The sequence below is a fragment of the Gemmatimonadaceae bacterium genome, from assembly GCA_016720905.1.
GTDB lineage: Bacteria > Gemmatimonadota > Gemmatimonadetes > Gemmatimonadales > Gemmatimonadaceae > Gemmatimonas.
The window spans coordinates 1-57,671 of record JADKJT010000008.1 but is presented as its reverse complement, the minus strand read 5'-3'; the positions used below and the strand labels follow the sequence as shown (position 1 = coordinate 57,671).

At 63.1% G+C, this 57,671-nt stretch carries 52 protein-coding genes, 1 tRNA gene and 1 pseudogene (1 of these 54 running past the window's edge); 31 read left to right on the top strand and 23 right to left on the bottom strand.

Annotated features, from left to right (window positions below; all coding sequences use genetic code 11):
• The 5 genes and pseudogenes from IPP90_08830 to IPP90_08810 all read left to right on the top strand — a co-directional run.
• A protein-coding gene (locus tag IPP90_08830; protein ID MBL0170818.1) for a histidine phosphatase family protein crosses the window boundary here: on the top strand, window positions 1–580 show its 3' portion. It extends 11 nt beyond the left edge of the window; 580 of the gene's 591 nt are visible here — the last part of the coding sequence; the start codon falls outside the window, past its left edge; the stop codon is at window positions 578–580.
• 84 nt (window positions 581–664) lie between these two features.
• Window positions 665–2,415: pseudogene (locus tag IPP90_08825) on the top strand (thiamine pyrophosphate-binding protein).
• On the top strand, window positions 2,412–3,314 hold the full coding sequence (locus IPP90_08820) for a bile acid:sodium symporter family protein (GenBank protein ID MBL0170817.1): 903 nt from the start codon (window positions 2,412–2,414) through the stop codon (window positions 3,312–3,314). The pseudogene IPP90_08825 and the gene IPP90_08820 overlap by 4 nt, the downstream one beginning before the upstream one ends.
• Before the next feature lie 194 nt (window positions 3,315–3,508).
• Window positions 3,509–4,507: an SDR family oxidoreductase gene (locus IPP90_08815; protein MBL0170816.1), complete on the top strand. Its 999-nt coding sequence runs from the start codon at window positions 3,509–3,511 to the stop codon at window positions 4,505–4,507.
• Window positions 4,507–5,742 carry a dicarboxylate/amino acid:cation symporter gene (locus IPP90_08810; protein ID MBL0170815.1) on the top strand — a complete coding sequence of 412 codons (1,236 nt, stop codon included), beginning with the start codon at window positions 4,507–4,509 and terminating at the stop codon, window positions 5,740–5,742. The genes IPP90_08815 and IPP90_08810 overlap by 1 nt, the downstream gene beginning before the upstream one ends.
• A gap of 26 nt (window positions 5,743–5,768) precedes the next feature.
• On the opposite strand, the gene IPP90_08805 is transcribed toward IPP90_08810, so the two are convergent.
• From IPP90_08805 to IPP90_08795, 3 genes are read right to left on the bottom strand one after another with little or no spacing between them, the layout of a single operon-like run.
• Window positions 5,769–6,563: a cyclase family protein gene (locus IPP90_08805; GenBank protein ID MBL0170814.1), complete on the bottom strand. Its 795-nt coding sequence runs from the start codon at window positions 6,561–6,563 to the stop codon at window positions 5,769–5,771.
• A 49-nt stretch (window positions 6,564–6,612) separates the two neighbouring features.
• Window positions 6,613–7,179, bottom strand: coding sequence for a thiamine pyrophosphate-binding protein (locus tag IPP90_08800; GenBank protein ID MBL0170813.1), 567 nt, complete (start codon window positions 7,177–7,179; stop codon window positions 6,613–6,615).
• A complete protein-coding gene (locus IPP90_08795; protein MBL0170812.1) occupies window positions 7,176–7,691 on the bottom strand; it encodes a sulfopyruvate decarboxylase in 516 nt (171 codons plus the stop codon). Before IPP90_08795 ends, IPP90_08800 begins: the two co-directional genes overlap by 4 nt.
• A gap of 140 nt (window positions 7,692–7,831) precedes the next feature.
• On the opposite strand from IPP90_08795, the gene IPP90_08790 reads away from it, so the two are divergent.
• The 11 genes from IPP90_08790 (at window position 7,832) to IPP90_08740 (ending at window position 19,450) form a co-directional block, all read left to right on the top strand.
• A complete protein-coding gene (locus IPP90_08790; GenBank protein ID MBL0170811.1) occupies window positions 7,832–9,007 on the top strand; it encodes an aminotransferase class V-fold PLP-dependent enzyme in 1,176 nt (391 codons plus the stop codon).
• Window positions 9,004–10,350, top strand: a complete 1,347-nt coding sequence (locus IPP90_08785) for a sodium-dependent transporter (protein MBL0170810.1) — start codon at window positions 9,004–9,006, stop codon at window positions 10,348–10,350. Before IPP90_08790 ends, IPP90_08785 begins: the two co-directional genes overlap by 4 nt.
• A 29-nt stretch (window positions 10,351–10,379) precedes the next feature.
• Entirely contained in the window at window positions 10,380–10,931 is a 552-nt protein-coding gene (gene mog / locus IPP90_08780; protein ID MBL0170809.1) for a molybdopterin adenylyltransferase, read from the top strand.
• Between the two features lies 1 nt (window position 10,932).
• Entirely contained in the window at window positions 10,933–11,130 is a 198-nt protein-coding gene (locus IPP90_08775) for a Trm112 family protein (protein ID MBL0170808.1), read from the top strand.
• A gap of 35 nt (window positions 11,131–11,165) precedes the next feature.
• Window positions 11,166–11,696, top strand: coding sequence for a DUF1572 family protein (locus IPP90_08770; protein ID MBL0170807.1), 531 nt, complete (start codon window positions 11,166–11,168; stop codon window positions 11,694–11,696).
• The gene (locus tag IPP90_08765; GenBank protein MBL0170806.1) at window positions 11,693–12,826 is read left to right on the top strand and encodes a cystathionine gamma-lyase; all 1,134 of its coding nucleotides are present in this window, start codon (window positions 11,693–11,695) and stop codon (window positions 12,824–12,826) included. Before IPP90_08770 ends, IPP90_08765 begins: the two co-directional genes overlap by 4 nt.
• A gap of 12 nt (window positions 12,827–12,838) precedes the next feature.
• Window positions 12,839–13,192 (top strand): hypothetical protein, encoded by a 354-nt coding sequence (locus IPP90_08760; GenBank protein ID MBL0170805.1) that lies wholly within the window; start codon window positions 12,839–12,841, stop codon window positions 13,190–13,192.
• The gene (locus IPP90_08755; GenBank protein ID MBL0170804.1) at window positions 13,192–14,358 is read left to right on the top strand and encodes a dipeptidase; all 1,167 of its coding nucleotides are present in this window, start codon (window positions 13,192–13,194) and stop codon (window positions 14,356–14,358) included. The genes IPP90_08760 and IPP90_08755 overlap by 1 nt, the downstream gene beginning before the upstream one ends.
• Window positions 14,359–14,384: 26 nt before the next feature.
• Window positions 14,385–14,795, top strand: coding sequence for a hypothetical protein (locus IPP90_08750; protein ID MBL0170803.1), 411 nt, complete (start codon window positions 14,385–14,387; stop codon window positions 14,793–14,795).
• Between the two features lie 142 nt (window positions 14,796–14,937).
• On the top strand, window positions 14,938–18,054 hold the full coding sequence (locus IPP90_08745; GenBank protein MBL0170802.1) for a TonB-dependent receptor: 3,117 nt from the start codon (window positions 14,938–14,940) through the stop codon (window positions 18,052–18,054).
• Window positions 18,055–18,073: 19 nt separating this feature from the next.
• On the top strand, window positions 18,074–19,450 hold the full coding sequence (locus tag IPP90_08740; GenBank protein ID MBL0170801.1) for a hypothetical protein: 1,377 nt from the start codon (window positions 18,074–18,076) through the stop codon (window positions 19,448–19,450).
• Between the two features lie 47 nt (window positions 19,451–19,497).
• On the opposite strand, the gene IPP90_08735 is transcribed toward IPP90_08740, so the two are convergent.
• From IPP90_08735 to IPP90_08705, 7 genes are all read right to left on the bottom strand, one after another.
• On the bottom strand, window positions 19,498–20,202 hold the full coding sequence (locus IPP90_08735) for an ABC transporter ATP-binding protein (GenBank protein MBL0170800.1): 705 nt from the start codon (window positions 20,200–20,202) through the stop codon (window positions 19,498–19,500).
• Window positions 20,203–20,243: 41 nt separating this feature from the next.
• Entirely contained in the window at window positions 20,244–21,491 is a 1,248-nt protein-coding gene (locus IPP90_08730) for an HlyD family efflux transporter periplasmic adaptor subunit (protein MBL0170799.1), read from the bottom strand.
• 7 nt (window positions 21,492–21,498) lie between these two features.
• Complete coding sequence (locus tag IPP90_08725; GenBank protein MBL0170798.1) at window positions 21,499–23,994, bottom strand: ABC transporter permease; 2,496 nt, start codon at window positions 23,992–23,994, stop codon at window positions 21,499–21,501.
• Window positions 23,995–24,087: 93 nt separating this feature from the next.
• Complete coding sequence (locus tag IPP90_08720; GenBank protein ID MBL0170797.1) at window positions 24,088–25,587, bottom strand: sodium:solute symporter; 1,500 nt, start codon at window positions 25,585–25,587, stop codon at window positions 24,088–24,090.
• Window positions 25,584–25,775 carry a DUF3311 domain-containing protein gene (locus tag IPP90_08715; protein ID MBL0170796.1) on the bottom strand — a complete coding sequence of 64 codons (192 nt, stop codon included), beginning with the start codon at window positions 25,773–25,775 and terminating at the stop codon, window positions 25,584–25,586. Before IPP90_08715 ends, IPP90_08720 begins: the two co-directional genes overlap by 4 nt.
• Before the next feature lies 1 nt (window position 25,776).
• Window positions 25,777–26,973 (bottom strand): amidohydrolase, encoded by a 1,197-nt coding sequence (locus IPP90_08710; GenBank protein MBL0170795.1) that lies wholly within the window; start codon window positions 26,971–26,973, stop codon window positions 25,777–25,779.
• Window positions 26,974–26,999: 26 nt separating this feature from the next.
• Complete coding sequence (locus IPP90_08705; GenBank protein ID MBL0170794.1) at window positions 27,000–29,198, bottom strand: M1 family metallopeptidase; 2,199 nt, start codon at window positions 29,196–29,198, stop codon at window positions 27,000–27,002.
• Window positions 29,199–29,325: 127 nt separating this feature from the next.
• Between IPP90_08705 and IPP90_08700 the strand changes: the two genes are divergently transcribed.
• On the top strand, window positions 29,326–30,048 hold the full coding sequence (locus IPP90_08700) for a hypothetical protein (protein ID MBL0170793.1): 723 nt from the start codon (window positions 29,326–29,328) through the stop codon (window positions 30,046–30,048).
• A gap of 2 nt (window positions 30,049–30,050) precedes the next feature.
• Window positions 30,051–30,569 (top strand): hypothetical protein, encoded by a 519-nt coding sequence (locus IPP90_08695; protein ID MBL0170792.1) that lies wholly within the window; start codon window positions 30,051–30,053, stop codon window positions 30,567–30,569.
• Between the two features lie 31 nt (window positions 30,570–30,600).
• Here the strand turns inward: IPP90_08695 and IPP90_08690 are convergent, their stop codons facing one another.
• A complete protein-coding gene (locus tag IPP90_08690) occupies window positions 30,601–30,990 on the bottom strand; it encodes a DUF5519 family protein (protein ID MBL0170791.1) in 390 nt (129 codons plus the stop codon).
• 148 nt (window positions 30,991–31,138) lie between these two features.
• Here IPP90_08690 and ada point away from each other — a divergent pair, with 148 nt between their 5' ends.
• Complete coding sequence (gene ada / locus IPP90_08685) at window positions 31,139–32,251, top strand: bifunctional DNA-binding transcriptional regulator/O6-methylguanine-DNA methyltransferase Ada (protein MBL0170790.1); 1,113 nt, start codon at window positions 31,139–31,141, stop codon at window positions 32,249–32,251.
• Here the strand turns inward: ada and IPP90_08680 are convergent.
• From IPP90_08680 to IPP90_08665, 4 genes are all read right to left on the bottom strand, one after another.
• Window positions 32,248–34,947: a bifunctional YncE family protein/alkaline phosphatase family protein gene (locus IPP90_08680; protein MBL0170789.1), complete on the bottom strand. Its 2,700-nt coding sequence runs from the start codon at window positions 34,945–34,947 to the stop codon at window positions 32,248–32,250. The two genes, ada and IPP90_08680, sit on opposite strands and share 4 nt — an antisense overlap.
• Before the next feature lie 167 nt (window positions 34,948–35,114).
• Entirely contained in the window at window positions 35,115–37,337 is a 2,223-nt protein-coding gene (locus IPP90_08675; protein ID MBL0170788.1) for a glutamine synthetase III, read from the bottom strand.
• Between the two features lie 251 nt (window positions 37,338–37,588).
• Window positions 37,589–38,119 carry a hypothetical protein gene (locus IPP90_08670; GenBank protein ID MBL0170787.1) on the bottom strand — a complete coding sequence of 177 codons (531 nt, stop codon included), beginning with the start codon at window positions 38,117–38,119 and terminating at the stop codon, window positions 37,589–37,591.
• A gap of 44 nt (window positions 38,120–38,163) precedes the next feature.
• Window positions 38,164–39,375 carry an HDOD domain-containing protein gene (locus tag IPP90_08665; protein ID MBL0170786.1) on the bottom strand — a complete coding sequence of 404 codons (1,212 nt, stop codon included), beginning with the start codon at window positions 39,373–39,375 and terminating at the stop codon, window positions 38,164–38,166.
• A gap of 196 nt (window positions 39,376–39,571) precedes the next feature.
• Here IPP90_08665 and IPP90_08660 point away from each other — a divergent pair, with 196 nt between their 5' ends.
• The 5 genes from IPP90_08660 to IPP90_08640 are packed head-to-tail and all read left to right on the top strand — an operon-like array spanning window position 39,572 to window position 43,644.
• Window positions 39,572–40,045 (top strand): hypothetical protein, encoded by a 474-nt coding sequence (locus IPP90_08660; protein MBL0170785.1) that lies wholly within the window; start codon window positions 39,572–39,574, stop codon window positions 40,043–40,045.
• Window positions 40,042–40,971 (top strand): ABC transporter ATP-binding protein, encoded by a 930-nt coding sequence (locus IPP90_08655; protein ID MBL0170784.1) that lies wholly within the window; start codon window positions 40,042–40,044, stop codon window positions 40,969–40,971. The genes IPP90_08660 and IPP90_08655 overlap by 4 nt, the downstream gene beginning before the upstream one ends.
• Window positions 40,968–41,876, top strand: coding sequence for a hypothetical protein (locus IPP90_08650; protein MBL0170783.1), 909 nt, complete (start codon window positions 40,968–40,970; stop codon window positions 41,874–41,876). The genes IPP90_08655 and IPP90_08650 overlap by 4 nt, the downstream gene beginning before the upstream one ends.
• Entirely contained in the window at window positions 41,873–42,811 is a 939-nt protein-coding gene (locus IPP90_08645; protein MBL0170782.1) for an ABC transporter ATP-binding protein, read from the top strand. The genes IPP90_08650 and IPP90_08645 overlap by 4 nt, the downstream gene beginning before the upstream one ends.
• Window positions 42,808–43,644 carry a hypothetical protein gene (locus IPP90_08640; protein MBL0170781.1) on the top strand — a complete coding sequence of 279 codons (837 nt, stop codon included), beginning with the start codon at window positions 42,808–42,810 and terminating at the stop codon, window positions 43,642–43,644. The genes IPP90_08645 and IPP90_08640 overlap by 4 nt, the downstream gene beginning before the upstream one ends.
• A gap of 33 nt (window positions 43,645–43,677) precedes the next feature.
• On the opposite strand, the gene IPP90_08635 is transcribed toward IPP90_08640, so the two are convergent.
• Window positions 43,678–44,328 carry an LON peptidase substrate-binding domain-containing protein gene (locus tag IPP90_08635; protein ID MBL0170780.1) on the bottom strand — a complete coding sequence of 217 codons (651 nt, stop codon included), beginning with the start codon at window positions 44,326–44,328 and terminating at the stop codon, window positions 43,678–43,680.
• A gap of 253 nt (window positions 44,329–44,581) precedes the next feature.
• Here IPP90_08635 and IPP90_08630 point away from each other — a divergent pair.
• The 3 genes from IPP90_08630 (at window position 44,582) to IPP90_08620 (ending at window position 46,921) form a co-directional block, all read left to right on the top strand.
• A tRNA-Cys gene (locus tag IPP90_08630) sits at window positions 44,582–44,652 on the top strand.
• A 195-nt stretch (window positions 44,653–44,847) separates the two neighbouring features.
• On the top strand, window positions 44,848–45,741 hold the full coding sequence (locus tag IPP90_08625) for a hypothetical protein (protein ID MBL0170779.1): 894 nt from the start codon (window positions 44,848–44,850) through the stop codon (window positions 45,739–45,741).
• 127 nt (window positions 45,742–45,868) lie between these two features.
• Window positions 45,869–46,921: a 5'-nucleotidase gene (locus IPP90_08620; protein MBL0170778.1), complete on the top strand. Its 1,053-nt coding sequence runs from the start codon at window positions 45,869–45,871 to the stop codon at window positions 46,919–46,921.
• Between the two features lie 1,329 nt (window positions 46,922–48,250).
• Here the strand turns inward: IPP90_08620 and IPP90_08615 are convergent.
• Both IPP90_08615 and IPP90_08610 read right to left on the bottom strand, forming a co-directional pair.
• Window positions 48,251–48,997 carry an ImmA/IrrE family metallo-endopeptidase gene (locus tag IPP90_08615; GenBank protein ID MBL0170777.1) on the bottom strand — a complete coding sequence of 249 codons (747 nt, stop codon included), beginning with the start codon at window positions 48,995–48,997 and terminating at the stop codon, window positions 48,251–48,253.
• 111 nt (window positions 48,998–49,108) lie between these two features.
• Window positions 49,109–49,465, bottom strand: coding sequence for an XRE family transcriptional regulator (locus IPP90_08610; protein ID MBL0170776.1), 357 nt, complete (start codon window positions 49,463–49,465; stop codon window positions 49,109–49,111).
• 210 nt (window positions 49,466–49,675) lie between these two features.
• Here IPP90_08610 and IPP90_08605 point away from each other — a divergent pair, with 210 nt between their 5' ends.
• The 4 genes from IPP90_08605 (at window position 49,676) to IPP90_08590 (ending at window position 51,497) form a co-directional block, all read left to right on the top strand.
• The gene (locus tag IPP90_08605) at window positions 49,676–49,918 is read left to right on the top strand and encodes a DUF2188 domain-containing protein (protein ID MBL0170775.1); all 243 of its coding nucleotides are present in this window, start codon (window positions 49,676–49,678) and stop codon (window positions 49,916–49,918) included.
• Between the two features lie 68 nt (window positions 49,919–49,986).
• Entirely contained in the window at window positions 49,987–50,316 is a 330-nt protein-coding gene (locus IPP90_08600; protein MBL0170774.1) for a multiubiquitin domain-containing protein, read from the top strand.
• Complete coding sequence (locus IPP90_08595; protein MBL0170773.1) at window positions 50,291–50,551, top strand: hypothetical protein; 261 nt, start codon at window positions 50,291–50,293, stop codon at window positions 50,549–50,551. The genes IPP90_08600 and IPP90_08595 overlap by 26 nt, the downstream gene beginning before the upstream one ends.
• A complete protein-coding gene (locus IPP90_08590) occupies window positions 50,544–51,497 on the top strand; it encodes a ThiF family adenylyltransferase (GenBank protein ID MBL0170772.1) in 954 nt (317 codons plus the stop codon). The genes IPP90_08595 and IPP90_08590 overlap by 8 nt, the downstream gene beginning before the upstream one ends.
• Window positions 51,498–51,989: 492 nt before the next feature.
• On the opposite strand, the gene IPP90_08585 is transcribed toward IPP90_08590, so the two are convergent.
• The 5 genes from IPP90_08585 to IPP90_08565 all read right to left on the bottom strand — a co-directional run bounded on the left by IPP90_08585 (window position 51,990) and on the right by IPP90_08565 (window position 57,345).
• Window positions 51,990–52,946, bottom strand: a complete 957-nt coding sequence (locus tag IPP90_08585) for a hypothetical protein (GenBank protein MBL0170771.1) — start codon at window positions 52,944–52,946, stop codon at window positions 51,990–51,992.
• A 45-nt stretch (window positions 52,947–52,991) separates the two neighbouring features.
• Window positions 52,992–53,666, bottom strand: coding sequence for a hypothetical protein (locus IPP90_08580; protein ID MBL0170770.1), 675 nt, complete (start codon window positions 53,664–53,666; stop codon window positions 52,992–52,994).
• Between the two features lie 1,626 nt (window positions 53,667–55,292).
• On the bottom strand, window positions 55,293–56,255 hold the full coding sequence (locus IPP90_08575) for a hypothetical protein (protein MBL0170769.1): 963 nt from the start codon (window positions 56,253–56,255) through the stop codon (window positions 55,293–55,295).
• Between the two features lie 159 nt (window positions 56,256–56,414).
• The gene (locus IPP90_08570) at window positions 56,415–56,717 is read right to left on the bottom strand and encodes a hypothetical protein (protein MBL0170768.1); all 303 of its coding nucleotides are present in this window, start codon (window positions 56,715–56,717) and stop codon (window positions 56,415–56,417) included.
• 328 nt (window positions 56,718–57,045) lie between these two features.
• Window positions 57,046–57,345, bottom strand: a complete 300-nt coding sequence (locus tag IPP90_08565; protein ID MBL0170767.1) for a hypothetical protein — start codon at window positions 57,343–57,345, stop codon at window positions 57,046–57,048.
• Between the last annotated feature and the right edge of the window lie 326 nt (window positions 57,346–57,671).

Here is a 57,671-nt window from a genome sequence, read left to right as displayed (position 1 = left end):
GTCGCGACGGTTTGTGTTTTCGATGGTGGTGGCCTCACTGGTGATGTTGTCGGGGCTCGCGCCGGTTCGTGTGTTGGCGCAGTCCGGGCCGTCCCTGGTGATTCTCGTGCGTCACGCCGAGAAAGCGGCGGTGCCGGGAGACGATCCGCCACTGAGTGACCTTGGACGCGAGCGGGCGGCCGCGTTGGCGCAGGCGCTCAAGGCCTCACCGCCAACGGCGATCTTCGTGTCCTCGCGTCAGCGCACGGGGCTCACCGCGGATGTGGTGGCGGCGCAAACCGGGGTCGCACCGCAGGTGATTTCGCTGGACGGTGGCGGTGCGGCGCACGTCGCGGCCGTGGCGGCGGCGGTGCGCAAGCAGCAGGGCGTGGTGCTGGTAGTTGGACACAGCAATACCACGACGGCGATCATCAAGGCGCTGGGCGGGCCTTCGTTGCCGGATATCTGCGACGCGACGTACAGTCACTTTTTTGTGCTCACGCTGGCGAACGGTGCGCAGCCGGCGGCGCTCACCATGTCACATTACGGGGCAGCGGAACCGGCGCCGCCGGCGACGTGTGTGGGGATGATTCCCAGGTAGTTGCGATGCGGATGACCGGTATTTGGCGTGACTGACGAACGGCGCGCTTGAGCCGCATATTGGATTCACTCTCGCGGAGAATCCATGAGCACGACGGGCGGTGAAGTTCTGGCGCGCATGCTGCAGGCGGAAGGTGTCGAGGTCGTCTTCGGCATCATTGACGGCACGTATTTCGGATTCTATGCCGCCCTGCACAAGCTGGGCATTCGGCTGATTACGCCTCGGCATGAGGCGAGTGCAGCCCACGCGGCGGCGGCGTACGCGCGGTGTACCGGCCGACTTGGCGTGTGCATGGCCAGCAACGGCCCGGGTGTTGCCAACATCCTGCCTGGCCTTGTCGTCGAGCAAACGGAGGGCAATCGCGTGCTGTGCATTTCCAGCGCGCGCCGCACGGGGCCATGTATCCCATGCGTACCGGCACGTATCAGGGATTTGATCAGCAACGCGTGGTGGGATCGTTTGCGAAGTTCAGCTGCGCCGTGCCCAGCTTCGAACGCATTCCGGAACTCCTGCGTGCGGCGCTGCGGGCGTGCTGGGATGGGCGACCGGGCGTGGTGCACCTCGATGTGCCCGAGAATCTCATGAACGCCGAGGTGAAGGCGGATGTGGCAATCTGGAAGCCGTCGCAGTATCGGCGCACCACGCCACCGGCCGCGGATGCCGGCGATGTGGAGCGGGCGGCCGATGTGCTGTTGCGCGCGCAGCTCCCGGTGATTCATGCCGGGAGTGGGGTGATTCATGCGCAGGCCCACGAGTCGCTGCGCGCGGTGGCCGACCTGCTGGAGTCACCGGTGACCACGAGTTGGGCGGCCCGTGGCGTGTTTGATGAAGATTCGCCGCTGGCGCTTCCCATGACGCATGTCAAGCTCAACACGCTCGCGCGCAACGACGCTGATGTCATGCTCATATTGGGTTCGCGCGTGGGGGAAACCGATTGGTGGGGCAAGGCACCGTATTGGCGGGTGCCCAGCGAGCAGACCACCATTCAGGTGGACCTTGACGACGCGATTATTGGCGCCAACCGGCCGGTGGATATCGCGGTGCAGGCGGATGTTGGCGCCTTTCTCATGGCGCTGTTGGGCCGACTGCAGTCGCGTCGCGGCGAGCTGTCGCTGGACCGGCGTCGCGCGCACATGGCGAAATACCGTGACCATATCCGGCGCTATCAGGCCACACTTGATGGTGCGCTAACGAACCGCCAGTCGCCCATGCATTCGGCGCATGCGGCGGCGTTGGTGCGTGAACTTTTCCCGAGCGGCAGCCCGCTGGTGGCCGACGGCGGCAATACGGCGGTGTGGAGCATGTTCTATTCGCATGCCCAACCCCCCGCGCGCATGTTGAGCACCATGAAAATGGGTATGCTGGGTGCGGGCATGGGGCAGGCCGTTGGGGCTGCCGTGGCCGTGCCTGAGAGGCCGGTGGCTTGCATTATTGGTGACGGCGCGGCGGGCATGCATCCGCAGGAAATCGAGACGGCGGTACGCCACAACCTGCGCATCGTATGGCTGGTGCTGTGCGACAAGCAGTGGGGCATGGTGAAGATGACGCAGTCCATTGCGTTGCGGCCGCTCAAGATGCTCATCAAGAAGCGACTCGATGACCACGAAACCATGTGGACGGATTTCGGTGAGATCGATTTCGCGAAGGTGGCCATGGCGATGGGCGCGTCCGGTGATCGTGTGAATGATCCCGACGCCCTGCGTTCGGCGATTGAGCGTGCGCTGGGTCGTGAGGGCCCCACGGTTATTCACGTGGACGTGAATCCCACGGTGCACATGTGGGCGCCGGGGCTGATTCACTTCAAGGCCATGCATCAGGAGCCGAAGGGGAAGTGAATGGGCTCGATGCGGTTCGGCTCAACTTCAGCGCCAACACGCTGCATCTGCTGAATGCGATCCTGGGGATCGTGATGTTTGGCGTGGCGTTGGATATGCGCACCGACGACTTCAAACGCGTGCTGGCCAATCCGCGACCGGTGTTGATCGGATTATTCGGCCACTATCTCGTGTTTCCCGCGTTCACGTTTCTGTTGGTGACGATCATCCGGCCGGCGCCAAGCATTGCCTTGGGGATGATGCTCATTGCCAGTTGTCCGGCGGGGAATATCTCGAATTTTCTGGTGCATCTGGCTGGCGGCAACACGGCGCTGTCGGTGAGCATCAGTTCGACGTCCACCGTGCTGTCCGTGGTGATGACACCGCTGGTGCTGCGTTTCTGGGGCGCACAGTACGCTCCCACGCGTGCGCTCCTGCGCGATGTCGCGGTGGATCCGCTGGAAATGTTCGTGACGATCTTCGTGTTGTTAGGGCTGCCGATTGCCGCGGGACTGATCATTGCGCGAAAGTGGCCGCGGGTTGCCGACCGAATACGTGTGCCGCTCAAGCGGCTGTCCATCGCGGTGTTCGCGCTGTTTCTGATTGCGGCATTGGCCGGGAACTGGGCGTACTTCGTGACGTACGTGCGACGCGTGGTGTTTGCGGTGTTTCTGCACAATGCCACGGCGCTGACGGTGGGCTATTGGACGGCGGCCATGCTGGGACTCGCTGAACGCGACCGGCGTGCAGTGAGTTTTGAGGTGGGCATTCAGAACTCGGGGTTGGGATTGATTCTGGTGTTCACGTTCTTTGGCGGGTTGGGGGGCATGGCGATTGTCGCGGCGTGGTGGGGGATCTGGCATGTGGTGGCGGGGTTGTCGTTGGCCACCTATTGGTCGCGGCGACCGGTTGCCGTGTGATGATGGAACCGGGGGCCGTCCTCTGGTGGCAGATACCTGGTTCTCATAACCGTTGTCGCGGTACCTAGGTGAACGGCGATAGCGGCGATAACGGCGATGGCGGAGATGAGAAGCCGGAAGCCAGATATCGGATGTGTGAACTCTTCTGCGATTCAAGTGCCTTCGCTTTCTTCCGTCGCCGATCCCCTGAAACCATGACTGATTCCGCCCTCGCCAACGTGCTGGTAACCGGCGCTTCCGGGTATCTCGGCCGCTTGCTGATCGCCGAATTGGCGGCGCGGCGCGGGGAGGGGCACGTGGGGATTGTGGTGGCGGCTGACATTCGGGCGGCCACCGCGCTGCCCGCCGGCGTGAGATTCGTGCAGCATGACGTGCGTGATGACGGACTCGCGGATGTGCTGCGTTCGTTCGGCGTCACCTGCGTGGTGCATCTGGCGTCCATTGTCACGCCGCCGAAGGGGAGCACGCGCACATTCGAGTATTCGGTGGATGTGACGGGCACACAGCGTGTACTCGAGGCCTGCGTGGCGGCCGGCGTGCAACGCATTGTGGTCACGTCCAGCGGCGCGGCGTACGGCTATCACGCGGACAACCCCGCCCGGATCAGTGAGGACGCGCCGATTCGTGGCAACGAATCGTTCGCCTACAGCTGGCACAAGCGACTCGTTGAAGAGATGCTGGCTGAGTACCGCGCGCGGTTTCCGGCGCTCAAACAGGTGGTCTTTCGCGTGGGCACCATCCTGGGCGCGACGGTCAATAATCAGATCACGGCGCTGTTCGAACGGTCGCGCTTGCTCGCCATTCGCGGGTCGGATTCGCCATTTGTGTTTGTGCACGACGCGGACGTTGTGGCGTGTCTGGTACGTGCGGTGGATTCGCCGGTGGTGGGTGTGTTCAATGTCGCTGGCGACGGCGCGCTCACCATCGGGGAGATTGCGGCATTGCTGGGCAAACCATTGCTGACACTGCCCGCGTGGCTGTTGCGCGCGGCGCTGGCGGTTGCCCGTCCGCTGGGGCTGTCGCGCTATGGTCCGGAACAGGTGGACTTCCTGCGATATCGGCCGGTGTTGCACAACGACCGTCTCAAGCGCGTGTTCGGCTATACACCGGCGCTGACGTCGCGTCGGGCGTTTGATCTGTGGCGGGTCGGGTCGCAATCGCGCGGGGCCGGTCGGACGCGTAGTTTGGCCTGATGTCGCTCACCATGCGGGTTCTTGTCGCGCTCGTTGCCGGGCTCGCGCTCGGCGTCGGCGTTTCTGTCGCCGACAGCGCGATGCTCACCACACTCGCACAGTGGGTCGAGCCGCTGGGCACGCTGTTCATCAACGCCATTCGCATGACGATCATTCCGCTCGTGGTATCGAGCCTGATCGTGGGCGTGACATCGGCGCCGGACACGCGCACCATCGGGCGATTGGGCGGTCGCGCCTTGGTGTTCATGCTGGTGAGTCTGGCCATTGCGTGTTCGCTGGGCGTGCTGGCTGCCGGACCGGCGTTTTCGATGCTGTCCATCGACCCGGCGGCGTCTGCGGCGCTGCGAGCGAGTGCAAGCGCCGGGGTCAAGACAGCGGGCACGATGCCCTCGTTTGGTCAGTGGCTTGTTGATCTGGTGCCTGCCAATCCAATCAAATCGGCTGCCGATGGGGCGATGTTGCCGCTCATCATCTTCTCCATTGCGTTTGGTGTCGCGCTGTCGCACATCGAGACCCGGCGGCGCGCGTCGGTGGTGCGGTTCTTTGAGGGCATTCTCGACGCCTCGATCACGCTGGTACGCTGGGTGCTGACGCTGGCGCCCATGGGGGTGTTCGCGTTGGCCGTGCCGCTGGCCGCGCGCATGGGACTCAGTGCCGCTGGCGCATTGGCGACGTACATCGCGGTGGTGTCCGTGCTCACCACCGTGCTGATTGTGCTGTTGTATCCGGTCGCGGTGATTGGCGGCCGCATGAAACTGCGCACGTTTGCGCGGGCCGCATTGCCGGCACAGGCCATGGCGTTCAGCGGACGTTCGTCGTTAGCGGCGCTGCCGGCCATGATCACGGCCACCCGGGATACGCTGGCGCTGCCGCCGCAAATTGCCGGATTTCTCGTGCCGCTGTTGACCGCCACGTTTCGCATTGGTGCCGGCGTCGGACAAACCGTACCCATTGTGTTCATCGCGCATCTCTACGGGATCTCATTGGGGCCGGCGCAACTGGCCACCATCGCGGTCACGGCGGTCATTGTGTCATTCTCGGTACCCGGCATTCCGGGTGGCACCATTATCGCCATGGTGCCAGTGCTCATGGCGGCAGGACTGCCGATTGAGGGGGCGGGCATCATGCTGGGTGTCGATACGATCCCCGACATGTTTCGTACCACCGCGAACGTGACGGGTGACCTGACGGCAGCGGTGGTGTTGGGGAGAGGAGAGAACGAAGTAGGGGCGTAGGCAGTACAAGAGCAGGAAGTAGTCTCTTACTCGCTACGTCGTAGTCCCTTCTCTATCAACGCCAGCACTCGTAATGGACTGCCGCTGCCGTTCACCAATTTGAGTGGTGCGGCGATGACCACGCTGCCAACGGCGGGCAGTGAATCGAGATTGCACAGCGACGCGAGTCCGACTTTGCCGTGGCCGTGCATGATGGTGTGATTGGGAAACGGCGGTGTGAACATGCCGGCCTGACCGGCGTCCGTGCCGATGGTTTCCACGCCCACGCCCAGTACATCACGGTCGGTAGCGAGGAGTTCCGACGTGAGCTGGTGAAAGCCCGGCGTGTGGGGACCGTGTTCGTCGATGTTCATGAAGTCGGCACCGGTCCGTTTGCTCCAGTCAGTGCGCAGCAACACCCAGGCTCCGGCAGGAATCCGGCCATGTGTCCGCTCCCACGTGGCGAGGTGTTCCGGCGTGAGCAGAAAGTCGGCGTTCGCTGCGCATTCCTTCGACACATCGATCACGCACGCGGGTCCGATGAAGTGTCCCGGCGGAATGGTGTCCGTGGCGTTGTGCGGCAGATCCTTTCCCGTGACCCAATGCACCGGCGCGTCAAAGTGCGTGCCGGTGTGCTCGCCCATGGTGATGGTGTTCCAGTACCACGCGGGCCCCTTGTCGTCGTACCGGGAGATGACGTCCATAGTCACGCCCGGTGACGGCGCGAACATGGGTGGGAGTCCAATCACCTGCGTGTCGGCGCCCAGCGGAATGGTGAGATCCACCACTTCAATGCGCCCCTGCGCGAGATCGAGCACGAGTTGCTGCAGTGTGTGCGACACGAGTTCTCCGGCGGTTGACCAGCGCGATAGATGACGGTGCTGCGACGTATTACGAGCGGGTTCGAAGGTGACGGGCAAACTGAAAACGATTCTCGAGCAGGGCGAGATCGGTCACGTATCCGCTGGGACCCTCGGCGTCGACTTTCGCCACCAGCGTTGTGAGTTCGTGCGAGGCAATCGCCGCGTCGAATGCCAACGAGAATTCCTCAATCGTACGAACCGTGGCGGTGCGCGGCACGCCAGCCGACAACGCCATACCCGCCAGGTCGGTCCCCGTGGCCGTGGCCGTCGGGAAACCGCCCACCGACAGCAGCGACTCGTTGTCAAACACCACGTGCAACAAGTTCGCGGGACGATAGCGGGCGAGCGTCGTGAGCCCGCCAAGATTCATCAACACGGATCCATCGCCATCAAACACAATCACGCGCGTGCCGGGTTTGCCAAGGGCGATTCCCAGTCCCACCGACGACGCCAACCCCATCGCGTGTTGCAGGTAAAAGAAATTCTCGCGATGACCCAGCGACTGCAGTTCGGCAGCCACGGCGCCCATGATTGTGACCACCACGGTGTCGGCCGGCCGATCGTACACTTCGCGCAACGCGTCAAGGCGCTTCATGCCTCCTCCCACATCAGGTCGCGTCCCAGCAACAAGGCCACTGGACGATTCGCGGAATACGCGAGCGTCATGGCTTTGGCGATACGGCTGGGCACCTGGTCTCGCGTATCGAGTGATTCGTAGGGAATGCGTAGAGCATCCAACACCGGCTTGGTCACCAATCCACCTTCGGTTTGCCACGGGTCGCGTTCGCCAAACCATCCGCGATGCGAGATGAGCATGAGCAGCGGAATACGATACAACTGGGCGCACGAGACAATGCCGTTCACCGACTGCAGAAATCCGTGGTTCTGCATCAGCATGACCGATTTGACGCCGGCCAGATGCGCGCCGGTAGAGATGCCCACGCCCTCTTCCTCCTTGGCCAATCGCACCAGCGTCATGGCGGGGTCGTCATCGGCCAGGCGAATGAGATGCACCAGCCATGTCTCGGGGAGCGCCGAGATGAGGGTAACTCCCGCCGACGTGAGTGCATCGTAGATGACCCGCGAGGAGTCGATCGAAACAGGCATGGGGGAGTAGTGAGAGCGGCGCGCGCGCCGGGAGCGAGATTGCCGCACCTGCGGCGCATGGGGCGTTCGGTATTGTAGCCCGCAGATTATCGGCGCGCACCCCTGCGCGCGGCGGTTCCCGGTGTCATGTTCTGACCGCAATGTCACGTCCTCATTCGCTCGCACCCACCATGACCGTACCTGGCTACGATCTCGCGACGCTGCGCGCGCAGATTCCGTTGCTCGCGCATACCGTACCGCTCAACAACTGCTCGCAGGCGCCGCTCACCGACATCTCGCGCGCGGCCGCCGATCGGTATCTCGATTCGTGGAACCGGCACGGCATGGATTGGGATGGGTGGATGCAAGAGGTCGAAGCGGCGCGTAGCGTCTTCGCCGCGCTCATCAATGCGTCAGCCGATGACGTGGCCGTGGTCTCGTCGGTTTCGCATGCCACGTCGGTGATCGCGACCGCGCTGCGCTTCGACGACGGTCGCAACGTGATTGTGGCCAGCGGTGCCGAGTTTCCGACCGTAGGGCACGTGTGGTTGGCACAACAGGCGCGCGGTGCGACGGTGCGCTGGGTGCAGTTCGCGAACGGCGAGATACCGCTGGCGTCGTACGCTGAGGCGATTGACGAGCATACCGCAGTGGTGTCGGCGGCGCATGCGTACTATCAAACCGGCCTCGTGCAGGATGTCGCCGCGATCACGCAACTGGCGCACGCCCGCGGCGCGCTCACGTATGTGGACGCGTACCAGTCGATGGGCGCCGTGCCCATTGACGTGCGCGCCATGGATCTCGACATGGTGGCGTCGGGCACGCTGAAGTATCTCATGGGGACACCGGGCATCGCGTTCCTGTACGTGAAGCGCGCACTGATCGAGCGACTCGAACCACTGATCACCGGTTGGTTTGGGCGGGTGAATCCGTTTGCCTTCGATGCCACGCACTTGGATTGGTCGCCCAACGCGTCGCGCTTTGATGGCGGCACGCCCGCGCTGTTCAGTGCCTATGTGAGTCGTGCATCACTGGAGTGGCTGCAGCAGATTGGCGCGCAACCCATTCACGAGTGGACGCAGCACCTTTCACGGCGCCTGATTGACGGCGCGCACGAGCGTGGACTGACCATTCTTGGCCCCGGTCACGACGCGCCGAAAACACCGACCACGGCATTCGGGTGCGCCGATGCGCATGCAGCGGAACATGCCATGCGCGACCGCGGATTCATTGCCTCGGCGCGCGGGCCGGCCATTCGGCTGGCGCCTCACTTCTACAACACTGAACATGAAATCGATCGCGCGCTGGATGCGCTGGCCGACGTGCTGCGCCCATGACTGAATCACGCGCCTCTGAATCGCGTGCGACATTCGCGTCACGACTTGGCACGATCCTCACGATGGTGGGCGTGGCGGTGGGCTTGGGCAACGTGTGGCGCTTCCCGTATCTCGTGGGGAAGTTTGGCGGCGCGGCGTTCGTGATGTTTTACATATTCGTCGCCGTCGTAATTGGCATTCCGGCGTTGATGGCCGAGTGGTCACTGGGGCGCGCCACGCGACGCGGAACGCTGGGGGCGTTTGAGCGCGGTGGGTTACCCGGTGGACGATTCGTGGGCGGCGCATTGTTCTGTGTGGTTGTCGCGGCGACAGCGTATTACACGAATGTGGTGGGATGGGTGCTGTATTTCGCGTTGGGCGAACTGATCGCCATGGGTGGTATGACGTTGAATGCTGCCGCCATTCTGCCACCGCAATCGGGGTTCGATCTCACGTCATTCGCGCTGCAGGTGGCGTGCACCAGTGTGGTGATTGTGTCTTGCGCGATCGTGCTTGACCGCGGACTGCGCGCCGGTATTGAGCGTTCGAGTCAGATTATCATGCCCACGTTGTATGTCATTCTGCTCATTCTCATCGTGCGTGCGGTCACGCTGCCCGGGGCCGGCGCTGGACTCCAGTGGTACCTCGGCAAGTTTGAATGGCACGACCTTACGCCGAGCGTGATGGTAGCGGCCATGGGGCAGGCCATCTTCTCGTTGTCGTTGGGTGGCACGTTCATGGTGACGTACGGGTCGTATCTCGGTGATGGTGAGCCGTTGCGTGGGAGCGCTGGCTGGACCGTGTTTGGCGACACCGCCGCCGGCATCATGGCCGGTCTGGTCATTTTCCCGGCGGTATTCGCATTTGGCATGGAGCCGGCGTCGGGACCGCGACTCTTGTTCGACACCATTCCCCGCGTGTTTGCGCAGATGCCGGGCGGCGCGTTTTTCGGACTGCTCTTTTTTCTCGGTCTGTTCGGCGCGGCCTATCTGTCGGATGTCGCGGCGTTCGAAGTTCTCATTGCCGGCGTGGTGGACAACACGCGACTCACGCGTCGCCGTGCGGTGTGGTTCATGGCACTCATCGTGTGGATCGTATCGCTGGTGCCAATGCTCAACCTCGACATCTTCGTAACGTGGGACCTGACCTTTGGATCGGGCATGCAGACGCTTGGCGCCCTGCTCACGGTGCTTACGGCGGGATGGTTCCTGAAACGCGGCGCGCTGTTGGAACAGTTTGGCGAGCCGGGGATCCCGCGCACGGTGCTTGTCTCCATGGTGCGCTATGTCATTCCTGTGGCGATGCTGGGGGTTGGGGCATGGTGGATGCTGACGGATGTGCTCGGCGTGGTGAAGGGGGTGTAGCGCGCTGCCGGAGATACTAGCTTCCAGTCATGCCCATTTCCGCTCATCCGGCCGCGTATCCCATAGGCGTGGTGACCATTTCCGATCGCGCCAGCGCCGGGATCTATGAGGATCGTTCGGGACCGGCCATTGTCTCGGTGCTCGAACGCTGGATTGGCAGCGCGTGGAAACCGGTGATTCGCGTGATTGCCGATGAGCAACCGCTCGTTGAGGCGACCCTGCGAGAGCTGGCTGACGACGTGCATTGCGCGTTCATCGTGACCACTGGTGGCACCGGACCCGCGCCGCGCGACGTGACACCTGAGGCTACGGTGGCGGTGTGCGATCGGCTGTTGCCCGGATTCGGCGAACAGATGCGCGCCGTATCGGTGAGAACGGTTCCCACGGCTATTCTGTCACGACAACTGGCGGGGACGCGCGGAGGCTCACTGATTCTCAATCTGCCAGGCAAGCCGGCGGCCATCGAGGAATGTCTTGGCGCCGTGTTCGCCGCTATTCCCTATTGCATCGATCTCATTGGTGGACCGCGTTTCGAGACGACCTCGGACGCGCCTGCTGCGTTTCGTCCGACAGGAGCCTGACATGACCGTATCACCTGAGTTGCTCAAGATTCTCGTGTGCCCGAAGTGCAAGGGCGCGTTGGACTATCGCCTGAGTCCGTCGGAAGTGTTGATCTGTCGCAGTTGTCAGCTCGTGTATGACGTGCTGGATGGCATTCCGGTCATGCTGATCGATGAAGCGCGCGCGTTGGATGGCGCCGAGTTTCCAGCGACGGTTTGACGTCGTTGATTCAGGCAATCTCAGGAGACGAGTCCATGGATTCCCGCGATGTGCTGCGCGACACAGTACTGCGATTACTGCTGCGCGACCTGGCCGCGCTCCAGCGTGAAGTCACGGCCTATCCCGACGACGCGTCGCTGTGGCGCACTGCGCCTAGCATCTCGAATTCCGGAGGTACGCTGGCGCTCCATCTGGCTGGCAACCTGCGCGGATTCATTAGTTCGGTGCTTGGCGGCAGCGAGTACGTGCGCGATCGCGAGCGGGAGTTCACCGCCACCGGCTTGTCGCGCGCCGACGTCACGCTCGAGCTGGCTGATGCGGAGATTCAGGTGATGCGTGCGCTGAGCACACTCGACCTCGCGCAACTGGACGTTGAGTATCCGCACGCCGTGATGGCCACGCGGTTGCGCACCGATGTCTTCCTGATGCATCTGGCCTGTCACGCGTCGTATCACCTGGGACAGATCGACTATCATCGGCGGTTGATGACCGGCGATAGTGCGACCGCGAAGACGCTCAGCATTCCGGCGTTGGTGGAGCCGTTACCGGACTACCGGGCCATATGAGCGCGGACCACGACGTGCGCCACGCATGGCACGATGGCACGAAGGTAGTGCATGCGGGATTGCCGCCCAGGCAGGCTGGCGCCCCGTATCTTCCCGGACCCACGTTTGCCGCGCCGTACCACACGCCCGGCAATCCGGCGGATTCCGCATTCACGTACGGACGATTCCACAATCCCACGTGGCAGTTGTATGAGCAGGCGCTGGAGACGCTGGAGGGCGGACCGGCCGTCTTGTTTCCGTCGGGCATGGCCGCCAGCGCCGCCGTGCTGGCGACGGTCCTCAAGCCCGGCGACAAACTGGTGATGCCGGCGGAGAGCTACTACACCACGCGACTCATCGCCACCGAGCATTTTGCGCCGATGGGGATCGAAGTGGTCTCGGCACCAACGGCGAATGACGCGCAGCGCGCGCTCCTGCAGGGCGCCCGATTGTTGTGGTTGGAGTCGCCCACGAATCCCGAGCTCGATGTGTGCGACATTGCCCGACTCTGCGAGGCGGCGCATGCTGCCGGCGCGCTGGTCGCGGTGGACAACACCACGGCGACACCGTTGGGGCAGCGCCCCTTGGCCTTGGGGGCGGACTTCGCCATCGTGTCCGACACCAAGGCCATGACGGGCCACGCCGATCTCGTCCTCGGCCATGTGGCCACCAAAGATCCACTGTGGGCGGAGACCGTACGGACCTATCGCACCCGGATGGGTACGATTCCCGGACCCATGGAAGTGTGGCTTGCGCATCGCTCGTTGGGCACGCTGTCCGTGCGCCTGTCGCAACAGTGCGCATCGGCACTGGAAATTGCGGCGTACCTGGCGGCGCACCCCAAAGTGTCGCGCGTCCGGTATCCGGGGCTGCGGTCCGATCCGGCGTTTGCGACGGCGTCGAAACAGATGACGATGTTTGGACCCGTGATCGGATTCGAACTGGCCGACCGTGAGTCGGTCGAACGATTCTTCGCGGCATCGGCGCTGGTGTTTGAAGCGACCAGCTTTGGCGGTATTCACACCAGCGCGGAACGACGGGCGCGGTGGGGCGCGGACGCGGTGAGCGAGGGATTTGTGCGACTGTCGATCGGGCTGGAAGACGTGCGTGACCTGCGGAACGATTTCGCGGTCGCACTTGGTGCGGTCTAGGAGACGAGACCCATGATCAACGATGTGGAGTCCCGGGCTTTCCGAACCAAGGCGCTGATCGGATCAGCGATTGCCGTGATCATCGCCCTTGCGGGATGGCGGGCGCTTTCCACTGCCACGCAGCGCGGGCTTGACCGTCTGGCGGCCATCGACCGGGTGCGCGCGCAGTGTGAGCGTTCCTGGAGCGCCGCGCGAACACGGGCCGACACGCTGCAGGTTGATGGGTTCGCGCTCTCCGACACCATCGATCCGCGTTCGGAGGGGGTGCTCGACCGGTGCGGCGACCTGAGAGACCGCACCGCGGACGCGGGACGTGCGAATCCCCGCGAGATGAATGGGCAGCCGATGCCGCGCGGTCTCCGCTGATGGCTACGCGTGGTCGGCGAGTGCTGGTGTTAGTGGTCGTGCTGGTGGTCGCGGCGTTCGCCGTGGTGCCTGGCAAAGTCGACGGGGACATGAATCGCGTGCTCACGACAACGCCACCGGCGCCATCGGCGGCAGGGCTGGCGCTCCATCGAACACTCTTCGTGGCCGATCTGCATGCCGATCAGCTGCTGTGGGCGCGCGATCCACTCGCGCGCGCCACGCGTGGTCATGTGGACGTGCCCCGCCTGCAGGACGGCAATGTGGCGCTGCAGGTGTTCTCGGTCGTGACGAAGACACCGCGCGGCATCAACTACGATCACAACACTGACGAAACCGATAACATCCTGCTCCTGGCCATCGCGCAACGGTGGCCAATCGCCACGTGGCGGAGCCTGCGGGCGCGGGCACTGCATCAGGCTGATCGCCTGCATGATGCGGCGAGGCGCTCGAAAGGCATGCTCACCGTGATCGAAACGCAAGCGGATCTGGCGGCATTCACGCGACGCCGCGCCACCGCGCCAACATTGGTCGGCGGATTGCTGGCAATCGAAGGACTCCACGCACTCGACGGAAATCTCGCCAACGTCGACACGTTGTTCGAGGCCGGGTTCCGCATGATGGGGCTCACGCACTTCTTTGACAACGAGTTGGGCGGCAGTGCGCACGGCGTCAGCCACGCCGGTCTCACGCCCTTTGGTCGCGAGGTCGTGCGTCGCATGGAGCACCGTGGCATCATCGTCGATCTCGCACATACGTCGCCGCAGATGAAGCTCGATGTGCTGGCGATGGCGACGCGACCAGTGGTGGTCTCCCATGGCGGCGTCGCCGCCACCTGTCCCGGTCCACGCAATCTCACCGATGATCAGTTGCGCGCGATTGCCGCGAACGGCGGTCTGGTGGGGATTGGCTACTGGGATGGCGCGGTGTGCGAAATGACCGTGCCATCCATCGTGCGCGCCATACGGCACGCGGTCACCGTGATGGGTGTCCAGCATGTGTCACTCGGGTCGGACTTCGACGGCGCCACCACCGAGCCTTGGGACACCCGGGCGCTGGGGCTGGTGACCGACGGTCTGCTGCAGGATGGATTTTCGTCTGACGATGTGCGTCGGATCATGGGCGGCAACGTGCTGGCGTTTCTTGCCCGACAGCTTCCAGTGCACTGAATGCCGTCTCATTGCGGCGAGGCAACATGCTGAGCAAGCGAGTCTTTGCGGTTGGTCTGTTGTTGGTCGCTGCCGGGTGCGCGCGACGTCCCCAACCCGATGATTCCGTCTCTTCGAACACGGCGTCTCGCGGATCCGATGTCATCACGGCGCGGGAACTCTCCGATCCTTCCGTCAGCGGTGGAGACGCCCTGGAAGCGGTCCGTCGGCTCCGCCCGCGATTCCTGGCGACGCGAGGCGCCGGGAGCATTCGAATTGCCAGCGCCGGAACTGTCCACATCTCCGTCCATGGCGGCCCACTGCTGAATCTCAGCGAATTGAGCCGCATGCGCCCGAGTGAAATCGCGGAAATCCGCTATCTGAACGCGACCGATGCCACCCAACGGTTTGGGACGCTTGCAGGAAGCGGCGCGGTGCTGCTCGTCAGGATCCGGTAGCCATCTCGGCAGCGCTGGCGGGCTTGCTTGCTGGCTGGAGGGACGGACCGTACAATTTTGGGGACCGAGCGACATCCCCTGGCATCTGGCGCCCGGCACGGTAGGCCTCCCCTGTACGCCCACCCCTCCCAATGAGGCGCCCATGGACTTCCGGCAACGGAGTCGCGGCAATCGATTGCGCTCCATCATCACGACGCTGGCATTGCTCACCGTCAGCACGACCGCCGCATCGGCGCAGCAGGCGACGCTGTCCGGGCGTGTCACCACGGGGGTCGGCCTGCCGCTCTCGGACACGCGCGTGGTCGTCATGGGCACTACGCTGGGCGCGATGACAAGCGCCGAGGGACGATACACGATCCGTGGCGTGCCGCCTGGTGCCGTCGAAATCCGCGTGTCGCGTGTTGGATTTCTCGAGCAGAAGAAAACCGTCACGATCACGGCTGGCGGCACCGCGTCCCTCGACTTCCTCATGGTCGCCACGGCGGTCAAGCTCGATGAAGTCGTGGTGACGGCCACTGGTGTGCAGCGGAAAGCCGAGATCGGCAACTCCGTTTCGGTGATCGACGTGTCGCAGCGAGTGCAGGAGACGCCAATCCACAACATGGGCGATCTGCTGGTAGCCAAGGCGCCTGGGCTTTCCGTACTTCCCGGCAATATGAGCGGCACCGGTGCCCAGATCCGCATTCGTGGACTCAACTCGGTGAGCCGATCCAATGCGCCGATCTATATCATCGATGGTGTGCGCATGGACGGTGGCAGTGGTGGCTTCGGCGTCGGCGGCTCGAACTCCAGCCGGTTGAACGACATCACACCCGAGGAGATCGAAGATATCTCCGTCATCAAAGGTCCCTCTGCGGCCACACTGTACGGTACCGATGCGGCGAACGGCGTGATCATCATCAAAACCAAAGGCGGGCGTCGAGGCGCCACGCGCTATGCCTACACGGCGGAGCGCGGGCGGATCACCGATCCGAACGCGTATTGGGACACGTTCGCAATATGGGGCCATACGCCGGCGAACCCGGGCGTGCAGACCCGGTGCATCCTCCCCACAATTGCGACCGGCGCCTGCATCAAGGACAGCGTGACGACGGCCAACATCATGCGAGACAAGGCGCTGTCGCCTATTGGCACCGGCGATCGCAGCCTGTATGGAATGCAGGTCTCGGGTGGATCGGAGGTGGTGCGGTTCTTTGTGAGCGGCAACTATGAGAACGAGATCGGGCCGATTCGCATGCCGGATATTGACGCCCAGTATCTGGAATCGAAAAAAGTCGCGGTCCGCAGTGAGTGGCAGAATCCGGAAGCGCTGCGGCGGACGTCCATTCGCGCCAACCTCAATGCGACCCTGAGTCCCAAGCTCGATCTCGCGGTCAGCTCCTCGTTCCTCAAGTCCAATCAGCGCCTGCCGCAAGTCGACAACAACGTCAACAGTTTCTACTACAACGCCTATACCAATCCCGGGTTCATCAGGGGATATACGTGTACGGCCCCGTGCTCGGGGCTCGGCTACTCCGGTATCGGGAATCTGGGCCAGCCGCTGGGCGGCTGGGCGCAGTTCACACCCGGTGACGTGATGCAGTTCACGACGTTGGAGGATATTTCGCGCATGATTGGAAGTGTCAGCGCGAACTGGCGTCCGTTCAGCTGGCTGCAGAACGACGCCACGACCGGCGTCGACGTCGTGATGTTCGACAATTTCCGACTCTGCCGACTCAATGAGTGCCCCAATTTCGGCACGCAGCGGCAGGGCTCCATCGGCGACACGCATGGCCTGAATCGCATCTTCACCGCGAATCTCCGTAGCGCCGCGACGCGGGCCGTCACGACGTGGTTGACGGCGACGGCGACGGTCGGCGCGGATTACAACAACAATCAGACCGAGAACAGCAACGCGAGCAGTACACAGCTCTCCCCCGGCGGACAGACGGTTGGCTCAGGGGCGGTGAAGAGCGCCTCGAATCAATCACCGACGGCGACCAAGACACTCGGCTACTTCGGTCAGCTGCAACTGCGCATCCAGGACCGGCTGTTTCTCACCGGTGCGATGCGCGGCGACCAGAACACCGCCTTTGGCACGCAGTACAAGAGTGTCAGATATCCTTCCGCCCAGATCGCGTGGGTTGCCTCGGAAGAGTCCTTTTTCCCGAAGCTGAGTTTCCTGAACGAATTCCGGCTGCGCTCCGCGTACGGCTCGTCGGGTGTTCAACCCGGTGCGACGTCGGCGCTTCGCCAGTTCAGCGCGTCCACCGTGAGCCTCACGAGTGACCAGACGGCATTGCTGGCGTCCGCCATCGGCAATCCCAAGCTCAAGCCGGAAACGACGACGGAATTCGAAGCGGGCTTCGACTCGCGCTGGCTGAGCGACCGCGTGAACCTCGAGCTCACCTACTACCGGAAGCAGTCCAAGGACGCGCTGATCAATCAGAACATCGCCACCTCGTCCGGCGCGCCGGTTGGCAGTGTGCTGCGCAACCTTGGCGCGGTGCGCAATACCGGTCTGGAAGTGTCGCTGAAAACACAGATCATCGATGGCGAACAGTTTGCCTGGGACATCACAACGGGCGCGTCGCGCAACAAGAACAAGCTCATTACGCTGGGCCTCGACGACAACGGAAAGCCAATCCCGACAATCGGCACGGTCACCCGGCAGCAAGAGGGATACCCGCTCAACAGCTTTTTCTTACAGAAGTACACCTACACCGACGCCGACAACAACGGCCTCATTTCGGTGAACGAAATTGCGCTGGGCGACACGGGCACCTACGTGGGGTCGGCGCTGCCCACCGACCTGGTGACGATCCAGAGTGGCTTCGACCTACTGAAGCGCAAGCTTCGCATCACGGCGTCGCTTGACTATCGGGGCGGGTTCACGCTGTTCAACAGCGGTGGCAACTTCCTGTGCGGACAGACGGACTATTGCGCGGCGAAGTCGGACCCCAGCGCGTCGCTGTTCGAGCAGGCGCGCCAGGTCGCGGCAAACTTCGCCAACCCGAAGACCCAGTACGGATACTACGAGAAGGGTGATGCCTGGCGGTTGCGCGAAATCTCGGCGGTCCTGCGGCTCCCCCGCAGTCTCGCGACCCGCATGCGGGCATCCGAGGCAGATCTGCAACTCGGTGCGCGCAACCTGAAGCTGTGGACCAAGTACACGGGGCAGGATCCCGAAGCGAACTACAGTCAGGGCGACGTGCAGCAGGACTTCCTGACGACGGCACCGCGCAAGTACTACACCGCCCGCATCAATCTCCGCTTCTAACCCACTCGAGGACGATATCATGAACACGCATATCTATCGCGTTCGAATCGGAGTCGCTGTCGGGGTGGTGGCCCTGGCAGCTGCCTGCACGAGCTTCACGGATGAATTGCTTGAGCCGCAGCAGCCGGGCGTCATTGGACCGGAAGCGACGGAGTCTCCGACAGCTGCCGACGCCCTGCGAAAGGGGGCCTTGAGTCGCCTGCGTCAGGCGACGGTGGGCGGCGAGAGCATCTGGTTGCTGGCCGGCCTCATGACCGACGAATGGAAATCGGGTGACACGTTCTCGCAGCGCAACGAAACCGATCAACGGGTCGTACAGACCAACAACGCCAACGTGTCGGCCATGTACGTCACGCAGCACCGGGCACGCGGCGGCGCGTACGACGCCCTCGCGGCGCTCAGAACGTTCATCCCTGACACCGTTTCCAAACAGGCTCAGATGTACTGGGTGATTGGCACGGCCGAGTTGGGGTTGGCGGAGAACTTCTGCAGTGGTGTGCCCTACGGATATCTGGTGGATGGTGTGCCGACCTACACCAATCCGTTGACCAGCGCGCAGGGGTTTGCGTTGGCGATGACACATCTGGATTCCGCGCTCGCCCTGGCCACGGCCACCGACACGTTCACCGTCTCGGTCCGGAACGCGATTCAGCTGACACGAGCCCGCACGTTCGTGAATATGGGGGGCGCCGCCAACTTCGCCGCGGCGGCCACGGCGGCCGCCACGGTTCCCACCTCGTACCAATACCTGCAGACGTTTTCCCTCACCACCGCCGACAACGCCGTGTGGTCGCTCAACAACAGCGCGAAACGATGGGTGGTGGGTGACAGCTTTGACACCGGTGGCATCATCCAGAATGCCATCCCGTTTGCTTCAGCCGGCGATCCTCGCGTTCCCAAGACCGGGACGACCTTGAACAGCAGTCTGCTCAAGGCGTTCGATACCAACACGTGGTTTGTCCAACAGACCATTTACGGGCGCACCGATCCGGTTCCGTTGGTCACGGGAATTGACGCGCGACTCGTGGAGGCCGAGGCCAAGTTGCAGGCGCAGGATATCGCGGGCATGATGACCATCCTGAATGCGCTGCGCACCACGTCGCAGAAGATCGGCGTGTATGTGGTGCCGGTCATGGCTCCTCTGGCAACACCGGCGTCACAATCGGCCGCCGTGGATTTGTACTTCCGCGAAAAAGCCTTCTGGGCATTCAGCCGTGGACAGCGGCTGAGCGACATGCGTCGCCTGATTCGTCAGTACGGCCGCTCCCAGTCCGCCGTGTTCCCGTCGGGGCAGTTCTTCAAGGGTGGCGTGTACGGCACCGATGTGAACTTCCCGGTCACCACCGACGAAACGCCCAATCCGAATTGGAAGGGTTGTATCGACCGCGCCGCATGAGCGGTGCCGAGGCACGGACAATCGTCCGTGCCTCGGCCAGCGGTCGCCTACTGTACCGCCAACGTCTCGGCGTCCACCACCTTGCCGTCGAACAGACTCACCTCGCGATCCGCATGCCTCGCGTAGCGGGAATCGTGCGTGACCATGCAAATGGTGGAGCCGTGTGAATTCAGTTCACGCAGCAGGTCCATCACCGCCTCACCGTTCTTGGAGTCGAGGTTTCCGGTCGGCTCGTCGGCCAGCAGAATTGCCGGATCACCGGCCACCGCACGGGCCACGGCGACGCGCTGCTGCTGACCACCAGAGAGCTGCGGCGGGTAGTGCTTGGCCCGGTGGGTCATGCCCACGCGATCCAGCGCGGCCTGTACCCGATCGCGACGCTCGTTGGCATTCATGTCGCGGTACGTGAGCGGCAGTTCGACGTTCTCAAACACGGTCAGGTCGCCGATCAGGTTGAAGGCCTGGAAGATGAAGCCGATCTCGCGATTGCGAACACGCGCGCGATCAACGGGCGCCAGGCGCGCGGCCGAGGTGCCGTTGATGTAGTACTCCCCGGCGGTGGGCGTGTCGAGCAGCCCGAGGATGGAGAGCAGGGTGGTCTTGCCGCACCCCGATGGACCGGAAATTGCGACGTACTCGCCCTTCCTGATCTCGAAGTGCACATCGGCCAGTGCGTGCGTCTCCAGTTCATCCGTGTAGAAGACCTTCTTGATGCCGGTCATGCGAATCAGCGCGTCGGTGGTCTCAGCCATGTCGTGCTCCGGAACGGGTGGAGAATGTGGGTTGCGAGGTGCTATTTGATTCGCACGCGATCGACACTGGCATATGCCGACATGTCGGACAAGATGATCTGGTCGCCGACGGCGAGCCCCTTGAGAATCTCGATGGTATTCACGGAGCCCCGACCGAGCGCGACCGGCACGCGAATGGCGGCGTCACCACCATCCACCAGCTTGAACAGCGTGACCGACCCCGTGCCAGCGCTCAGCGCCGGGCGTCCGGTGTAGATGATATTGGTGAGACGCTCGATTTCGATGGTGCCCTCGACGTTGAGGTCCGGCACGGCGCCCGCGGGCAGCGGACCATCGAGCGCGACATCGATCATCACGTTGCCGCCGGTTGATCCCGGATCCTTGCGCACGACACGCCCGACAATCAGGCCATTGTGCGTGTCAATCGATGCCTTCTGGCCGAGTTGAATGTCCTTGGCCTGCGATTCCGGAATGCGCAGCACGGCTTTGAGTTTGCCGGGCTGTACGACCTTGGCGAGTGCCGTTCCCTCGGGAACCCACTGTCCAAGCTGTAACGTCAGGTCCTGCAGCACGCCCGCTTCCGGTGCGCGCACGTGCAGAGACTGGAGGCGAGTTTGCTGACTGGACGCGATGGCCTGCAATTGATCGATGCGTGACGCCTGGACGGAAATCTGCGAATCGATGGTCTGTGCCATCAGTGTCAGTCTGTCGCGTTCAATACGATAGCGGGTGGTGAACTCCTCGGCCGACGCCTTGCGGTTGGCAACTTCAAATGGCGGTACGAGTCCTAACTTTACCAATGAATCGGCCGCGCGCGCTTCCTGCGAGCTGCTCACGAACGCGGTCTTCATCGAGGCGACGATTCCTTCCTGCGAGAGCAGAGCGCCCTTCAGCGTGGTGCGCAGGTTCAGCAGATCGATCTGAGCCTGACGCACCTGCTGCTCGGCTTGCATGGTCTGGATTTGCAAGTCCGGGTTGGACAACTCGAGCAGCAACTCATTCGCGCCGACGTTGCGTCCCGATTCCGACGCGAGACGCTCGACACGCGCCGAGGCCTGCGCGGTGATCCAGCGAATACGCTCTGGAGCGAGCGCTCCCGTTCCGCGGACTTCGCGTACCACGTCGCCGCGCTTGACGGTGTCAACCAAGACGGCGGCGCGTTCGATGGTTTGCGAGGCGGGGCCGAGCTGGCTGAGCGCGTAGGTGACCGCGAGCACCGCCACCGCACCTCCACCAAGCAGGAGATTGCGGTTGCGATTCGATTTTGGAGGGCGGGCAATATCCATCATGACGGGTTCAATCGTACCGAAGGGCGTGCATAGGATCAACCTGAGCGGCGCGTCTGGCGGGGATGTAGCCCGCCAATCCGGCAACGGCAGCGAGCATCGCCACCGACAGGGCGAAGACGATGGGATCGTGGCCCTGGAGGCCATACAACAGTGACTGTGCTGCTCGGCCAAGGCCGAACGCTGCCGCCACGCCAACGATGCCGCCGGCGATGAGCATCACGCCGATTTGCCGCATGACGAGCGCCCGGACGCGAGTCCCGCTGGCCCCCAGCGCCATGCGTACGCCAATTTCGCGCGTGCGTTGGGCGACCGAGTAGGACAGCACGCCGTACAGGCCGACACCGGCCAGTAACGTGGCTAGCACCGCAAACGCCGCCGAAAGAATGCTGATCATGCGATCCAGGAAAACGTTCTCGCGGATCTGTTGCGGCATCGTCTTCAGGTCTTCTACGGGAATCGTGGGGTCGAGCCGTTTGAGCGCTGCCGGAATGGTTTTGAGCAATTGTTCGGGCGGCAGAGACGTCTTCACGTAGAAGTACATGTAACCCACCCGCGCATCCTGCCGCCATGGTCGGAAGAAGAGTGCCGGGACGGAATCCTTGACGTCGGAGTACTTCGCATTCCGCGCCAGGCCGACAATCTGGATGTTGAGCGAATCTGCGTTTTCATCGGAAATAAACTTCCCGACTGCGTCCTTGCCGAGGTTGAACTTTCTGGCGAAGGCCTCATTGACGATAGCCACACGTCCCGTACCAAGTCGGTCGGCGGTGGTGAATTCCCGACCGGATAGCATGGTTACGCCAAGCGCCGCCATATAGCCCGCGCCGATTTCGTTGTATCGGGAATTGTTGTCGACATCGGGGCCGTGCGGGAAACCCTGCACATAGACATCGGTGCCCCAGTTGTCCCCCGCCAGCAGCGGCACCAACGATGACGTCACGGCCGTCACGCCTGGAATCGCCGCCATGTCCTGCTCGACACGTTCGAACAGGTTGGCCGAACGGACACTGTCGTACGCGTTGCGTTCCGGCGAGAGACCGAACGTCACCACCTGATCCACCGTCACGCCCAGGTCGACGCGACTGACGTTGACGAGGCTCTTGAGGAAGAGGCCGGCCGAGATCAACAGCATCATCGAGAGCGCAATCTGCACGGTGACGAGCACCGTACGAAATCGCGCGGCCGACTTGCCCCCGGTGATCTGACCCGCGCCGGCGCGAATGGTCGTGATGAGATCGGAGCGGGTACTGTGGAGCGCCGGAAACATTCCGAACACGATCCCGGTGGCCACGGACAGTCCGGCGGCAAAAAACACCACGGGCCACTTGATGCTGAGCGAAAATGTGGCCGCCGCTTCGGGCGGCAAGAGGGCTCCGATGCCGCGCAGGGTCCACTGCGCCACGAGCAGACTGGCCATGCCCCCGACGAAGGCCAGCAGTACTGACTCGGTGAGCAATTGCGTGAGCAGTTGGCGTCGGGAAGCGCCCAGTGCAAGACGCACGCCCATTTCCATGGCGCGACCCGCGCCTCGGGCCAGCAACAGGTTCGCGATGTTGGCACAGGCAATGAGCAGCACGATGCCGGTGATCCCGAACAGCATGAGCAGCGGCGTCTTGGCTTCCCGGTGTACATCACTCTGCCCGCGCTGACCGGCTTCGACCGTGACCTTCTTTGCCTTGAACAACACCATGGTCTTGTCGCTCATCCCCTCCTGCAAGGGCGCTTCCACACCCGAGATGATGCGAGAGTAGATGGTGTTGAGCGAGGTGCGTGACTGCTGGACGGACACGCCGGGTTTGAGTCGAGCAAACAGATAGATCCAGTACGATCGGCGATTCTCGAAGGCCGGCCGCCGCGACTCGACGACCTCGCGCATGGTGATCGGCACGAACACCGATGGGCGCATGCCCAATGTGGTGCTGCGGAAGCCCTGCGGGGCCACCCCGACAATGATGAACGTCTTGCCATTGACGATGATGCTCTGCCCCACCACGCCCCGATCACCCCCGAACTTCGCTTGCCAGAACTCGTTGCTCAGTACCGTGACGAAGTTTGCGCCGATCACGGCGTCGTCTGCGGGCCCAAGCAGTCGCCCGACTGCAGGCTTGAGTCCCAAGACCGGAAAATACGATCCCGACACAAACATGCCCGAACCGGTGCTGGGTTCGTTCTTGATGGAGAGGCTGGCTCCAAATCCGGTGTGTGCGGCGATGCCGGTAAACGCGGCTTGCTGCTGCTCAAGGTCCTTGAACATCGGGTAGCTGAACACTTCATCACAGCCGCCGGCCTGCCCACAATTCTGGGAACCCGGCTTGGGTCCCGGGTTCGCGAGGTTGACCAGGCGGTTGGGCTCGAGGACCGGCAGCGGCTGCAACAGGATCTCGTTGAACAATGAGAAAATGGCAGCGTTGGCGCCGATACCCAGCGCCAGCGACGCCACGGCGATGGCCGTGACGAAGGGCGTCTTGAGCAGCATGCGGGCCGCGAGCTTGAGGTGTCTCATACAACGGCGCGAGGGGGCGGGACAGGACGCACGGCGGGCAGTCAGCATGAGACAGCCGAACTTGCCCAATGGTTTGCATCGCCTGCGGTGGTCCTAACGGCGCGACGGCTCTCGGGTTTCAGCCGAGGGGGGGGCGGCACTGCCTGGCGTCGCCGGGCGAATCGCCGTCACGATGACCATGGTGGTCACGTTCAGGACCAACGCGACCAGACCGATGTTCATGTCGGTCAGCGCCGGTGGCCACGTGGGCAGCCACGCCCCGAGTTGCCCATTGCTCAGGGTGATCGCGGCGACGGTCGTCTCACCCACCACGATACCGGCGATGGCTCCGGCCGCCGTCACCCGCCGCATGCGTGCGAGTGATGCCAACAGTGCCGGAAACAGTTGCGTGACCATGGCATACGCCATGAGCAGCAGTGTCACCAGCGTGTCGCCCCCGCGAAAGGTGAACAACAGCGCGACGCCAGCCACCACGGGCACCAGCAGTCGCGCCAGCGTCACGGACGTGTGGGTTTGTCCTGCCGCGGCCGGCCTGATCATGCGGGACAGCGTCGTCGCGGTGCTCATCAGAATCAGCGAGCCGGGCACCAGCGCCGTGAGCAAGCCCGCCGCGCCGATGAAACCCACGATCCATGGCCCAAACGCCAGGCGTGACACACGCAACAACGCCAGGTCGACGTTGCTGCCCGTGAGGCCGGGCACGCTGAGCAGCGCCGCGAAGCCAATGAAGAACACAAAGAGCAAGATGAGCTGATACAGCGGCATCAACGCGGCGTTTCGGCGAAACACCGACGCGTCTTTGGCCGTGAAGATGCTGCCGAATGTGTGTGGCCACATGTAGAACCCGCACACGGTGAGTAAGACCGTGCTGGCGAACCACGTCGGCGAGAGTCCCTTGGCCGGCAGCGTGAGAAAACCCGGATGCTCGGCTTCGATACGCGCAAACATCGGTCCGATGCCACCGTGCAGCATGTTTGGCAGTACAAGGCCAAGCCCCACCACCGCGACCAGCACCAGTACGTCCTTGAGCGCCGCCGTCAGGGCCGACCCTTTCACGCCGGAGAGCACGACGTACACGACCGTGGAGAGCGTGCCAATCCAAATTGCCGCGTCGGCACCAATGGCGCCGTAGGATGTTTCCGAAACAATGATGCCAAGCCCTTTGAGTTGCAGCACGAGGTACGGCATCAGGCCGGCGATACTGACCACCGCCACCACCCGGCCAACCCATTCGCTGTCATAGGCTCGGGCGAAGTACTCCGCTTGCGACACCACCCGCCAGTCGGTGGCGCGCGTCCAGATCGCGGGCAGGAGCCAATACGACATGATATACGCCACCGACCCGTACGCGATGATATAGAACGCGGGGGCGCCGCGTCCGTAGGCCCAGCCGCTGCCACCGAGAAACGTGAACGTCGTGTAGATCTCGCCGGCCAGCAGCAGGAACACGAAGACCGTGCCGAATCCCCGACCGCCCACGCTCCACTGCTCGAGACTCATGCGTCCGGTGGCGCCGCGCAAACTCAGCCAGAGCGCCATCAACAGCGTACCACCAAGAATGGTCAGCGAGATACTGCCCGGTGACCAGGTCATTCGGCTCGCTGGTCGAGTCGGCCAATCAGCCACATGCAGGCGGATGCCAACAGCACCCAGATGACGATCCAGCCAAGCAGAAACGGCATCCCGAAAATGTGCGGCGTAACGCGATTGGCAAACCACGGCGCGCCCAGAATGGCGATGGCCGGTAGGAGCGCCAGCAGGTGATATCGACGGAACGGCACCTCAGGCCAGCAGGTCGAGGGTAGCCGCCGTCAGATACCGCAGCCCGATATCCAACGATGCCTCGTCGATGTTGAAGCGCGGATGATGATGCGGATACAGAATTTCCTCGAAGGCGTTGCCCGCGCCGATGAAGGCGAACACCCCAGGCGCTTTCTGGAGATAGGCCGAGAAATCTTCACCGCCCATCGTTGGGCGTGTGGGCAGCAGCACGCCCGGACCAAAGGTCCGTTGCACCACCTGTTCCAGTTGTACGCACGTGGCGGGATCGTTGACCACCGGACGATACCCGCGCTCGAAGGTGAGTTCGTACGTGGCCCCATGTGCCGCACACACGCCCCTGATAATGCGTTCCATGGTTTCCGGGACTCGCAAACGCAGCGTCGGGTCGAACGTACGCACCGTTCCGGTCAGCCGAGCCGCGCTGGGAATCACATTGTTGGTGGTCCCGGCGTGAAATTCGGTGACCGACACCACCACCTGATCAAACGGGTCGACGTCGCGTGATACGATGTGCTGCAACGCCATCACGACCTGTGCGCCAACGACAATCGGATCGACCGTTTCATGCGGTATCGCGGCGTGGCCGCCCCTGCCGATGATCGTGCACTGAAAGACGTCTGGTGCCGCCATGGCCGGTCCCGACACGATGCCGATGTGTCCGACCGACATGGGTGCCCACAGGTGGATGCCAATCACCGTGTCCACACCATCCATCACACCCTGACGAACCATTTCTTCCGCGCCGCCCGGAGCCTGTTCCTCGGCGTGCTGGAACAGGAAGCGCACTTCTCCCGCGAGTTGATCGCGGTGCCTGGCGAGCAGTGTGACAAGACCCAGCACGATGGCGGTGTGTCCGTCGTGACCACAGGCGTGCATGGCCCCATCCACCAGCGAACGATAGGCCACGTCGTTCTCCTCCTGAATGGGGAGGGCGTCGATGTCCGCGCGCACCGCTACGACCCGACCGGCGTTGGTGCCGATCAGTCGCGCCATCACACTCGTTTCCGTAGGGCGCGTGACCACGAGTCCGGGAATCCCGGCCAGCACCTCGCGCACGAACTGCGCCGTCTCATGCTCATGGAACGCCACTTCCGGTCGCTGATGAAGATGTCGGCGCCATGCGATCACCGTCGCCGCCATCCCGCGCGCTTCGTCCAGCAAGGCGGCCAGGTCGAGTGTGGGAGAAATCGTTGTCATGTCCGGAGTCCTCGGTGAATCGTCTCTCAATGGAGCGGCTTGATGATTTGCCCGCGGAATCGCTGAAACTTGGTTTGATCGTTTCGACGGGGCCACGTGTTGTTCGCCAACTCGGTGTCGGCGGTCTCTTCCGCCGGGTCGAGCGTCACGGCCGTCACTTTCTTCGAGGTGGCGAACGCCTTGGTAACGATCCCGGCGTCCACCCGCCAGATCTCGGCGGGAATCCGCACCAGCTCGCGCGTGCCGTCGTCGTACTCGAATTCCACCGCGAGGGGCATCACCAGTCCGCCGACATTCTTGAAGTTCACCTCGTACAGGAAGCGCTTGCCGCCCAGTGTGGCGCGATCGGAGGCGGACAGCCCCGCCATGAACTTCTGCACGCGGTCCCGGTCAGCGGCTGATGCCGCGCCGCCGGTGGCCGGCTGATCGAGTCGGAATTCGATCACGGTGTCGATGGCCACGTCGACGTTGTCGACACCATAGAACCAACCACGCCAGTACCAGTCCAAATCGACCGCAGAGACATCTTCGAGCGTGCGAAAGAAATCGGCGGGCGTGGGATGCTTGAACGCCCAGCGCCGCGCGTACTCCTTGAACGCGGCGTCGAACAACGCGGGCCCCATGACGGTCTCGCGCAGGATGTTGAGCGCGGTCGACGCCTTGAGGTACGCGTTGTTGCCAAGATTCTGCACGCTCTCGGAATTGGTCATGATGGGTTCCTGCAGCGTCTTGTCCAGCCGCATGTAGTCCACCACGTTGCGCGCCGGGCCGCGTCGCGAAGGGTACGCCGCGTCCCACTCGCGCTCGGACAAATATTGCGTGAAGGAATTGAGACCTTCGTCCATCCAGGTCCATTGACGTTCGTCGGAGTTGACGATCATCGGAAAGAAGTTGTGTCCCACTTCGTGAATCACGACCGAGATCAATCCGAACTTGGTCGCATCGTCGTAGCTGCCGTCGGCGTTCGGGCGGCGCGGGTTGAAGCAGATCATCGGGTATTCCATGCCCGACCCGTTCCAATGTACTGACGTGGCCTGCGGGTACGGATAGGGAATGGTGTGCCTGGAGTACGTGACCAGAGCATGCGCCACGGCACGAGTGGAGTACTGGCCCCAGAGCGGTTCTGCCTCCAGCGGATAGTACGACTGCGCGATCACCCGCTTGCCGGCAATGGACACGCCGCGGGCGTCCCAGATGAACTTGCGGGAGGTGGCGAAAGCGAAGTCGCGGACGTTCTGTGCCTGAAATACCCAGGTCTTGGTAGCGGTGCTGTGCGATGTCTCGTTCGCCCGGGCTTCCGCGGGTGTCACAATATGCAGGATGGAATCAGACGTCTGCGCCCGAACGAGTCGTGCCCGCTGTGCCACCGACAGCGTGACCAACGGGTTGGCGAGCGTGCCGGTCGCGGCCACGATGTGATCGGCGGGCACCGTGATGCGCACCGTGTAGTCGCCAAATGGCAGCGTGAACTCGCCGCCGCCCAGGAATTGCTTGTTCTGCCACCCGGCGTTGTCGCCATAGACCGCCAGACGCGGGAACCACTGCGCGACGTTGTAGACGTAGTTCCCGTCGCGCGGGAAGAGTTCCTGCCCGGACCGCGGGTTGCCCTGCGCCTGGTTCGTGGTGGTCGGGAGAATCGGATAGGTCCAATTGATGCGCAGCGCGCGCACACCACCCGGCGGCAACGGCGCGCCGAGCTCGACACGCATCATCGTGCCATTGACGGTTGTCGCGAGGGCGGCGCCGGACGCGCTGGTGACTCCGGAAAGTGTATAGCCGCCGAAGTAGCCGCTCGAATCGCTGGCGCCCAAACCGATGATGCTGCTGGCGCGCACTCCGGCGCGCACCGGCCCGTTGCGGGTCAGGTTGCCGATCGAGTTGGGGGTGAACAGGTTCTGGTCAAGCTGCACCCACAGGAACCGCAGCGTGTCCGGCGAGTTGTTGTGGTAGGTGATGCGCTCGCGTCCGGTCAACCGCTGCCGCATGTCGTCGAGCGTTGCGTCTATCTCGTAGTCCACTTTTTGCTGCCAATAGTCGCGCCCCGGGGCGCCCGACGCGGTTCGCACACCGTTGGGGGTAGGCAGGTCGGTTCCCATTTGCTTGAACTTTTCAGCGCCGCCGAGACCGCCGACGGTCTGCGCCGGGAGTTCGAAGGGCGAGATGCCCAACGTGCTGCCGAAAATGGTGAGCGACGTCAGATGGCGGCGGAGAAGACGGAGCGTCATCGGCATGGGCTCGGGAGGGGCGAAGTTTGAGGCGACATCGTATAGTGTTCGGTGTCTGATCCCCGTGCCATGGGGGATTGCCCGACTGTCCCGAATCCCGGTTGGCGCGCCAACCGTACGGATCACCATGCCCACTCTCTCTGCCGTCTCGCAGGCTGTCGCCGAGCAACCGGCGCAAATGCCGCCCGTCCCGGCACCCCCGGCCGTCCCGCAGGCGGCGGCGCCGGCACTGGCCGGTGTTCCCACCCAGTTTGGACGGGCCGATTTGCCGGCATTGCGCGCTCGACGGGACGAGCTGTCGAGACAGATCACCTCGGCAACAAGCCGACGGGAGGAAGCGGTCGATGCGCTCAAGAGCTCGCCAGCGGGACCGGCGCGCGCGGGTCTTGAAGGGCGGATCGCCGTGCTCGATGAGCGTATTATGGGACTCGAGACCGATATCGCCGCCAATGGTAAGGCGATGGCGGCCGCGCAGGTCGGTGATTTTGAAGGCGGAACGACCGTTGCACCGCAATACGGTCCGTTCAGTTCCGGACAACTGACGGGAATCACCATCGTCTCGATTGTGCTGGTCTGGGCGCCGTTGGCATTCGCGGCGGCGCGCATTATGCTGCGACGTTGGGCGCACCCGAAGCCGGCGCCACAGATCATGGAGAGTGCAGCGCGGTTGGAGCGTATGGAGCAAGCCGTCGACGCAGTCGCCATCGAGATCGAACGCATCTCCGAAGGGCAGCGTTTCGTCACGCAACTGATGGCCAAGCGGGAACAGGCGCCGGCCCTTCTTGAAGTCGGGCAGGCCCCTGCTGATCCGATTCGCATGGCGGACTCGGCGGCGGTCGCCCGTAGCTAGCTGTGCGCCGCGTCGGCGTCGCGCTCAAATGCAGCACGCTCGCCCTGATGGTCCTGAGCGGGTCGAGTATGCGCATCGGTGCCCACCCGGTGCACGTCAGCAGTACGCAAGCCGACCTGAGTCGGGATAAAGGGAGTCTCGAGGTGACCGTGCGATTCTTCTCGGACGACCTGGACGAGGCCCTCAAGGCGGACGGCCGTTCGGTTTCGGTTGTGAAAGGGCCGGTCGCGGTGATTGACAGCGCGCTCTCGAAGTATCTGGCCGAGCGCCTGCTGTTCGGATTCGACGGACAATCACCGATGCCCGGCCGGTTGATCGGACATGAACGCGAAGAGGACGCGACGCTGGTATTCGTCGAAGTGCCGTTGCGGGCACTTCCCTCGCGCGTGACGATCGTGCAGCGGGCGATGCTCGAAGTGTTTGCCGATCAAACGAATTTGCTGCATCTGCGGTTCGGCACGACGAAACGGAGCGCGCTGCTGAAGCGGGGAAATGAGCGGGCGGAGTTCGTGCTGGACTGAAGCGGGAGTCTTCCGCCTCCCGTCTCACGTTTCAGATCGGCATATCGTCCCGATCCCCGACCAACGTCACCTTGCCGACGACGGGGTTCACGCTCGCTCGTGTCTGCGTGCCCAGCAGACGCTCGTAGTTCAGGCGCAGCAGTTCGACGGCGGCCGGCAGGTCATGCTCGGTGCGAACGCGAAATGTCACCCAGCCTGTGTTGGGCAGCATGTGATGCGCGTCGGCACGGCCGGCGGCCACCAACTCACGGCGCAGGCGCACCGGAAATGGCAGATCAAGCAGTCCGCTCGGGTGAAAGTGACCGATCTCGCGGCGATCCACGCGAAACTCGAGCCCACCAAAACGATGCGCGGTGACCACGACTCCCGGCCACTCGCGCAACAGCGATTCGAGACGCGCGCTGTGATTCTGACGTCCCATGGTGCCTCCGGTCTGCGCCTTGATCATCCCGTGACCCGTCGTGGCGATGAGCATGCAGCGCAACGGGCCGGAGCGCCAGAGTCGCACACCGCATTTGACCGCACGATGCGTGTCGCCGTGTCATCGTGTTGGCAATACCGTATCTTCCATGCAAACTCCCGCACTGCTCCCGACCATGGCCACTGTTTCTCCCATCGACCCCGTTCCCGAATCCGTGCCGGACCCGCGTTGGCGTGCCGTGCTCGATCGCGACCGGACGTGGGATGGGGCATTTGTGTTTGCGGTCTCATCGACCCGCATTTTCTGTCGTCCATCGTGTCCGTCGCGTCGGCCACGCGTCGACCGGGTGGCCTTCTTCACGGATGCGACGTCCGCGCGCTCGGCCGGGTATCGTGCCTGCAAGCGCTGCGCCCCCGAGGCCGCCAATGCCGATCCATCGACGGCTGCCGTGGTGCGCGCATTGACGCACCTCGAGGGCAGTGACGGACCAGTGGCTCTGGATGCGCTGGCAACGATCAGTGGACTCAGTCGGGCCCATCTCCAGCGACAGTTCACGCGTCTGGTGGGCTGTTCCCCTCAAGAGTGGCAGGTGGCTCGGCGCGCCGAACGGTTGCGCGCCGGGCTTCGCACTGGCGAGTCCGTATCACGGGCGGCGTTCGACGCGGGGTTCGACTCGCTGCCGCGGGCCTACGCGGCATCGGAACAGCACCTGGGTATGTCGCCGGGTTCCTACCGAAAGGGTGCGCTCGGCGAGATGGTGTTCTTCACGGTGGTGCCGTGCGCGTTGGGACAAGCCCTGGTGGCGATGACGTCCCGTGGTGTGTGTCGCGTGATTCTGGGTGATGACGCGCGAACGCTGGAGACGATGCTGCGAGAGGAATTGCACGCGGCCACGCTGGTTGCCGATGATGCCGCCGTGGGGGAGGTCGCGCAGGCGGTGGTGACGGCGGCCAGTGGTGCGGCGCTGGCCACGCCGTTGCCACTAGATTTGCGCGGCACGGCGTTTCAGCAACGGGTGTGGCGCGAACTGACCCGTATTCCGCGCGGGGAAACCATCACCTACGCGGAATTGGCACGTCGCGTGGGATCGCCCGGTGCCGTGCGCGCCGTGGGATCGGCGTGCGGGGCAAACCCCACCGCCGTGATCGTGCCGTGTCACCGCGTGCTGCGCAGCGACGGGGCATTGGGCGGATATCGCTGGGGTCTGGAACGGAAAGCCGACTTGCTGGCGCGCGAAGCGGACACGGCGCAGGACGTTTAGCGTTTCTTCTTCTCGGTCCGCTCTTCGCGATCATCATCGTCGATGTCCACGGCCAGCGGGAAGAACAACGAACGCTTGACGAATGGATAGGGCACCCGCCACCCTTTCGACTCACCCCACAGTATCCGGTTGAGCTTCTCGGTGGGCGCTGCGTCGGGCTCGTGAAAGTTCATGCGCGCGCTGGCCAACGCCGCTGCCTTTCGCGCGGCGGCATCCGGTCCGTTGATCGCGCCAACCTTCACATTGGTTTCGTAGAGTGACTGTTTGGGTACGCGGGCGGTGTACGGTGTGAAGTCGGGCGTGGCGTTGGCGTCGAGAAAGCTGGCGCGCATGTCCGTGGCCACCAGATCAAACAGACTGAGGGCCGGCAGTCCCAGCATCAGTTCGATGGTCTTCACCATGCTGGGCTGGCTGTAGAAGGTGCTGTCGATCACGCCGCGCTTGGCGTACGGGCTGGCCACCAGCGCCACGGTGCGATGCCCGTCGATGTGATCGACACCGTTCTGCGCGTCGTCTTCGACCACCAGAATGGCCATCGATTTCCAGAATGATGAGTGACTGAGCGCCTCAATAATCTTGCCCAGGGCGAGGTCGTTGTCAGCGACGCAGGCGCGCGGCGTGCACCACCCGGATGACGTGCCTTGTGTGTGATCATTCGGCAAGATCATCAGCGTCAGATGCGGCATCGACTTCGCCGTTTCCCACTCCTTGAGGTGCTCGATGAGGATGTCGGCCTTGATGACGTCCGGCACTTCCTGTGTCCAACCCGGATACTCGCGCACCAGAATGCGATCGAGGCTGGGGATTTCGCTGCGTGTGTTGTACATCGTCTTGAGGGTGCGACGCGCCTTGGCCGATGAGTAGTTCGCACTGTCACGCATCATGGCCATGAGTTTCGCGCGCACACTGGGCATGGAGTCGCTGGGCGCCGGTGCGTATTCCCCGAAGCTGACGACGCGCTTGCCCTTGGCCTGCGCTGACTCCCACAAAAACCCGCCGGACGAATACGTGAGTGGATCGTTGCCCTCGCTGGGATAGCTGCGACCGAAATACAATGGCCACATCGGGTACGCCGTCTCGTTCGCCTGGGTGAGCCAGTTGTGTCCGTCGGCCGAATTGCCGCCTGAGGCGAAGAAGTGATCGAGCAACACGAACTGTTCGCTGAGCGCGTGCGTATTCGGCGTGATATCGCGCCCATACATGGTGAGGCCCGGGTCACTGGCACCCTTGCCGATGTCGCCCAACACCTGATCGTAGGTGCGGTTTTCCTTGATGATGTATACCACGTGCTGAATGAGACTCGATTCCCCCGGCCGTTCGGGTACGGCGCGCGCGACCGCCAGGTTGCGTGGCGTGAGTGACGGTGCGGCGGGGCCATTGGCCAGGTGCAATCGGTTGTTTTCCGCCACGCTGGTGGTGAAGGCCGCGAGTTCCGCGTCGGTGGGAACCGCGATCACGTTGACCGACCCGCGCTCAGCGAATACGTAGCGTCCTTCCTTGCCGGCCGTCTTGCCAGTGCCGGCGCCGACACCAAAGAGAGTGCCCACGGCGAGTGTGGATCCGTCGTTGCTGACGTCGACGCTACTTGGATACCAGCCGGTGGGAATCAGTCCGCGCAGCGTGGCCAACGCGGTGCCGCCGACGCGAAATACCGCGACCGCGTTCGCGCCGCCCAGCGTGACGAACAGCGTCTGCCCATCGGGTGCGAGCGCGAGCGCGGTCGGCGTGAGTCCGATGTTGCGTTCGCGAAACGGAGCGATGGGGATACGTCCCACCAGCACATTGCGTCTGGTGTCCACCACACTGATATCATCGCTGTTGCCATTGGCCACGTAGAGACGCTCTCGTGGCTGATCCCATACCAATCCGGTGGGATGCGCACCCACTGCAATGCGGTGCGTCACCGTTCCGGTGGCGATATCGATGCGGTCGACCGTGCCGGGCAATGCGATACCGCGGGCATTCACCCGCACGGGTTCGGCAGCCGGATCGCAGCACTGCGTCGCGCTCCGTGCCCCGGGCTTGGGCTTGGGCCCCCCGAACACCGTCACCCATGCGATGGCCCCGTCTGGTGAGAGCACCGACGCGATGGGTAGCACGCCCAGCGATACGGTGCGCAGGCGCGCGCCATTGTCGGCATCGAGCACCACGAGCTTATCATCCGCGGGAAGTGGCAGCACGGCGACGCGCCGACCATCGGTGCCTTTGCGCAGCGCGACGGATGGTCCGCCCGCCATGAAGTCGCCAAGGGCGCCGGACTCCGTGACAATGGCCGACGCGGAGTCGGCGGCATACGTGACCAACTGCGTCACGGACTTGGCGCGCGAGAGCGGGGGACCGCCGGGCGTGCGGCTGGCCGCGACATCTGCGGGCAACTTGCCGACGGAGGCAACCAGCGGTCGGCGGGTGACGGGGTCAATGACCAGGCCGTGCACACCCGGCCGGCCGTTGAAGGTCGCGTGCGCGAGGACACGGTTGTCACGCCATGCCAGTCGCCAGGCATGGCCAGGAGCAACCGCCCAAACTTCGCCGGATGCGGCGCCGAATCGCACGCCGGCCACGCGACCGTCGAACACGCTTTGCACGCCCGCCGGTGTCACGCGTTGGTCGACCGCAATAACGCCGGGATCCGGTACGGCACGTTGCGGCGGTTGTACGGCGGCGGCTTGCAGGAGGGTGACGAACGTGATGAGCACAGGCGGTCCGGAGAGAGAGGAGAACCTGACGTTACCGTCGATGGACACACCGAGGCAAGCAACAAGTGTGTGACGCCTGCGGTGCCCAAACGGCGGGTGATGCACGAAGGGGAGTCGCCGGCTGGCGACTCCCCTTCGTATTCCGTCCGTTCCCGCACCGCGCGACGTTACACCGGAAAGAGCATCTCCCGGTAGCGCGGCACGGGCCAGAACTCGTCGCCAACCGACAATTCGAGCGCATCGGCGGCATCGCGAACGTCGCCCATGGCACTGCAGCCCGTGCCAGTGAGGTACGACCCCTGCGCCACCAGATCGTCGTGCATCCCTTCGGCCTTGGCGATCACCTTGCCCAATTCGGCGCGCTTCTTCTGCAAGGACGCGATCATTTTGGTGGTGGCGTTGGCGGCATCGACGAGTGGTTGCATGTTGATACCGGCCGACGCGCCCTGACCCGCGGCCTGGGCGATCTGGCCAACATACGCGTAGGACGCCGGCAGAATCTGCGTGTCGATGATCTGCTGCAGCGTGTGCAGCTCAATCAGGATGTCCTTCACGTAGCGCTCGAGACGCACGTGATATCGGCTTTCCAGTTCGACTTCCGTGAGAATGCCGGTGGACTTGAACAGCGCCTTCGCGTCTTTCGTGGTCAACTGCATGAGCGCCTCGGGGGCGCGACGCAGGTTGAGCAATCCGCGCTTCTCGGCTTCGACCACCCATTCGTCAGAGTAGTTGTTACCCTCGAAGCGCACGGCGGTCGTGGCCTTGAACGCGGCACGCACCACCTTGAGCACCGCGTCGTCCGTGCTCTTGGCTGTCTTGATCTCCTTGCGCAGCGACTCTGTCATCTCGGCGATGGCTTCGGCCACGGCCGCCTGCAGCAACATGACCGGGAACGCGATGCTCTGCGAACCGCCCACGGCACGGAATTCGAACTTGGCACCGGTAAAGGCGAACGGCGACGTGCGATTGCGATCGGTGTTGTCCTGTTCCACTTCCGGCAGTTTGGCCACGCCGAGCTTGAGCATCGCCTGTTCGGCGTTGGCCGGTGACGTCTTGCCGGCGGCGATGTCCTCGATGACTTGCGTCAGCCCCTTGCCCAGGAACGCCGAGATAATGGCCGGCGGCGCTTCATTCGCTCCCAGCCGGTGTTCGTTGCCGCTGGTGGCGATACCGGCGCGCAACAGTCCGGCGTGCTTGTGCACGCCTTTCAGGATGGCGCCAAGAAAGAGCAGAAAGCGCAGGTTTTGGTGCGGTGTCTTGCCGGGCTTGAGCAGATTGGCGCCGTCCAGCGAGTTGTCGGCCGTGATGGCCATCGACCAGTTGCAGTGCTTGCCCGATCCGTTGATGCCGGCGAACGGCTTCTCATGCACGATGGCCTGCAGCCCGTGACGCAACGCCACCTTGCGGAGCACCGCCATCACGAGATGGTTGTGATCGACGGCGATATCGGAGTCTTCGAAGATGGGCGCCATCTCGAACTGCGACGGCGCGACTTCGTTGTGACGCGTCACGATGGGGACGCCCAGCTTGTACAGCTCCAGTTCGACCTCACTGATGCAGGCCTGCACGCGCTCCGGGATGCCACCGAAATAGTGGTCTTCCAGCTGCTGACCGCGTGGTGGCGGTGCGCCGACCAGCGACCGGTTGGCCATGATGAGATCGGGGCGCAGGGCAAAGTGCGCGCGATCAATGAGGAAGAACTCCTGCTCGACCCCGAGCGTGGTATTGACGCGCAGCACGCCCTTGTCCCCGATGATCTCCAGCAACTCCATCGCCCGGTGCGACAGCACATCGGAGCTGCGGAGCAGCGGTGTCATTTCATCCAGCGCTTCCCCGTTGTAGCCAATGAAGACCGAGGGAATGCACAGATACTTGGTGCCGCCCGTCTCGCTGATGAACACTGGCGACGCCGGATTCCACGCGGTGTAACCACGGGCTTCCCATGTGGCCCGCAGTCCGCCCGACGGAAAACTGGACGCATCAGGCTCCGACTGAATCAGCTGCTCGCCCGTGAATGACTCGATGGGCAGTTTGTTCTCGTCGAAATTCAGGAACGCGTCATGCTTTTCGGCCGTCAGACCCGTTTGCGGCTGGAACCAGTGCGTGAAATGCGTCACGCCTCGTGAGGTGGCCCACTCCTTGATAACCTGCGCGACGGTCGGCGCGATATCGCTGTCGAGTTTCTTTCCGAGCCGAATGGCCGCGGCAAGCTTTGCATACACACTCTTGGGCAGCTTCGAGCGCATCTGGCGCAGACTGAGCGTGTTGCAGCCAAACCAGGTACTGGTGGGCTGCTGCACGCCGTTCTCTTCTGGTCGACTCGTGATTCGGACGGGGCGCTGCGTGATCTCACGCAGGGCGACGGAGCGCGGATTGATCGGGGAGGCCATGGACCAGTTCAGTTGAGTGTGCGGTATAGTCGTGCTCGCTCAAAATACGAATTCAACAGAAAAATGGTCACAACCTTCCATAAATCCAATAGTAATCCGGCAATTTGTCCATTGAAAAGTGTAAAATATGCATAAAACCCCGGACGGACGACTTATTGCAAGAAGTCACCGAATATAGGCCGAACAAATCGGGGACGGAACGAAATCTGTGGATATGCGCTTGGAGGACAGTCGTCCAATTCGAGCACCCGTCAGGGCTTTTCCCGCACCGGCGCCGGGGCCCCGGCCGTAATGGCCAGTCGCACCCGTTCGATTTGTCGATCGCTCGTTCCGAAATAGAGCGCGAGGAGATTCGCCGACCGAATCACGATCGGCGTCGAAGGCCATGGCGACAGGGAGTCTCCACGCGGCGCCATGCGCAGCGTATCGAGCGGCACGAGGGCCTTCGTCATCGCGGTCGAGTCTGCGAAGAAGAACGCCAGCATCGTATCGGTCACCGCCACGCGATATCGCACCCCAGGAACCGACAGAAACGCGACCCGCATGCTGTCGCCCGTGGCCTTGAACGAGAGGCCTGCGTGGATGACCCGATCGACCAGGGCGCAGGGCTGCCACAGTCCCGTGCGGGGACACGACGGGTCGCCTGGAGCAGGCGCGCGAACCCCGACCGGTTGCCCCACGGTCACGGTATCAACGGGTGATTTGTCGGTGCCACCGCACGCGGCGATGCTGCAGGCGGCTGTGAGCCGCGCGAAGCGGAGGAGATGAAGAGAGTAGCGCACGACGGAGGTTAGCACGTCGTGCGATCACCGGTCAGTGCGAAGCCTCAGCGACCGGCGGGCTGCGCCTCCGTCATCGGTGCCAGCGCTTCGTTGGTCCACCCGACGGCGTTGGTGTACAACTCGCCGATGCGGGAGGGATCGACACCCATCTCCCGCGCCAGTTCCGAGGCGTTTTCGAACAGCCCCATTTCATACGACTCGGCGAACGACAGCGCGTCGGCGTAGGGCCCCGTCCGCTCGACCAACGCAGCCGTGGCCTCGTCACTGAGGACCACGCGCTCGAGAATCTCGGAAATCGACATGCGGAAGACCGCGTCGAGCAGCGAAAACAGTCCGACGAGAAACAGCGTGCCCGGTTCCCGAGGCCCGCCACCGAGTTGCTCGAGAAACCGGCCCCGCTCCACCGCTTGACGCACCAACTCCTGATCCACCGCCGTCGTTGACTTGCGCGAGGCGGCGACGGCCACCGCCAGCCAGCGCTGAAATGTATTTCGGCCTATCAGACGCAGCGCCTGACCGATCGAACTCACGCCCCGCATGCCCACCGCGGCGGAGTTGACGAGACGCAATAGCTGGATCGTGAGGACCGGATCGGTGGCAATCACATCTTCAAGCTTGCGATCGTTCACATTCGGATCGCGCGCCAACCCCATCAAGCGCATGGCCGACATCGTTCCCATGGGCAGATCGGCCGCCGCGACGGGTTCCGGGCTGCTGAAGAATCTCCCTTGGAAACCCAGCGCACCCACCTGTTGTGCGGCCGCGAAGTGTGGGGCGGTCTCAATCTGGTCCACCACCACCTTCAACTCGCTCTCAAACGGTGCGACGCGCTGGCGCAGTCGGGCGACTGTGGCGGCAACATCACCACGCATGGCGACACGCACCCAACTGGCGTACGAGAGCAGCGCTTCCGACGGCGCTTCCCGGTCGGTCAACTCGTCCAGCGCCACACTGCCACCGGCCTCGCGATATTTCACAATGGCATCAATCACTTCCGGATCAGCCCCTAGCGTTCGAGGCAGGACCAGGATGGCGCTCGCCGGGTCCACCACCTGGAAGGCATTCTCCAGCAATTGCCTGCGTGTGCAGGCGACAAAGGCCGGCTGATTCCCGCGCACCAGATCAAACGTTCCGCTCAGGAAGCTCTGTACGAACGCATGTTGGCCGTCGTCAAGATCGCGAAAACGGATCTCGTAACCCACCAGGGCACCGGACGTGCCGAACACGGGCTGACGGACGAGACAAAAATCGGACATGGCGTGTCGGGACCATCTGAATGGAATCTCGCAGCGGGGAGTGGCCGTACGCTTCGCCATCCCTGAACTGCAGCCACCGGGGCGTCCCATCCCCTGTCATCGGGGGTGGCGCTGACGCCGTCTGAGTAGCCACTGTTCGACGATTCAGCAGCCTGCAACGGCACGATTCACCAACCCGCACCCCGCTCGACCCCACATGAGTCTTCTGGCAACCCTGAACGGATCCCTGCATCGCGGCTGTGGCGGACACTACGCGCTGCAGTCCGAAAGCGTCACCCTGCGTCTGAGCGGCATGGCGGCCGAGGTGCAACGGGAGTTCTATCGGTGCGAGAAGTGCGGGCATGAGAATCGGACCATCGAGCAGCGTGATCTGGCCGAGCGAACGGCCATCGACCTGATTCGTGCCGAGCACTCGCTGCTGGCCCCCAAGGCGATTCGCCACCTGCGCGAGTCTCTGGGACTGACGGTGCCGCAGGTTGCCGAGTTGTGCTACGGCACGCCCAAGGGAATCGTCGACGGGTGGGAGAAGGGCAAATACCTGCAGAATCGGGAGGCCGACGCCCTGCTGCGCAGTCTTGCCGATCGCGAGACCTTGGAACGGCGAGCGGCCAAGGCCGGCGTCGTCCTGCCGTCCACTGACCCTGCCGACCCGGTCAGCGCTTCCGCGTGAGCGCCTCGCTGGTCATCGAGACGGAGTCGCTCACTCGGCACTACGGTGCGGTGGTGGCACTCGATGCGCTGACGGTGCGTGTGGAGTCCGGCATTACGGGTTTGGTGGGGGCGAACGGTGCCGGCAAGAGTACGCTGCTCAAGATCCTGCTCGGACTCGTGGAACCCACCAGTGGGACGGCGCGCGTGATGGGTCACGCCATCGACGCCGAGCGACAGGCGATACGCCGACTGGTGGGCTACATGCCGGAGCACGATTGCCTGCCGCCCGACATGAGCGCCACCGAGTTCGTCACCTGGATGGCGCGCTGTTCGGGATTCCCGCCATCGGCGGCCCGTGAGCGTGCGGCGGAAGTGCTTCGTCATGTGGGCTTGTTCGAAGAGCGCTACCGACCGATGGGCGGCTATTCGACGGGCATGGCCCAGCGCGTGAAGCTGGCCCAGGCGCTGGTGCACGATCCCGCACTGCTCATTCTGGACGAGCCGACGAACGGTCTCGATCCGGCGGGACGCGATGACATGTTGGCGCTCATCGAACGCACCGGTCGCGAGTTCGGCATCTCGGTGGTGGTGTCGTCGCACCTGCTGGGTGAACTGGAACGAATCTGCGACGGCGTGGTGCTGATCGACAACGGGCGGCTGATTCGCGCCGAACGACTGGGGGTGCTGACCGGTGTTACGAGCACCCTGATTGTGGAGATCGATGGTGACGCGATGGCATTTGCGCACGCACTGGCCTCACGTGGGGTGCGCGCGACGGCCGATCGGCAATCCGTGCTGGTGACCGTGCCCGACGCCTCCGATGTGCCGGGCGAGCGGGCGACGTTTGATGCCGTGCGCGATGTCGCAGTGGAGCGGCACGCGGCGTTGCTGCGGATGGAGCGTCGGCGCGGCCATCTTGAAGACTTGTTTGACGTGGCGTCGTGACCGAGTCCATTCCAGAAGTCATTGCGCCGAGCGGAGATTCCGCTGACGGGTCGACCATTCACGATCTCGGCTATCGGCGCTATACCGGCCCGCGCGTGGGCGCCTCCGGGGCGTGGAACGCGCTCTATGTGCAGAGCCTGCGCACCATGTTCGGTCTGGGGCGACCGGCCAAGGCCAAGGCCATTCCGGTGCTGGTGATTGTAGTGACCATGCTGCCGGCGCTTGCCTCACTGGTCGCGGCGTCGGCGTCGAATGGACAGGTGCCGCTGCGTTACGGACAACTCATTGGCGCGCAGCTGCTGTTGTTCGTGTTGTTCGTTGCCGCGCAGGTGCCGGAAGTGCTGAGTCGCGATCAGCAACATCAGCTGCTACCCCTGCTGTTCACGCGCGATGTCACGCGCCTGTCCTATGCGCTGGCGCGTTTCGGGGCCATCTTCTCCGCGGTGTTCGTGGTGGGGCTGGCGCCGCTGCTGCTGCTCTACCTGGGGGAGATCGGCATCGCGAAAGACCCTTCCGTCGCGTTCACGCTGATGGGCAATCGCATCTGGCCGGTGCTGGCGCAGTCGACGCTGAGTGCGTTGGCCATGAGCGGTATCGGTGCGGGGTTGGCAGTGTGGACGCCGCGCCGTGCCTACGCGACAGCGGCGATCTTCGGCACGTTTCTTCTGCTGGCGGCCGTGGCAACGGGGCTTGACGATCTGGCAGGGGTGAGTCAGCGGACCGCCGAACTGCTCGATCCAATTCGTGCGATGCGCACGATGGCGATGATCCTGTTCGGTGAAACGAATCGCGGCATGGAGCTGAACGCACCACCGCCAATTGGCGTGTATGTGGCGCTCACCCTGGGCATTGGCGCGGCTGGTTTGCTGTTGCTCACGTGGCGCATGCGCCGGATTCGCGCATGACCGATGCCACCATTGCGTCGGCGTCCGCTCCGCTCACGTTTGATCGGGTGTCCCACTGGTATGGAGATGTCGTTGCCGTCAACGACATCTCCTGCACGGTGACCGCGGGCATCACGGGGCTTCTTGGTCCGAACGGGGCGGGGAAGAGCACGCTGTTGCAACTGGCTGCCGGTGTGCTCGCGCCATCCAACGGCGCCGTGCGGGTCTACGGCGAGTCACCGGTGGATCGTCCGGACGTGTACCGTCGCGTGGCGCTGGTTCCCGAGCGCGAGGCCCTGCCGGGTGTGATGCGCGCACGTGCGTTTGTGACCGCGCGCGCGGAACTGCTGGGCGTTCGCGATGTGACGGCGGCGGTTGATCGCGCACTGACACTGGTGGAACTCGACACCGTCGCGGCGCGACGCATCGACACGTTCTCCAAGGGGATGCGGCAGCGCGTCAAGCTGGCGGCAGCGCTGGTGCATGACCCGACCTTGGTGCTGCTGGATGAACCGTTCAACGGACTCGATCCACGACAGCGATTGCACATGATGCGCCTGCTGGAAGAACGCGCGGCCGACGGCACGGCCGTGTTGCTCAGCTCACACATTCTGGAGGAGATCGCCAGTGTCGCGTCGAACATCCTGGTGGTGCTGGCGGGCCGGTTGGCGGCCACCGGGGACTATCGCACGTTACGGCGACTGATGACTGATCGCCCGCACACCGTGCGCCTGCGGTCCAGTGCCGATCGCCCGTTGGCGTCCGCGCTGATGCAGGAATCGTCGGTGATTGGCGTGGAGGTGGATGCCACCGGTTTGACCGTGCGCGCCACCGACTACACGGCGTTGTCGCTGGCGGTTGCGCCGGTGGCGCAACGCATCGGGTGCACGCTGTACGAGGTGCAGGTCACCGACGAGTCGTTGGAGCATGTGTTCGCGTATCTGGTGGCCCGATGAGCACCGCCAGGCCGGCAGTTCCCGTTGACCGTCCCTCGCTGGGGCGTCCCTCGCTGGGACGTCCATCGCTGGGACGTCCATCGTGGTGGCGCAGCGCGCGCGCGATTTGTCATCTCTCGATGGTTCGCACGTTCACACCGGTGCTGGTGCTGACCATGACCGCGTTGGTGTTGCTGCCAATGCTGTTCGCCCTGGTGTTTGCTTCACGCGGATTTCTATCCGGCGATCCGGTGCCGTTTCTGGTGCAGCGCTACGACCAGCTGGTTTCGGCGCTGGCCACGCCCATCATCGCGTTGCTGCTCAGCACCAGTGCCTTCAGCGCCGAATCAGACGACGGCACACTGCTGTATCTGGTGACGACCACGACGCCGCGGTGGTGGATCGTGCTGGTGCGGGTGCTGTTTGCCATGGTCGGTACGGCGCTGGCGTCGGCGATTGCTGTATTTGGCACGGGGTTCATCGCAACGGGCGCACACGACCCGCAACACGTGACGCGTGCATTTGGCATTGCCGCCGCGTTCGGCGGCGCCGCGTACGCGTCACTGTTCACGATGCTGGCGCTGCTCACGCGGCGGGCGTTGGTGAGCGGATTGCTGTACGTGGTGTTCTGGGAGGGTGTATTGAGTTCGACGTTTCCCGCGCTGCACTACTTGAGCGTGCGTCAATGGATGCTGGCCGTGGCCAATGTGCTGACCGAGTCAAGCGACACACGGTTGACGGAAGGACCCTCGCTGACGGCGTCGCTGGTGGGCGCGGGTCTGGTGGCGGTGCTGGCGGTGTTGTCGGGTGCGCGACAGTTGTCACAGCCGAGGATCGGGCGGGTGGGCACGTAGGCGACGACGCGGTCGTGGCGCCAACGCGCGCGCCTATCGCCGATGCATCGCCGCCTGCAGCTCAAGATCCGGCAGCACCTTGCGCAGCACGGCATCAATTGTGGTCAACCGGAGCATCGGCGACCGTTCCGCCAACAGCGCCTGACGCGCCTGGAGGTCCAGATCGATCATGGCGCCGATGGTCCACGGCAATTGCGCCGGGTCGTCGGGCAATGCTGGCGGTGGGCTTGCGTCGTCATTGAGTGTGTGCACGGCGGACACCACCCGACGAAAATTCGACGTGACCTCGCCGGCAGTCACTGCCAAGGCGACCGGGTTGCTGTTGCCGGTGTCGTTCACCGGCACGGCGTGTACGACGTGGTAGGGCGCGTGGTGATCGAGAAAGCGGTCAATGGCGAATCGCTCGCGACCGACAACCACGATGTTACTACGGCCGTCAGGCATCATTTCGATGTCCGTGACTTCGGCGATGCATCCGACGGTTCCCGGTGGCAGGTCGGGTTCATTGACACCGGGCCCAATGCAGACCAATCCGAAACGGCGATCGCCATCGCGAATGTCGGCCAGCAGCTGTCGGTAGCGGGGTTCGAAGAGATGCAGCGGGGCGACGGTGCCCGGGAAGAGGACCATGCCCAGCGGGAAGATCGGCAGCCGTTGATCGGTCATGGGATCAGGCGAAGTCACGAAATAGAGTAGACGGCTGAAAGAATCAAACCATCAGCGCGCCAGTACTAAAACAGTAATAAGACAAAAAGGTGCCAAGGCGCAATTTCCCCTGTCCTGTGACACTTCAAGGCCGGCTATGTCAGGCGATCATTCTGGCCCCGCCTCCGTGGGGATGAACGTGAAGCCCCACATCAGGTTCCGCGCGAATTTCGCTACCGAACGCGGAGGGGCCGGGGTAGATTGCGCCTCCCGGCCGGTTTCCGGCTGGGTCGGCGCCGTCGCCAAGTGGTAAGGCAGGAGACTGCAAATCTCCCACCGTCGGTTCGATTCCGACCGGCGCCTCTGTGTAGGACGACAGTTTGAAGTATAGGGCAAAAGCGCTCCGTTCCCTCTGGACGGAGCGCTTTTGTGTGCCGGAAACTCGATGGGAATGATCGCGTCGCGGCGCCGCCAATCGGGGCCGCTCAGGCAGCCGGTAACAACTCCGGTAACAAGCCATACGCGTCATAGCCTTCACCAGGAGCCGCGGAGCGCCAAATGCTGACTGATCAGGAAGCCGCCGCGATCCGCGCAAACCTGTTCGAAGCCGCCCATTACCTCGTGGACGAACTGCCGGCCAACCTCTGGCACCGTGACCGGTCAGGCGCCCTCACCGCTGCGCGCCCACATTCATCGCAAGCGCTCGCGCTCGATGTGCTCGGTACCATTCGGGTTCTCCCGTCGCTGCAAGCCATCGCGGCCGCTTGGGCGGATCACCTGAAGCTCCCCAGCTTCGGCCCGGTTTCGATTCAGCCCGAATTCATGATCGAGCGAGCGCTCCTCGGGGAACCGAAATCCACGCAGGTCGACGCCCTCATAAGCGGTGACGCCGCCTCCGCGCTCTTCGAATGCAAGTTCACCGAGCGGGATGGTGGCTCTTGCAGCCAGACGGCGAAGCGAAAGCATCCGGATGGGCGCATGCTCGCGCAGTGCAACGGGAGTTACGCCCCGCAGAGGAATCCGCACTCGACGCGGAAGCCGCCAACCGAAGACTCGTGCGCTCTGACAGCGAAGGGCGTTCGCTATTGGGACTACATCCCGGACGTGCTCGGCGTCCGCGCAGACGTTGTCCATCCAGTGTGCCCCTTCGCCGGTGGTGCCTACCAGTGGATGCGCAACTTGGTCGCGGCCCATGCGCTCACGCAGTCGCAGGGTCGGCCTCATGCGTTCGTGATCGCCTACGCCGACGGACCGTTCGCAATGCCCCGGAAGGTCAAGAGCAAAGGGTGGCGCGAGTTCACGACGGGACTCGCCGGCGCCGTTGAGCTCCGCGAGGTCTCGTTTCAATCGCTCATCGCCGTTGCACGACATGCAAGCGCGCCGAGCGACACGGTAATTCTGGATCGACTTGCCCAGTGGATAGAAGGCAAGGTACGAAAGGCGGCCCTTTAAGCTCGCGTTCGGCCAAGCGCACGCACACACATATTTTCAGGCAACAGCTCACACGCGCTGATGGCATCCGCTAGCAACGTTAGTGCTGCCGCCTCCGAAGTGTGGCGAACCTCATCTCGGACTGTACTTGCCCTATCCAATCGAGTCGAAGCTGGTGATCGCCGTCGCATCAAGCGCACTCTTCGATCTGCGTGAGAGCGACGCCGTGTTTCAAGGCCAGGGTGAAGAGCCTTATCGAGCGTACCAGCGCGAACATCAGGACGACGTTCTGCAACCGGGCGTGGCATTTCCGTTCATTCGTCGACTGCTGAGCCTCAATGGGTCAGACCCGTCGGATCAGCCAGTTGAAGTGATTCTCCTGTCTCGAAATGATCCGGACACCGGCCTTCGCGTATTCAACTCGATTCAGTCTCACGGACTCGCGATCAGCCGCGGCGCGTTTGTGACGGGCAAGGCGGCGTATCGATACGCCCCGGCGTTCAATGCGAGCTTATTTCTCTCCGCGAACGAGGATGATGTTCGTGCTGCCATGCTTGCGGGACAGCCTTCGGGTTTGGTCCTTCACTCCGCATACGAGGATGATATGGCAGACGAAGAACTGCGAGTTGCGTTCGACTTCGATGGCGTGATCGCCGATGACGAAGCAGAGGTCATCTTTCACGAGACTGGAGACCTTGGCGCATTTCATCAAGCGGAGCAAGAGAACGTCCTGCGAGCACACAACGCTGGGCCGCTGAAGGAGCTGCTCATCAAGATCGCCGCGCTACAACAACGCGAGCGCGCGCGAGCTTCCGAAGACAAGTCTTATGAGTCCAAAGTTCGCATTGCCATTGTCACCGCCCGCAACGCCCCGTCGCACAAGCGCATGATCACATCGCTGCGCGAATGGGGCATCCAAGTGGACGAGACATTCTTTCTTGGTGGCATCGAGAAGCGTCGCATCTTGGAGGTGTTCGCCCCTCACATCTTCTTTGACGATCAGCGCGTGCACCTTGACCCCGCCTCGGAGTGGGGTGCCGGTCCAGTGCAACGTCCTGTTCGGGAATCAACTGAGAACGTCGAAGTGCCGACGACCGTGGTACCGGACCGTATGACAAGCGCGCAGTGGCAGAGGCCAGGCGAACGGAGTCTAGGCGCGGGGTGCGGCCAGAGGCCGGAAGTTGCAGCACTCTTCGCCTAACTGGACCTGCAACACGGTGATCGCGACGAAGAGCCTCCCGGAGGGGGGGGGGGGAGGGGGGGGGGGGGGGGGGGGGGGGGGGGGGGGGGGGGGGGGCGGGGGGGGGGGGGGGGGGGGGGGGGGGGCGGGGGAGGGAGGGGGGGGGGGGGGGGCGCTTCCGCGGCAGGCGCTGCCTAGAAACTCAAACCCGAAGAACGATGGCAGCAACACTCAAAACAAAGATTCTCGTATGGGGCCGTGCTGGAGCTCACTGCGCCTTTCCAGAGTGCCATCGAAATCTGGTAATGGACGCGAGTCAGACAGACGACGAATCGCTAGTCGGAGACGTAGCGCACATCGTCGCCGAGAGTGTCGATGGGCCACGCGGGATCAGTTCACTCACTCTTACTGAGCGTGATCTCTACGCGAATCTCGTACTCTCTGCAAGATCCATCACAAGCTCGTCGATGATCAAGAAGCTACGTATCCCGTAGAGGTCTTACATCAATACAAGAACGATCACGAGAGCCGTGTGCGCGCAGCGCTCACTCCAGCAGATGCGGCGCTACTTAGAGATCGAGAGACAGTCGCGTCGATTGTGCACGAGTGGATGAAACTCGTCAATATCGACAACTGGCTCGCGTGGACCTCGTTTATGCTAGGTGCAGACGGGCCGGCTCTGCGAGTCGAACAAGAGGCCAAGCTGCAGTTTGCCGTGGAGTGGATACTGAATCGTGTTTGGCCTCAAGCCTTCCCGGAGCTCCGCGGCGCTCGAAAATTTCGGGCGCGTCCTCAACGATATGCTTTTACAGTTTGGCGGGCACACTGAGAGGCGGGGCGATGACCTCCACACAGCGAAATTCTATCAGATTCGCGAGTGGGATTCTGAACGATACGATGCGTTGGCAGAGCGCTACGAGGAACACTGCGATTTGGTTCGCGATCTGACACTCGAACTCACGCGAGCCGCCAACTATGTGTGTGACGAGGTTCGTCGATCTGTCGATCCTAGCTTTCGCATGACAGAGGGCGTTCTACTCGTGCAATCCGGGCCGTTTGAAGATCTCACGTTTCGCACACGTCGTATTGAGTACCAATCTGGTGAGCGAATTGTGCGTCCGTATCCTGGAATTGCCGACTTTCGACAGGTGCGGTTCTCACGAGATTTTGCGTTCGGTCGCCGCCCGTAAGGCTTGATTCAGAGCGGCGTTGAACCGTGCTTTCGACGAAGGCTGTCGTGCCCGCTCATGAAGACGGGGGCCTCTTGCGGAAGTGCCCTGAAATGCGGATCGCCAGCAGATGCCTCCTAGGGATGGCCGCCGCCGGGTTCGCGTCTTTCGATGTACGTAGCTATGACTCGTGGACCCAGAGCAGCGAGATGATCTGATTCAGTCGCGGAATCGCGTGCGTGCTCTCGAACAAACGCAGATCCTCCGATGCCACCCACCTGCCGTCAGCGGAACTAAGCCACGTGAGCGGATCTAATGCTTCTGCACGGCTGAGGGGCCGCTCTCCTTGCAAAACGGCGGCAGCCATCGTGCCAACTGGCACCGGCCGACCAACGTCAGGGAGCGGGAGCCGCCACGAATTCGAACGCACGCTCCACGCAACCTTTCCGTCGATGCTCACGACCAGCGCGCACACCTCACGACAGGTCTCTACCAGCCGCCAGGCAGCGGCAGTCAAGGAGACATTGTACATGTCGGACGACGAGAGCGTTGCAACTGTCTTAAAGCTGACGTCTCGCCGCTCGACATCACGCGAAAACAGGCGAAACGGCATCAGAAGCTCTGTCGCGAAGTCATTTGCCTCCCATTCTATGCGCGCCGCGTCACTGGAACGCGTGCGAAGCGCCGAGTCCGCGCACATCAAGGTCGAACCGACTGCCTGATGCGACGGAATGTGATAGTGGCCGAGCTCGTGTGCGAGCGAGAATCGCCGGCGCCCGGGTTCCTGGTTGCCGGCGATCATGATGCCGCTCTGTGCCGGCGTCCGAATCAAACACGCGGCGTAGCCGCTCTCTTCGAACTCTGACTCGCAGACGACGAGATTGTCCTCGGCGAGAATCAAGTCGAGATCGAACGTGCGCGCATCCATCGCGTGGCTCAACCGAACTTGACGAAAGAGTTGGGCGATGCGACGCCCCTCTCGGTTTGGTGTCGTCGAACCGCGACCCGCGGAGGACTGCGAGAAGGCACGTGACATCGATCAGTCGTTCGGCTTCTTCTGTTGCTTCATTTGAAGAAACGCCGCGAACTGCTGTAGCTCCTGCTGAGCCTCAGGGGCCAACGTGCGTAGCAGCCGAAAATGCGCCAGCTCATGCGCCTCTAGCTGCTCTACGTCAGCGCCGACCAAAAGCGCGGGCGTGACACTCAGCGCCTTCGCGATCTGGCGCAGCGTCTCGAACGACGGATTCCGCTCTCCAGACTCGATCTGAGAGATCGCTGACTGAGAAGTGCCCATCTGCTTCGCGAGGGCAGCCTGACTGAGCCCACGCTCTTCGCGAAACTGGGCGATTCGGCGCCCAAGGTCTATCTCCGGTCCGGATTCATAAGCCGAAGAGATGCCGAAGTGTAAGCAACGATATCGAGAACGTCTTGTTGGTTATCACTATTCTTTCTAGTATGTGTCCATACCTAATCGTGATATACGCTAACGCTGGTTGGGTTGCGAGGCAAGCCGCGACGAGATGTCAGACAAGGAGCCGTCGGCGAAGCAGGAAGGGTGATCGCCTACACGACGGAACACACAGCACGTTCTCAATCAGGAGGCACGATGTCGGCGAGCAAGAAAGCAGGCGTGCACACCACCCCCAATCCCTCGGGAAAGGGGTGGGTGAACCAACAGGGCGGCGAAGTGCTGAGCAACCACCGGCTCAAGGAGCGCGCTGTGGAGCAGGGACGCAGCGATGCGCAAAAGGCTAAGGTCGAGCACACCATCCACAACAAGGACGGGAAGATCGGGACAAAGAACAGCTACGGCGGCGACACCAATCCACCCAAGGATCGCAACCGCTAGCTGCCGCGTCGATCATCGGCGCCTGCGATGATCGGAAATCTACGAAAGACAACGTCGCGAGGTGGACAATGGGTCAGAGCACTGAGGTCAACGAGGTGGAGTCGGCGGTTAACGAAACGGATGGGGTTGACGAGGGGGAGCGCGGCGAGGCCGAGAGGGGACGGAAGCAGAACACGATATACGTGAACGCCGAGCCGCACTTCGTGTCGGACAAGGACATCTCCTTCGAGGAGGTAGTCGCTCTCGCCCGAGGGCTGCCAACGGGTCCGAATATTCTGTACGGTGTCACATACCAGCGGGGCCACGGCAATAAGCCAATGGGCACCTTGGTCGCCGGGCAGACCACGAAGGTCAAGAACGAGATGATTTTCAGTGTCACAGCCACTGATCGATCCTAGGATTGCCGCGAGTCCGGATCTCCAGCGCGCAGCCGACGAAGGCTACGTGCTGGAGATCCACGGCGGACATCTCGTGCTCCACGAAGTGCCATACGTGTCTGAGCAACGAAAAGTGCAGTTCGGGAAGCTTGTCATGCCGATCACCTTTGCCGGTGATGTTGCTGTGGCGCCCAACGACCATGTCGCGATGTGGTGGGTGCCATCCTGCGCATCAGGACGGTCGGCTAATGACTGAAATTGCACATGGTTCGAATCGGCGGGCTGTCGAAACGGAACTGATCGTAGATCACTCCTTCTCAGCGAAACCCAAACCGGCCGACCGCTATCTCGACTTTTACGAGAAGCTCACTGAGTACGTAAACAGGATTACTGGTCCGGCCGAGGCACTCGACCTTAGTGTCACCGCGCGCACGTTCGGCGTCGTCGAAGTGCGCGATGACAGCTCGGTCTTTCGCTACACCGAGAATGCATCTGCGCTAGCCGGTATTGCAGCCCTCACACCCGCGTTGGGTGTGCCAAAAGTCGCCATCGTCGGTACGGGTGGGACCGGCGCTTACGTTCTCGACTTTCTCGCAAAAACCCCCGTCCAAGAGATCCATCTCTACGATGGAGACGAGTTTCTCCAGCACAATGCCTTCCGGGCGCCCGGTGCAGCCTCACTGACGCAGTTGCGCGGACGACTGACTAAAGTCGCCTATTTTCAACAAATGTACGATCCGATGCGGCGCGGAATCATTCCTCATCCGGAGCACATAGACCACACGAATGTCGGCGAGTTGCTGGAAATGCACACGGTGTTTGTCTGCGTAGACTCGGGACCCGCACGCAAGCTCATCGTGGACGCGCTCAGAACATCCGCCGTGCAGTGCATTATCGTCGGCATGGGTCTCCAGCAGACGTCCAACGGACTTGTCGGACAAATCGCAACAACGACGGCTCGCCCAGGGCGATGGGGCCCGTCGACTACCGCGTATCGTTCCGGCACTCGCGACGGTGAGGCTGGTGGTGAGTACGAGAAGAATATTCAGATCGCAGAGCTCAATGCACTGAACGCCGTCATGGCGGTCATCAAGTGGAAGAAGCTCTGCGGCTTCTACGTCGATCTTGAGCGCGAAGGGCACACCGCCTACATCATCGAAGGGAATGGGCTCGTGAGCGACGATCATGGCGAATCTCAATGACTAGGTCCGCTGAGCTTGAGCACCGCTTTGTCGACGTCCTGCCACCGACTCTTGAGGACGGTGTGCTATACGTGTCGATTGCATTCAATACCGTCGTTCATCACTGTTGCTGCGGCTGCGGTAATCGCGTCGTAACTCCGCTCTCTCCCGCCGCTTGGCAGTTGCAGTACGACGGTCGTTCGGTGACCCTCTACCCCTCGATTGGCAACCACCAGTACGGCTGTCGCTCGCACTACTGGATTCGCCAGGATCGCGTGGTCTGGAGTTACGAGTGCACGCGCAAGGAAAATTGACGAGAGCGCGCGACAACTCGTCAGGCAGAAGTAGCGCTGTACGGCAGCGTCGAGTCGGACACGCAAGCTGATGAGCAGTCAGCTCAACACAGTCAGGCGCCTACTAGATCGTGGTGGAGTCGGCTGAGAGCTCGGTGGCGTTGGCGAGAATGAACGAAATTCAGAAGCGATTGCCGGGCCTTACGCTGAGACGGTGCGGCTAGAGCGTGCGCCAGGTTTCAAGAAAGCGTTGAACGGCACCCTGCGCGTCGCGCGCGAGGCGCAGGGCATCGGCTGGTGCCGCTTCCGCACCGACTCCGCCCAACTCGAAGATTGCGTACTGTTGGCAACCATGTTGAGCCGGATCCCTAAAGGAACGGTCGAGGATCGCAATCGCGACCACTACATGCGGACTGTCCGCGACCGGACTGTTCTTGGCGTCGCGTGCAGCTTGCGCGGGACCGCCCTGCCATCGAGTCAGCAGCCATACGATGTCGAACGCGTCTTTGTGCTTCGTACGACGTTGGAGCGCGAAACTCTTGAGTACGAGCATCGGCAGCAGATTCGCCACCCAGACCGTTACGTCGGCCATCCCTACTGAGCGCTCGCCGGGAGGTCCGAGCAGATCAACGTTGAGTTGTCGGGGACGCGCATCTCGAAACGCGAGCTCGCCGGCTGGCAGTCGAAATGCGCCGATCTCATCACCGGGCCTCGTCACCGTCGCCTCGCCAATGCGTCCGACTGTGGGAGCACCGCTCTGGGATACCACGCCATCGGACGGTGACAGGAATTCGACCGCGATCCTCGCTTCGTCAATGTCTCTCACCCACTGCCAGGTGCTCTCCCCGAAACCGTCGTTCCGTTGCATCGGCTCGAAGCTGAGATCCTTCAAAATCCTGAGCAGCGACGCATAGAGGTTCGCGTCGTTCGTCAAGTCCACCTGCACGCACAAGTCAACGTCGCTGGTACCGGGATGTGGGTCATCCTTGAAGAGCGCGTCCAGATGATCATCATTGAGCAGCAGCGTGGGCGCGAGGCCGCCAATCACCACGAGTCGTGGGAACTGTTGACCATCAATCGCTTTGACAATCGTCGCGAGCGCGCGGTAGCAGGCATCGAGGATGCCGCGATTGTAGTCCTGGCGCGTTGGATTGACTGGTGGTTGTTCGGGCGGCATTGCTGGGTCGAGATGGAAGGTGAGACGAATCGCGTGCTTTACGCGCTAGCCAGTCGTGCTTGTCAGGGCCAGCGAGTTTCGCAGGGCCACCGCGATCTCCTCGTATCGACCTCTGCCATCGCGCAGCGTCTCGATGATGGCGCGCGGCCGCGATACCAGCGACATCCCTCCCCACAGATCGGCAGCGGGTGGTCGACTTTGTTTGCCGCGAAGCGTCTCCCGCAGTCGCGCAGACTCATTGGCATCGACGTCTGCGCTCAGGTGCACGGTCCCCTTCGTCGGTAGCGACAGCCGATGGAGCGCCCACGGATCCTTGGCTGTCTGCCGTATGGTGACGGAACCGCCGTCAGCCACCACCTGTCCGCCGAGCGCGGAGGCCACCGTCTCGACTGGTGTCGCGTTGGGGATCCAGACGGTAGCCACTGGATAGGTCGTGAGGGTGGGGGTGTACAGATTTGCCGCCGCGGCGCCCCCGAGCGCCCACGCTTCCACGGCATCGTTCAGGCGGGCGAGCCCCTGTAGGAGCTCCTGAGGTGCGCGTGACCAGACATAAATCTGAGTCTCTTCGACGGGGGCAGTGTCTTCGGCGCCCCACAGATCGAGGAGCCCGGCAGCGTCAACCACCGCCCAACTCTTGGTGCGTCCTCCACTACGGGTCGGCGTGAGCACCTTTTCCCGTTCGAGGCGGTGCAGCACGTACGTCGCCTGCGGCTGGGTCACTTCGGCGAGCGCTGCGAGGCGCGTCGTCGTGATGTCGCGCTCCAGTCCACCAGGAGTCGTCGCCAGTAGGAGCAGCGTCTCCGCGCAGCGTCCGGAGAGGCCAACGAGGCGCGTCGGTCGCGTACCGGCGTCGGTAGGCGCCGGCGATTCCGCTGGCTGCCCTCTCCCTCCACATGAATGAAGAGCGGTGCAGCCTGGAGGTGCAGGTGTCCCGTCAGTTGTTCTGCCCACGAGACGCCTGCTTCGGCGAGCTCGTCGCGGATCGCGCTCGGCAGGCTGCGAACCGCAAGCAGCGTGTGCGTCGGACCGACCTTCCTGGATAGCTCCTTTGCCCGCCGTGTGGCTTCGGTGCCTGAAATTCCCGAGGCGGAGATCGTCTGGTAGCTTACGGGTCTCGTTCCTGGGCTGTGCAGCGTAATGCGTCCGCCGAGCGGGTCGATGTCGACCCGCACCCCCGGTAGGGTGCGGAGCCTGCGGGCGAGCCAGTCTGGCGTGCGAGTCATGATAACTGGAAAGTGCTTAATAAACGGTCCGTTTATTATAAGCATTTCGTTTATTAGTGCAACCTCCTGAAATCCGACACCCCCCCCCCCCCCCCCCCCCCCTCAGACCGTTGTGATGCGCTTGATCAAACCGGCCGAAACGGCGGGGGAGCCCTGATCCAGGCTCGGGTGGGGCGGATCGGGGATTCCGAAGGCCACAAGAGGCGCCGCCACCCATGATGACTTTGCTCGCCGCCAGGGGCACGCAAGCGCCGCAATTCTCACTGCGGATAGAAAACAGTCTCACGAAGCGGACCCAAAGGACCAACTCTTTCAGCCGCCCAAACCCTGCCCGGGTCCCCGGGTCGACCCGACCGTTGGGCCGCTTTGTGCGCCGTGAGTGGGCCAGCGCACCGTAAAGCTACCTCGGAGCACTACGCCTTAAAAACTTCCGCCACAGCTCGCAGACCTCTGCGTCGTCCAACGAGCCCGGGAAGGGCAGCGCCTCGGGCTCCCTTTTGCGGGGGCCCCCGCGGCCATGATATCGCGACGGCGGAATGAGCGCTGAGAAACCGTCCAGATCTGGTGCGGCAAAAGGAGTTTCGACCGGAATCGCTGCGCCGGCCCGCACACCACCGCCATCGCCTCAAGGCGCCGACAGCCGTTGGACGTCGGGCCGCGCACTTTCTGGGAAGGACGCGGTTCCATGCCGGATCGAAAGACCATCGCCCGACTCGACCATGCGAAATCGCGAGATAGTCGTCGACCTCCCTGCCACAAGCAGATGCGCGTCCAACGGCGTCACGGCCCGATCCAGCCACGACAGACATCGACCCGGAGCGTCGCCTCTCCCCCGCAAGGCCGCGGGAGAGGTCCGCGGCGCAGCGCGTCGCCGCCCCAAGAGCTCGTGATAGTGTTCGAGATCCTCAACCGCGCGCATCGTCGCCGTCGTTGGACAGGGCTCTTCGCCGAAGATGGGAGGGACCTCTTTGAGCATTAGGTCGCGGATGTGTGCCGCCACGTCCTGGGGAAACGGCGGTGATGAGCTGTCGGGAATGGAAGAATCGGAGGAGCTGTTGGTTGCGGACATCATGATTGGGGCACCGGAAGAAGATCGGTGTCGAGAATCAGCGAATTCTGACCCCTAACCCCAAAAGTGTAGGGCGCCGATTTTGGCGCGCCACAACGCCGGCGACCCCGCAGCACGCGCCCGCCGCGCGACGACAACGGCAAACCGTCCGAACGGCGGGCCTGGAGTGCAGGCCCGCTCCAATTGGTGGGGGGACAGACGGGGCGTAGCGGGGCAGGGCCCCGCGCCGAACCGCCTACGCCGCCACGAGTGCGGATCCTTCCAGCAGGGACACCGCCTCCAAGAATCCCGGGAAGTCTCGCCGCTTCTGAATGGCCCAATCCGGGCGCTCTGTAGGTCGGCGAGCGGAACGTCGCGCAGTGGCATGCCGCGATGCTTGCCAAACGGCATGAGCAACAATGCCGCCGACTCCATCGTGGGCGACGCAAGCGCTGAGGGTGTCGTCGATGCGTCGTGACGACGAGTGTTTCGCGACGTCGGACGGGCGTCGTTCGCGGTCGGCTCGTGTCGGCTCACCGGAGCCTTGCCCGCGATTGACGGCGCATCCCATCGATAGGTCGCACCGTCGATCTGCACGCGATGTGCGCCGGCGTCGGTGAAGATGGCCCACGACTCACCAACGTCGTAGAGGTGCTCGCCGATGCCCCACACAGCGCACGCGCGTTTGAAAGCTCCAGAGATCGCACCCTTCACTGGCTCGCGCTCCGGCGCGTCAGCGCCATCCTGTTTGGCGATCCATTCGCCAGCAATACGCAACGACAGAGTCGCGATCACGCCCCCCCGCGGACCAGGAGCTTCGTGATATTCGACTCTCCAACTAGCTGCGCCAAGCACCGCGTTCAATCGGGCGCGTGCCGCGCGGGCGTCAATGTACGCGAGCACCTGCGCCCAGGGCCGACCATGTTTGATACCCGAGCGAGCGACGCGCCATTCGATTTCGTGGTCCTGAAACGGTTCGGCGAGCCGCGCGAAGATCTCGACAGCTTCGATTGATGGCGTTGCGATCACAGTGAACACTCGGCGTGCGGGTGGAGATGTAGCGTACTCGATGACTCGCCACAGTCTGCGCGGTCGCGCCGCGCGCATCACCTGATCCGACGTAGTAGGCAAAGGAAGCCGAAGCGGCGCCAACTCCGCATGCGTGTAGGGCGTTGGCGCTACTTGAACAGCAAACGCTCAGTTGTCGCGACTGAACACGAACTGCGCGAGCGTCGAACCTTCCTCGATGGCCTCTGCCAACTGAAGTCCGCGCAACGTCGGAATAGGTGTTCCTTCTCCGGTCCACGCAATCCAACCGTGGTCGTCGAGGTACTCAAGGTGAAGCGCCGAAGAGATCACGCTCGTTTGCCAGAGCGGCATCATGCGCTGCGACAGTTCCAGCCAATCCTGCTGATAGAGCTCGCAGATGTGAAGCAGGAGGCGCGTTCGCGTTTCGGCCGCCGTGATTGTTTCGTGCTGTTGAGAGTTGCCGGTGGACATGAGTCGAGTGAGCTAGAGAAGTGCGTCGAATCGCCAGGTCGGGTCGCGGGCTCGCGCCAAACGCTTCTGGATTTCCTGCGCATGGTCCCAGCCTAAGCGACATATGAAGTCTTCGCCAAAGCACTGGACTAGATTGCTGGCTTCCGCGAAGAACGGGGCGGTGTGGTGTCGCTCGGTGCGCTCGCGTGGCGACGGGCACCTTCGTATCACGGACCATTCGCTAAGGGCAGGCGCCGTAACGGGGTCGGCGAATTCTCAGAGCAGATAATCCTTATTATCTGCGCGCGGGAAAACGGCCGAATCATGGATGAATCGAGCAATCACGGATTCAACGGTCTTCCAAGTGCGTCACTTGGTCGAGTTCAGCGAGCATTTCGCGAAAGCGCATTGCACGAGCTGTCGTGTCGTCTTCCACGTAAATCGGCTGACGCGTCACACGAACACGCGACCCGCTGAACGCGTCGCGTAGAAGCAGATACAGTACCCAGCTCGGCGATATTGTTTGCTCAGGCGTCGGCGGTGCCGTGACGACAATGACTTCGAGCTCGATCTGTTCTGCTCCTTGCCAGCGTCGAACGAGGCGAACGCATCGCTCGGTGGTCTCTTGCAAGGCACGCTCGTTGAACATGGATCGCGAGACGTCGTCGGTTCGCCGCATCAAACGGACGACCTCGTCGAAAACGTCGTCCGACCGTGAAGAGCGCACGCGTCGCAAGCGCTCTTTGACGCCGTGTGGACGAGAAGGCTGACCGGGCGGCTTTTCAGTCGGTCCGAACGCCGACTGGCAGCGCCGAGTCCACACGTGTCTCCGAATTCCCGTGCCGTTCTCGACATCTTGCACGTGGTTGACGCTGACTCCGAATCCGCACGTCTATCTCGCGTCTCGGAATGCCCTCGCGAATACAGGCTCCAATCTCATTTCGCTCGGCTGGAGTGAGTCGACGGCTCATTGTC

Bases quoted from the DNA above. Each gene is read 5' to 3' on its own strand.
- IPP90_08815 (MBL0170816.1), top strand. From the start codon at position 3,509: ATGACTGATTCCGCCCTCGCCAACGTGCTGGTAACCGGCGCTTCCGGG.
- IPP90_08810 (MBL0170815.1), top strand. From the start codon at position 4,507: ATGTCGCTCACCATGCGGGTTCTTGTCGCGCTCGTTGCCGGGCTCGCG.
- IPP90_08800 (MBL0170813.1), bottom strand. From the start codon at position 7,179: ATGAAGCGCCTTGACGCGTTGCGCGAAGTGTACGATCGGCCGGCCGAC.
- IPP90_08795 (MBL0170812.1), bottom strand. From the start codon at position 7,691: ATGCCTGTTTCGATCGACTCCTCGCGGGTCATCTACGATGCACTCACG.
- IPP90_08790 (MBL0170811.1), top strand. From the start codon at position 7,832: ATGTCACGTCCTCATTCGCTCGCACCCACCATGACCGTACCTGGCTAC.
- IPP90_08785 (MBL0170810.1), top strand. From the start codon at position 9,004: ATGACTGAATCACGCGCCTCTGAATCGCGTGCGACATTCGCGTCACGA.
- mog (MBL0170809.1), top strand. From the start codon at position 10,380: ATGCCCATTTCCGCTCATCCGGCCGCGTATCCCATAGGCGTGGTGACC.
- IPP90_08775 (MBL0170808.1), top strand. From the start codon at position 10,933: ATGACCGTATCACCTGAGTTGCTCAAGATTCTCGTGTGCCCGAAGTGC.
- IPP90_08770 (MBL0170807.1), top strand. From the start codon at position 11,166: ATGGATTCCCGCGATGTGCTGCGCGACACAGTACTGCGATTACTGCTG.
- IPP90_08765 (MBL0170806.1), top strand. From the start codon at position 11,693: ATGAGCGCGGACCACGACGTGCGCCACGCATGGCACGATGGCACGAAG.
- IPP90_08760 (MBL0170805.1), top strand. From the start codon at position 12,839: ATGATCAACGATGTGGAGTCCCGGGCTTTCCGAACCAAGGCGCTGATC.
- IPP90_08755 (MBL0170804.1), top strand. From the start codon at position 13,192: ATGGCTACGCGTGGTCGGCGAGTGCTGGTGTTAGTGGTCGTGCTGGTG.
- IPP90_08750 (MBL0170803.1), top strand. From the start codon at position 14,385: ATGCTGAGCAAGCGAGTCTTTGCGGTTGGTCTGTTGTTGGTCGCTGCC.
- IPP90_08745 (MBL0170802.1), top strand. From the start codon at position 14,938: ATGGACTTCCGGCAACGGAGTCGCGGCAATCGATTGCGCTCCATCATC.
- IPP90_08740 (MBL0170801.1), top strand. From the start codon at position 18,074: ATGAACACGCATATCTATCGCGTTCGAATCGGAGTCGCTGTCGGGGTG.
- IPP90_08735 (MBL0170800.1), bottom strand. From the start codon at position 20,202: ATGGCTGAGACCACCGACGCGCTGATTCGCATGACCGGCATCAAGAAG.
- IPP90_08730 (MBL0170799.1), bottom strand. From the start codon at position 21,491: ATGATGGATATTGCCCGCCCTCCAAAATCGAATCGCAACCGCAATCTC.
- IPP90_08725 (MBL0170798.1), bottom strand. From the start codon at position 23,994: ATGAGACACCTCAAGCTCGCGGCCCGCATGCTGCTCAAGACGCCCTTC.
- IPP90_08720 (MBL0170797.1), bottom strand. From the start codon at position 25,587: ATGACCTGGTCACCGGGCAGTATCTCGCTGACCATTCTTGGTGGTACG.
- IPP90_08710 (MBL0170795.1), bottom strand. From the start codon at position 26,973: ATGACAACGATTTCTCCCACACTCGACCTGGCCGCCTTGCTGGACGAA.
- IPP90_08705 (MBL0170794.1), bottom strand. From the start codon at position 29,198: ATGACGCTCCGTCTTCTCCGCCGCCATCTGACGTCGCTCACCATTTTC.
- IPP90_08700 (MBL0170793.1), top strand. From the start codon at position 29,326: ATGCCCACTCTCTCTGCCGTCTCGCAGGCTGTCGCCGAGCAACCGGCG.
- IPP90_08690 (MBL0170791.1), bottom strand. From the start codon at position 30,990: ATGGGACGTCAGAATCACAGCGCGCGTCTCGAATCGCTGTTGCGCGAG.
- ada (MBL0170790.1), top strand. From the start codon at position 31,139: ATGCAAACTCCCGCACTGCTCCCGACCATGGCCACTGTTTCTCCCATC.
- IPP90_08675 (MBL0170788.1), bottom strand. From the start codon at position 37,337: ATGGCCTCCCCGATCAATCCGCGCTCCGTCGCCCTGCGTGAGATCACG.
- IPP90_08665 (MBL0170786.1), bottom strand. From the start codon at position 39,375: ATGTCCGATTTTTGTCTCGTCCGTCAGCCCGTGTTCGGCACGTCCGGT.
- IPP90_08660 (MBL0170785.1), top strand. From the start codon at position 39,572: ATGAGTCTTCTGGCAACCCTGAACGGATCCCTGCATCGCGGCTGTGGC.
- IPP90_08645 (MBL0170782.1), top strand. From the start codon at position 41,873: ATGACCGATGCCACCATTGCGTCGGCGTCCGCTCCGCTCACGTTTGAT.
- IPP90_08640 (MBL0170781.1), top strand. From the start codon at position 42,808: ATGAGCACCGCCAGGCCGGCAGTTCCCGTTGACCGTCCCTCGCTGGGG.
- IPP90_08625 (MBL0170779.1), top strand. From the start codon at position 44,848: ATGCTGACTGATCAGGAAGCCGCCGCGATCCGCGCAAACCTGTTCGAA.
- IPP90_08615 (MBL0170777.1), bottom strand. From the start codon at position 48,997: ATGGATGCGCGCACGTTCGATCTCGACTTGATTCTCGCCGAGGACAAT.
- IPP90_08605 (MBL0170775.1), top strand. From the start codon at position 49,676: ATGTCGGCGAGCAAGAAAGCAGGCGTGCACACCACCCCCAATCCCTCG.
- IPP90_08600 (MBL0170774.1), top strand. From the start codon at position 49,987: ATGGGTCAGAGCACTGAGGTCAACGAGGTGGAGTCGGCGGTTAACGAA.
- IPP90_08590 (MBL0170772.1), top strand. From the start codon at position 50,544: ATGACTGAAATTGCACATGGTTCGAATCGGCGGGCTGTCGAAACGGAA.
- IPP90_08585 (MBL0170771.1), bottom strand. From the start codon at position 52,946: ATGCCGCCCGAACAACCACCAGTCAATCCAACGCGCCAGGACTACAAT.
- IPP90_08570 (MBL0170768.1), bottom strand. From the start codon at position 56,717: ATGTCCACCGGCAACTCTCAACAGCACGAAACAATCACGGCGGCCGAA.
- IPP90_08565 (MBL0170767.1), bottom strand. From the start codon at position 57,345: ATGTTCAACGAGCGTGCCTTGCAAGAGACCACCGAGCGATGCGTTCGC.